This window comes from Geodermatophilus sp. SYSU D00879, from assembly GCF_054050375.1.
Window position 1 is genome coordinate 114526 of the sequence record NZ_JBJGZF010000005.1, and the last position, 56190, is coordinate 170715.

The 56190-nt window shown below is 76.0% G+C and carries 56 protein-coding genes (2 of these 56 cut by a window edge); 30 read left to right on the forward strand and 26 right to left on the reverse strand.

Translation table 11 applies throughout. The features are described 5' to 3' along the window. Positions 1 to 1609, forward strand: the 3' portion of a protein-coding gene (locus ACI79B_RS09190; protein ID WP_456928679.1) for a cation-translocating P-type ATPase. It extends 1223 nt beyond the left edge of the window; 1609 of the gene's 2832 nt are visible here — the last part of the coding sequence; its start codon lies beyond the left edge, outside the window; the stop codon is at positions 1607 to 1609. A gap of 78 nt (positions 1610 to 1687) precedes the next feature. Here the strand turns inward: ACI79B_RS09190 and ACI79B_RS09195 are convergent, their stop codons facing one another. The 3 genes from ACI79B_RS09195 to ACI79B_RS09205 all read right to left on the reverse strand — a co-directional run bounded on the left by ACI79B_RS09195 (position 1688) and on the right by ACI79B_RS09205 (position 4879). Further along, the gene (locus ACI79B_RS09195; protein WP_456928678.1) at positions 1688 to 2788 is read right to left on the reverse strand and encodes an anti-sigma factor RsbA family regulatory protein; all 1101 of its coding nucleotides are present in this window, start codon (positions 2786 to 2788) and stop codon (positions 1688 to 1690) included. Beyond that, positions 2785 to 3606, reverse strand: a complete 822-nt coding sequence (locus tag ACI79B_RS09200; protein ID WP_456928677.1) for an MEDS domain-containing protein — start codon at positions 3604 to 3606, stop codon at positions 2785 to 2787. The genes ACI79B_RS09195 and ACI79B_RS09200 overlap by 4 nt, the downstream gene beginning before the upstream one ends. Before the next feature lie 109 nt (positions 3607 to 3715). Beyond that, a complete protein-coding gene (locus ACI79B_RS09205; protein ID WP_456928676.1) occupies positions 3716 to 4879 on the reverse strand; it encodes an AI-2E family transporter in 1164 nt (387 codons plus the stop codon). 239 nt (positions 4880 to 5118) lie between these two features. On the opposite strand from ACI79B_RS09205, the gene ACI79B_RS09210 reads away from it, so the two are divergent. Both ACI79B_RS09210 and ACI79B_RS09215 read left to right on the forward strand, forming a co-directional pair. Next, a complete protein-coding gene (locus ACI79B_RS09210; protein WP_456928675.1) occupies positions 5119 to 5724 on the forward strand; it encodes an HhH-GPD-type base excision DNA repair protein in 606 nt (201 codons plus the stop codon). A 187-nt stretch (positions 5725 to 5911) separates the two neighbouring features. Continuing rightward, on the forward strand, positions 5912 to 6271 hold the full coding sequence (locus ACI79B_RS09215; RefSeq protein WP_456928674.1) for a DUF3099 domain-containing protein: 360 nt from the start codon (positions 5912 to 5914) through the stop codon (positions 6269 to 6271). Positions 6272 to 6283: 12 nt separating this feature from the next. Here ACI79B_RS09215 and ACI79B_RS09220 read toward each other — a convergent pair whose 3' ends face one another. Continuing rightward, positions 6284 to 7165, reverse strand: coding sequence for a carbohydrate kinase family protein (locus ACI79B_RS09220; protein WP_456928707.1), 882 nt, complete (start codon positions 7163 to 7165; stop codon positions 6284 to 6286). Next, positions 7162 to 8115, reverse strand: a complete 954-nt coding sequence (locus ACI79B_RS09225) for a pseudouridine-5'-phosphate glycosidase (RefSeq protein ID WP_456928673.1) — start codon at positions 8113 to 8115, stop codon at positions 7162 to 7164. The genes ACI79B_RS09220 and ACI79B_RS09225 overlap by 4 nt, the downstream gene beginning before the upstream one ends. Before the next feature lie 101 nt (positions 8116 to 8216). On the opposite strand from ACI79B_RS09225, the gene ACI79B_RS09230 reads away from it, so the two are divergent. Then, positions 8217 to 8447: a DUF3039 domain-containing protein gene (locus ACI79B_RS09230; protein ID WP_456928672.1), complete on the forward strand. Its 231-nt coding sequence runs from the start codon at positions 8217 to 8219 to the stop codon at positions 8445 to 8447. A 90-nt stretch (positions 8448 to 8537) separates the two neighbouring features. Here ACI79B_RS09230 and ACI79B_RS09235 read toward each other — a convergent pair whose 3' ends face one another. The 5 genes from ACI79B_RS09235 to ppgK all read right to left on the reverse strand — a co-directional run bounded on the left by ACI79B_RS09235 (position 8538) and on the right by ppgK (position 15144). Further along, a complete protein-coding gene (locus tag ACI79B_RS09235) occupies positions 8538 to 9608 on the reverse strand; it encodes a YihY/virulence factor BrkB family protein (protein WP_456928671.1) in 1071 nt (356 codons plus the stop codon). 82 nt (positions 9609 to 9690) lie between these two features. Continuing rightward, positions 9691 to 11934, reverse strand: a complete 2244-nt coding sequence (locus ACI79B_RS09240) for a VanW family protein (RefSeq protein WP_456928670.1) — start codon at positions 11932 to 11934, stop codon at positions 9691 to 9693. Between the two features lie 143 nt (positions 11935 to 12077). After that, positions 12078 to 12302 carry a DUF7455 domain-containing protein gene (locus ACI79B_RS09245; protein ID WP_143108228.1) on the reverse strand — a complete coding sequence of 75 codons (225 nt, stop codon included), beginning with the start codon at positions 12300 to 12302 and terminating at the stop codon, positions 12078 to 12080. Positions 12303 to 12765: 463 nt separating this feature from the next. Beyond that, complete coding sequence (locus ACI79B_RS09250; RefSeq protein WP_456928669.1) at positions 12766 to 14142, reverse strand: RNA polymerase sigma factor; 1377 nt, start codon at positions 14140 to 14142, stop codon at positions 12766 to 12768. Positions 14143 to 14391: 249 nt separating this feature from the next. Then, entirely contained in the window at positions 14392 to 15144 is a 753-nt protein-coding gene (ppgK, locus tag ACI79B_RS09255; RefSeq protein ID WP_456928668.1) for a polyphosphate--glucose phosphotransferase, read from the reverse strand. 51 nt (positions 15145 to 15195) lie between these two features. Between ppgK and ACI79B_RS09260 the strand changes: the two genes are divergently transcribed. Further along, positions 15196 to 16008 carry an inositol monophosphatase family protein gene (locus ACI79B_RS09260; RefSeq protein WP_456928667.1) on the forward strand — a complete coding sequence of 271 codons (813 nt, stop codon included), beginning with the start codon at positions 15196 to 15198 and terminating at the stop codon, positions 16006 to 16008. Between the two features lie 60 nt (positions 16009 to 16068). Here the strand turns inward: ACI79B_RS09260 and ACI79B_RS09265 are convergent, their stop codons facing one another. Together ACI79B_RS09265 and ACI79B_RS09270 are read right to left on the reverse strand one after the other, a co-directional pair. Next, positions 16069 to 16605 (reverse strand): LytR C-terminal domain-containing protein, encoded by a 537-nt coding sequence (locus ACI79B_RS09265; RefSeq protein ID WP_456928666.1) that lies wholly within the window; start codon positions 16603 to 16605, stop codon positions 16069 to 16071. Between the two features lie 85 nt (positions 16606 to 16690). After that, positions 16691 to 17734 carry a phosphotransferase family protein gene (locus tag ACI79B_RS09270; protein ID WP_456928665.1) on the reverse strand — a complete coding sequence of 348 codons (1044 nt, stop codon included), beginning with the start codon at positions 17732 to 17734 and terminating at the stop codon, positions 16691 to 16693. A gap of 309 nt (positions 17735 to 18043) precedes the next feature. On the opposite strand from ACI79B_RS09270, the gene ACI79B_RS09275 reads away from it, so the two are divergent. Genes ACI79B_RS09275 through ACI79B_RS09305 form a run of 7 tightly spaced genes read left to right on the forward strand, consistent with a single transcriptional unit; the run spans position 18044 to position 22622 of the window. Continuing rightward, positions 18044 to 18346, forward strand: coding sequence for a DUF4193 domain-containing protein (locus tag ACI79B_RS09275; protein ID WP_204693870.1), 303 nt, complete (start codon positions 18044 to 18046; stop codon positions 18344 to 18346). A gap of 40 nt (positions 18347 to 18386) precedes the next feature. Further along, on the forward strand, positions 18387 to 19313 hold the full coding sequence (locus ACI79B_RS09280) for a hypothetical protein (RefSeq protein ID WP_456928664.1): 927 nt from the start codon (positions 18387 to 18389) through the stop codon (positions 19311 to 19313). 50 nt (positions 19314 to 19363) lie between these two features. Next, positions 19364 to 19819 (forward strand): dUTP diphosphatase, encoded by a 456-nt coding sequence (gene dut, locus ACI79B_RS09285; protein WP_456928663.1) that lies wholly within the window; start codon positions 19364 to 19366, stop codon positions 19817 to 19819. A 1-nt stretch (position 19820) separates the two neighbouring features. Then, entirely contained in the window at positions 19821 to 20540 is a 720-nt protein-coding gene (locus ACI79B_RS09290) for a DUF3710 domain-containing protein (RefSeq protein ID WP_456928662.1), read from the forward strand. Further along, a complete protein-coding gene (locus tag ACI79B_RS09295; RefSeq protein ID WP_456928661.1) occupies positions 20537 to 21331 on the forward strand; it encodes an alpha/beta hydrolase family protein in 795 nt (264 codons plus the stop codon). Before ACI79B_RS09290 ends, ACI79B_RS09295 begins: the two co-directional genes overlap by 4 nt. Next, on the forward strand, positions 21328 to 21705 hold the full coding sequence (locus ACI79B_RS09300) for an OB-fold nucleic acid binding domain-containing protein (protein WP_456928660.1): 378 nt from the start codon (positions 21328 to 21330) through the stop codon (positions 21703 to 21705). Before ACI79B_RS09295 ends, ACI79B_RS09300 begins: the two co-directional genes overlap by 4 nt. Continuing rightward, positions 21702 to 22622, forward strand: a complete 921-nt coding sequence (locus tag ACI79B_RS09305) for a DUF3159 domain-containing protein (protein ID WP_456928659.1) — start codon at positions 21702 to 21704, stop codon at positions 22620 to 22622. The genes ACI79B_RS09300 and ACI79B_RS09305 overlap by 4 nt, the downstream gene beginning before the upstream one ends. Here ACI79B_RS09305 and ACI79B_RS09310 read toward each other — a convergent pair. Both ACI79B_RS09310 and ACI79B_RS09315 read right to left on the reverse strand, forming a co-directional pair. Continuing rightward, a complete protein-coding gene (locus ACI79B_RS09310; protein WP_387990860.1) occupies positions 22619 to 23284 on the reverse strand; it encodes a potassium channel family protein in 666 nt (221 codons plus the stop codon). The two genes, ACI79B_RS09305 and ACI79B_RS09310, sit on opposite strands and share 4 nt — an antisense overlap. Next, entirely contained in the window at positions 23284 to 23949 is a 666-nt protein-coding gene (locus ACI79B_RS09315) for a potassium channel family protein (protein ID WP_456928658.1), read from the reverse strand. The genes ACI79B_RS09310 and ACI79B_RS09315 overlap by 1 nt, the downstream gene beginning before the upstream one ends. A 168-nt stretch (positions 23950 to 24117) precedes the next feature. On the opposite strand from ACI79B_RS09315, the gene ACI79B_RS09320 reads away from it, so the two are divergent. From ACI79B_RS09320 to ACI79B_RS09335, 4 genes are all read left to right on the forward strand, one after another. After that, positions 24118 to 26163: an APC family permease gene (locus tag ACI79B_RS09320; RefSeq protein WP_456928657.1), complete on the forward strand. Its 2046-nt coding sequence runs from the start codon at positions 24118 to 24120 to the stop codon at positions 26161 to 26163. After that, positions 26156 to 27472 (forward strand): class I SAM-dependent RNA methyltransferase, encoded by a 1317-nt coding sequence (locus ACI79B_RS09325; protein ID WP_456928656.1) that lies wholly within the window; start codon positions 26156 to 26158, stop codon positions 27470 to 27472. Before ACI79B_RS09320 ends, ACI79B_RS09325 begins: the two co-directional genes overlap by 8 nt. A 47-nt stretch (positions 27473 to 27519) precedes the next feature. Then, positions 27520 to 27747, forward strand: a complete 228-nt coding sequence (locus ACI79B_RS09330) for a DUF4177 domain-containing protein (RefSeq protein WP_456928655.1) — start codon at positions 27520 to 27522, stop codon at positions 27745 to 27747. Between the two features lie 132 nt (positions 27748 to 27879). Then, entirely contained in the window at positions 27880 to 28242 is a 363-nt protein-coding gene (locus ACI79B_RS09335) for a hypothetical protein (RefSeq protein WP_456928654.1), read from the forward strand. Positions 28243 to 28288: 46 nt separating this feature from the next. Here ACI79B_RS09335 and ACI79B_RS09340 read toward each other — a convergent pair whose 3' ends face one another. Beyond that, the gene (locus ACI79B_RS09340; RefSeq protein WP_456928653.1) at positions 28289 to 29473 is read right to left on the reverse strand and encodes an ROK family protein; all 1185 of its coding nucleotides are present in this window, start codon (positions 29471 to 29473) and stop codon (positions 28289 to 28291) included. A 216-nt stretch (positions 29474 to 29689) separates the two neighbouring features. On the opposite strand from ACI79B_RS09340, the gene dxs reads away from it, so the two are divergent. Further along, on the forward strand, positions 29690 to 31609 hold the full coding sequence (dxs, locus tag ACI79B_RS09345) for a 1-deoxy-D-xylulose-5-phosphate synthase (RefSeq protein ID WP_456928652.1): 1920 nt from the start codon (positions 29690 to 29692) through the stop codon (positions 31607 to 31609). Then, the gene (locus ACI79B_RS09350) at positions 31606 to 31890 is read left to right on the forward strand and encodes a thiamine-binding protein (RefSeq protein WP_456928651.1); all 285 of its coding nucleotides are present in this window, start codon (positions 31606 to 31608) and stop codon (positions 31888 to 31890) included. Before dxs ends, ACI79B_RS09350 begins: the two co-directional genes overlap by 4 nt. Positions 31891 to 32057: 167 nt before the next feature. Here ACI79B_RS09350 and ACI79B_RS09355 read toward each other — a convergent pair whose 3' ends face one another. After that, entirely contained in the window at positions 32058 to 34142 is a 2085-nt protein-coding gene (locus tag ACI79B_RS09355; protein ID WP_456928650.1) for a 3-hydroxyacyl-CoA dehydrogenase NAD-binding domain-containing protein, read from the reverse strand. Then, entirely contained in the window at positions 34139 to 35344 is a 1206-nt protein-coding gene (locus ACI79B_RS09360; protein WP_456928649.1) for a thiolase family protein, read from the reverse strand. Before ACI79B_RS09360 ends, ACI79B_RS09355 begins: the two co-directional genes overlap by 4 nt. Before the next feature lie 242 nt (positions 35345 to 35586). Between ACI79B_RS09360 and ACI79B_RS09365 the strand changes: the two genes are divergently transcribed. The 3 genes from ACI79B_RS09365 (at position 35587) to ACI79B_RS09375 (ending at position 38874) form a co-directional block, all read left to right on the forward strand. Further along, the gene (locus ACI79B_RS09365) at positions 35587 to 36693 is read left to right on the forward strand and encodes a sugar ABC transporter substrate-binding protein (RefSeq protein WP_456928648.1); all 1107 of its coding nucleotides are present in this window, start codon (positions 35587 to 35589) and stop codon (positions 36691 to 36693) included. Between the two features lie 84 nt (positions 36694 to 36777). Next, positions 36778 to 37584, forward strand: a complete 807-nt coding sequence (locus ACI79B_RS09370) for an ATP-binding cassette domain-containing protein (protein WP_456928647.1) — start codon at positions 36778 to 36780, stop codon at positions 37582 to 37584. A 3-nt stretch (positions 37585 to 37587) separates the two neighbouring features. Next, positions 37588 to 38874, forward strand: coding sequence for a sugar ABC transporter permease (locus tag ACI79B_RS09375; RefSeq protein ID WP_456928646.1), 1287 nt, complete (start codon positions 37588 to 37590; stop codon positions 38872 to 38874). Positions 38875 to 38938: 64 nt separating this feature from the next. Here ACI79B_RS09375 and ACI79B_RS09380 read toward each other — a convergent pair whose 3' ends face one another. Beyond that, positions 38939 to 40126 (reverse strand): ribonuclease D, encoded by a 1188-nt coding sequence (locus tag ACI79B_RS09380; protein ID WP_456928645.1) that lies wholly within the window; start codon positions 40124 to 40126, stop codon positions 38939 to 38941. A gap of 225 nt (positions 40127 to 40351) precedes the next feature. Then, on the reverse strand, positions 40352 to 40984 hold the full coding sequence (locus tag ACI79B_RS09385) for a DUF3000 domain-containing protein (RefSeq protein ID WP_456928644.1): 633 nt from the start codon (positions 40982 to 40984) through the stop codon (positions 40352 to 40354). Between the two features lie 76 nt (positions 40985 to 41060). Here ACI79B_RS09385 and hemE point away from each other — a divergent pair, with 76 nt between their 5' ends. From hemE to hemQ, 4 genes are read left to right on the forward strand one after another with little or no spacing between them, the layout of a single operon-like run. Next, positions 41061 to 42116, forward strand: a complete 1056-nt coding sequence (hemE, locus tag ACI79B_RS09390) for a uroporphyrinogen decarboxylase (protein WP_456928643.1) — start codon at positions 41061 to 41063, stop codon at positions 42114 to 42116. Continuing rightward, positions 42113 to 43480 (forward strand): protoporphyrinogen oxidase, encoded by a 1368-nt coding sequence (gene hemG, locus ACI79B_RS09395; protein WP_456928642.1) that lies wholly within the window; start codon positions 42113 to 42115, stop codon positions 43478 to 43480. Before hemE ends, hemG begins: the two co-directional genes overlap by 4 nt. A 22-nt stretch (positions 43481 to 43502) precedes the next feature. Then, positions 43503 to 43937 carry a hypothetical protein gene (locus ACI79B_RS09400; RefSeq protein ID WP_456928641.1) on the forward strand — a complete coding sequence of 145 codons (435 nt, stop codon included), beginning with the start codon at positions 43503 to 43505 and terminating at the stop codon, positions 43935 to 43937. Between the two features lie 22 nt (positions 43938 to 43959). Next, positions 43960 to 44676 (forward strand): hydrogen peroxide-dependent heme synthase, encoded by a 717-nt coding sequence (gene hemQ / locus ACI79B_RS09405; protein ID WP_456928640.1) that lies wholly within the window; start codon positions 43960 to 43962, stop codon positions 44674 to 44676. A 107-nt stretch (positions 44677 to 44783) separates the two neighbouring features. On the opposite strand, the gene msrB is transcribed toward hemQ, so the two are convergent. Genes msrB through ACI79B_RS09420 form a run of 3 tightly spaced genes read right to left on the reverse strand, consistent with a single transcriptional unit; the run spans position 44784 to position 48037 of the window. After that, the gene (gene msrB / locus ACI79B_RS09410) at positions 44784 to 45203 is read right to left on the reverse strand and encodes a peptide-methionine (R)-S-oxide reductase MsrB (RefSeq protein ID WP_456928639.1); all 420 of its coding nucleotides are present in this window, start codon (positions 45201 to 45203) and stop codon (positions 44784 to 44786) included. A 52-nt stretch (positions 45204 to 45255) separates the two neighbouring features. Then, positions 45256 to 45912, reverse strand: a complete 657-nt coding sequence (locus ACI79B_RS09415; RefSeq protein WP_456928638.1) for a response regulator — start codon at positions 45910 to 45912, stop codon at positions 45256 to 45258. Then, entirely contained in the window at positions 45896 to 48037 is a 2142-nt protein-coding gene (locus tag ACI79B_RS09420) for a sensor histidine kinase (RefSeq protein WP_456928637.1), read from the reverse strand. Before ACI79B_RS09420 ends, ACI79B_RS09415 begins: the two co-directional genes overlap by 17 nt. A 174-nt stretch (positions 48038 to 48211) precedes the next feature. On the opposite strand from ACI79B_RS09420, the gene ACI79B_RS09425 reads away from it, so the two are divergent. Both ACI79B_RS09425 and ACI79B_RS09430 read left to right on the forward strand, forming a co-directional pair. Continuing rightward, positions 48212 to 48850 (forward strand): hypothetical protein, encoded by a 639-nt coding sequence (locus tag ACI79B_RS09425; RefSeq protein ID WP_456928636.1) that lies wholly within the window; start codon positions 48212 to 48214, stop codon positions 48848 to 48850. 75 nt (positions 48851 to 48925) lie between these two features. Continuing rightward, positions 48926 to 49405 (forward strand): hypothetical protein, encoded by a 480-nt coding sequence (locus ACI79B_RS09430; protein ID WP_456928635.1) that lies wholly within the window; start codon positions 48926 to 48928, stop codon positions 49403 to 49405. 69 nt (positions 49406 to 49474) lie between these two features. Here ACI79B_RS09430 and ACI79B_RS09435 read toward each other — a convergent pair whose 3' ends face one another. Next, the gene (locus ACI79B_RS09435; protein WP_387990932.1) at positions 49475 to 49678 is read right to left on the reverse strand and encodes a cold-shock protein; all 204 of its coding nucleotides are present in this window, start codon (positions 49676 to 49678) and stop codon (positions 49475 to 49477) included. Positions 49679 to 49921: 243 nt separating this feature from the next. Between ACI79B_RS09435 and ACI79B_RS09440 the strand changes: the two genes are divergently transcribed. After that, positions 49922 to 50131 (forward strand): hypothetical protein, encoded by a 210-nt coding sequence (locus tag ACI79B_RS09440; RefSeq protein ID WP_456928634.1) that lies wholly within the window; start codon positions 49922 to 49924, stop codon positions 50129 to 50131. 58 nt (positions 50132 to 50189) lie between these two features. Here the strand turns inward: ACI79B_RS09440 and ACI79B_RS09445 are convergent, their stop codons facing one another. Then, positions 50190 to 51914, reverse strand: a complete 1725-nt coding sequence (locus tag ACI79B_RS09445; protein ID WP_456928633.1) for a GmrSD restriction endonuclease domain-containing protein — start codon at positions 51912 to 51914, stop codon at positions 50190 to 50192. 101 nt (positions 51915 to 52015) lie between these two features. Continuing rightward, positions 52016 to 53128 (reverse strand): methyltransferase domain-containing protein, encoded by a 1113-nt coding sequence (locus ACI79B_RS09450; RefSeq protein ID WP_456928632.1) that lies wholly within the window; start codon positions 53126 to 53128, stop codon positions 52016 to 52018. A gap of 187 nt (positions 53129 to 53315) precedes the next feature. Here ACI79B_RS09450 and ACI79B_RS09455 point away from each other — a divergent pair, with 187 nt between their 5' ends. Both ACI79B_RS09455 and ACI79B_RS09460 read left to right on the forward strand, forming a co-directional pair. Next, on the forward strand, positions 53316 to 53927 hold the full coding sequence (locus tag ACI79B_RS09455; RefSeq protein WP_456928631.1) for a hypothetical protein: 612 nt from the start codon (positions 53316 to 53318) through the stop codon (positions 53925 to 53927). 200 nt (positions 53928 to 54127) lie between these two features. Next, the gene (locus ACI79B_RS09460) at positions 54128 to 55570 is read left to right on the forward strand and encodes an aldehyde dehydrogenase family protein (protein ID WP_456928630.1); all 1443 of its coding nucleotides are present in this window, start codon (positions 54128 to 54130) and stop codon (positions 55568 to 55570) included. Positions 55571 to 55664: 94 nt separating this feature from the next. On the opposite strand, the gene ACI79B_RS09465 is transcribed toward ACI79B_RS09460, so the two are convergent. Beyond that, positions 55665 to 56190 carry the final stretch of a gamma-aminobutyraldehyde dehydrogenase gene (locus ACI79B_RS09465; RefSeq protein WP_456928629.1) on the reverse strand. 920 nt of this gene lie beyond the right edge of the window, so only the last 526 of its 1446 coding nucleotides appear in the window; its start codon lies beyond the right edge, outside the window — the gene reads right to left on this strand; it ends in the stop codon at positions 55665 to 55667.

The window sequence follows — 56190 nt, forward strand, 5'->3', positions numbered from 1 at the left end:
CCCCACCGAGGGCGCCCTGCTGGTGCTGGCCCACAAGGCCGGCCTCGACGTCGACGCCACCCGGGAGCGGCTGCCCCGGCTGGCCACCCTGCCCTTCGACCCGACGATCAAGCTGATGGCGACGTTCCACGCCACGACCGGACCGGACGGGCGGCCGGTCGTCCGCTGCTTCGTCAAGGGCGCGGCGCCGGCGGTCATGGCGCACGCGACCAGCGCCCTGTCCCCCGCGGGCCCCGTTCCCTGGGACGGGGCGGTGCAGGAACGGGCCGACGCCCACGTGCAGCGGATGGGGCGGGCCGGACGCCGGGTCATGGCCGCGGCCTTCCGGGACCTCGACCCGGCCGGCTTCGACCCGGACGGCGACCTGGCGCGCTACGTCACCGACCTGCAGCTGACCAGCCTGGTCGGGATGGTCGACCCGCCCCGCCCGGAGTCGAAGGCGGCGGTCGAGCGCGCCCAGGCCGCGCACATCCGGGTGCGCATGGTCACCGGGGACGACGTCGTCACCGGCGCGGCCATCGCCGAGCAGCTCGGCATCCCGGGTGAGGCGGTCCTCGGGGAGGACTTCGCCGCCCTCGCGGAGGACGAGCGGCTGTTCCGCATCGAGCGCATCGGCGTCGTCGGCCGGGTCGCGCCGGAGCACAAGGTGCTGCTCGTCGAGACGCTGAAGAAGAAGGGCGACGTCGTCGCGATGACCGGCGACGGCGTCAACGACGCCCCGGCGATCAAGGCGGCCGACATCGGGATCGCGATGGGCAGCGGGACCGACGTCGCCAAGAACGCCGGCCGGATGATCCTGTCCGACGACGACTTCGCCACCATCGTCTTCGCGGTGGAGCAGGGCCGGAAGATCTACGACAACCTGACCAAGTACATCCGCTTCGTCCTCGTCCTGCTCGTCGTCTTCGTCCTGACGTTCCTCGGCGCCAGCCTGTTCGACATCGCCGGCGGGGAGCCGTTCACGCCGGCGCAGGCGTTGTGGATCCACTTCTTCGTGAACGCCGCGTTCGGGCTGGCGCTCGGCTTCGACCGGGAGACCCCGGGCCTGATGGAGGCCCGCCCGCGCTCCCGGGGCGACTCCCTGCTCACCCGGCGGCTGGTGGCGACCGTGGCGCTCACCGGCGTCGTGGTCACCACCGGACTGCTCCTGCTGATCTGGGCCGGGACGACGCCGTTCGGCGGTGTCGAGGTCGCCCAGTCGGTGGCGTTCACGTCGTTCGCGCTGTGCCTGATCGTGGCCGCCCTGGAGTGCCGGAGCGAGACGCAGACGGTGCTGACCACGGCGACCTTCGACAGCAAGCAGCTGAACTGGACGCTGCTGGGCGAGTTCGTCCTCGCCGTGCTGGTGACCCAGATGGAGGTCTTCAACCGGCTGCTGGACACGACGCCCGTCACGCTGGCCCAGTTCGGGTGGGCGCTGGTGCCGGCCCTCGTGCTGCTGGTCGTCTGGGAGCTGGGCAAGGTCGTCGCGCGGCGGGTCGAGGCGCGCGGCCGGCGACCGGCCGAGCGGCCCCGCGCGGTGCGGCAGCCCCCGCCCGTGGTCCCCGAGCCCCGGCGGCCCGTGTCGCCGCGCGGCGCGTCCGTCCCGGGCCCGCGCGGCCGGTCGTGAGGACCGCCCGCGTCGCCAGCCGGTCCACCCGGCCGCGCACCCTGCGCGCACCCCGCGGCCGGCCCCCGGTCAGGACGGCTACAGCTGCGCGGCCAGCCGGCGGGCCAGCTCGCGGGCCTCGGCGCGGGCCCGGTCCGCCCGGTCGGCCCCGGCCCGGTCGGCCCCGGTCCGCTCGGTCCCGGTCCCGGGGGACGCGGCGCCCGGGGCGGACCCGGGCGGTGCGTCCGGCCCGGGCAGGGAGGTGGCCAGGCGGACGGCGAACCCCGTCGGGGTGCGGGAGGTCTCGACGGTGTCGCAGGCCTGCCGGGCCATCCACAGGCCCGCTCCGGCCGGTGACGTGCCGGCGTCGCGGGGCAGGAAGCCGGCCAGCGGGTCGTCGAAGCCGTCCCCGCTGTCGGTGACGGTGCACTCCAGCCGGGTCGGCGTCGTCCACACCCGGACGGCGACCGGCGGCGTGCCGTGCCGGAAGGCGTTGCCCAGCACCTCCGTGACCGCGGCGGCGAACCGGTCGTACGGCTGCGCCTGCCCGTCCGCCCCGTCCAGCGCGGCCCGCACGTGCGCGCGCAGTTCCGGCAGCCGGCCCGGGTCGGTCAGGTCGGCCAGGACGAGGGTGGGCGGGCCGTCCGGGGCCGCGGGCGCCGGGCCCGCGGCGTACCGGCGCAGCACGGTCGCGGGCTCGACGTGGCGGTTCCCGGGCACGAGCCCGCCGGGGGTCAGCCGCAGCGGATGGGTCTCCTCCACCCCGTCCCGCACGACGTCGGAGACCTCGCGCCGGTCGTAGACGCACAGGGCGGTCAGCGGGAGCGGGGCCAGCGCCAGGTTGAGGGCCGCCTCGTAGCGGTGCCACTCCGCCCACCGCTGCGGGTCGGGGGGAACGGCGGCGACCAGCCGGACCCGCGGGGCACCGGCGGCGGTGCAGCGGTGCACGAGCCGGCGCCAGGCGGCCAGCGCGCGGGCACAGCCGGTCCAGACGTCCCGGGCCGGCAGCCGGAGGACGCGGTCCTCGCCGCCGGCCGCCCGGGCCAGGAGGGCGTCACGCTCCTCCCCGCAGGCGAGCACCACCGCGTCGCCGGCGGCCAGCCCGTCGGCGAGGAACGGCGCCGCCGCCGCGCGCAGCTCGTCCACGGAGTCGTACAGCAGCGCGGCGTGCAGCAGGTCCACTCCGGTGCCGGAGGTCATGGCCGGCCCGTCAGCACGTGCACGCCCGGCAGCTCGTCGACCTCCATGAGCCGCAGGATGAGCTCGACCGGCGGCTGGGGGGCGACGAGCAGGACGTGGCCGCCGGCCAGCCGGAACGGGAGCGTCGCGTCCTCCAGCCGCCAGCAGGAACCGGCGTCCAGGTGGGTCACGTCGGCCAGGTCCAGCCACAGCACCCGCGACGCGGCCCGGCTCGCCGCGGCCAGCACGGCCTCGAAGACGTCGGTGTTCGTGCCGTCGACCTCACCGTGCAGGGCCAGCCCGTCCAGGTCCCGGGTCGTGGCGAAGGTCGCCTCGTGCATCCCGGACCGGTGGACGGCGAGCACCTCCTCCAGCCGCGGGCCGGCCGTGCCCGCGTGCGGGTACTGGCACAGCGTGTGCACCGGCCGGGTGCAGACCAGCTCGTCCATCCGCTGCTCGACGAGCCGGTGCGCGGCCGGTGGGAGAGCGGTCAGCCAGGCGCGCTCCTCGGCCGCCATCCACACCCCGGCGAAGCCCTCGGCCAGCGCGCGGTCCACCGCGGCGGCGTGGCCCTCGGCGGCGTAGAAGTCCACGGCCGGCAGCACGGCGAGCCGCCCTTCCCGCACGGCCGCGGCCGCGTCGACGCCCCGTGCGTCCAGCGCGGCGACCAGCGAGTCCTCCGGCCGCGGCGGCGGCCCGGTGCAGACGACCTTGTCGCCCAGGTCCAGGCCGCGGCGGATCCAGGCAGTCAGACCGGTCAGCTGTTCGTCCTCGGTCCGGTGCAGCTGCAGGACGTGCTCGCCGCGCCCGGTGCCGGGGATCTCCCCGACGACGCCCACGGATGAACGCTACGCGCGGCAGGTGCAGCACGCAGGGCAGGCCGGGCCGTCCGTCCGGGTGCCCGTGGGCGCGGGCGTCGGCGGAGGCGAGGAGACCGGACCGAGCCGCCTAGCCACCCGCGTCCTCGCCGGCGCCGTCCCTCCCCGGTGCCGCGGCCGCCCGCCGTCCGCGGAGCCGCCCGGACCTGGCCGCACGCCGCCCGGCGTGCTCGGCTCCCGCCGCGCCGGCCAGCAGGGTCCTGGCCCACCGGCGCGCGGGGTCCTGACCCACGAGCACGGCCTGGAGGAACAGCGTGAGCGGGATGGCGAGGATCGCCCCCACCGGGCCGAGGACGACGGTCCACAGGATCACGGACAGGAAGGTCAGGGTCACCGAGAGCCTGACCACGTCACCGACGACCATCGGCTGGATCAACGACTGCAGGACGAAGTTGGCCACGGTGTAGACGACCACCACGAGCAGTGCCGTGCCGGGTCCGCCCACCAGGAGCGCGAGGATCGTCGGCGGGGCCAGGCCGAGGAAGAACCCGATGTTCGGGACGTAGTTGGTCAGGAACGACAGCAGTCCCCACAGCAGAGGGAGCGGGATGCCGAGGACGACGAGGGCGATCGTGTCGACGACGGCCACGGCGAGGCCGAAGACGGTGGTCACGACCACGTAGCGCCGGGTGTTCCGGGCGAACTCGCCCAGGGCCTCGTGCAGGCGTGCCGTGCCGGGCACCTCGGCCAGGCGCTCGGGCACCCCGGCCGCCTCGGCGGTCATGAACACGACCGTCGCCATCACCAGGAACAGCGCAGCCAGGGACCCGGCGACGCCCGACAGCACGTCGCCCAGGGCCGCGGTGACCGCCTCGGGCCCGACCGAGCGCAGTGCCTGTTCCACCTGCTCCGGGCCGACGCCCCACCCGGCCAGGGTGGAGCGCAGCCCGTCCAGGAGCTCCTGCCACTCCGCGGAGTACTCCGGCAGCACGGTCGCCAGCTGGCCGAGGGAGACCGCGAGGGCGAGCGCGAAGGCGACGAGCCCCCCGTCGACGACGAGCACGGCCACCGCGACCGCGAGCCCCCGCCGCATCCCGCGGTGCACCAGCGCACCGATCAGCGGGTGGGCCACGACGGTGAGGACGAACGCCAGGGCGACGGGCCCCAGGATCCCGCGGAGGGCGTGGACACCCCAGAGCGCGACGGCGGTACCGGCCACGCCGAGGACGACGGTCAGCCACAGCGGTCGGTCGCGTCGGCCCGGGGCCCCGGACCCCCCGTCCTCCGCGGTCATCGGGCCTCCGGGGTCGAACGGCGTCGTGGGACGCCGACGGTAGGGAGCGGCCCGGGAGGTCGCCTCACCTCCGGCGGGTGATGCGGGGAGCCGCAGCAGCACGCCCGGCCTCGCGAGGACGCGCCCGTGACGACCGCACGCGAGGGACGTACGGGCTGCGGAGCCGTTGCCGGGAACGGCGTCGCCCGCACCGTCCCGGCACGTCCTCGGGCCCGGCGGATCGGGCATGATCCCCGGACGTGCCGACCCTCCGGATCACCCAGGACGACGCCGCCGACGACCTGCTCGGCCGCGACCCGCTCGCCCTCGTCCTCGGCATGCTGTTCGACCAGCAGTTCCCGATGGAGCGCGCCTTCGCCGGCCCGCGGCTGCTCGCCGACCGCATGGGCGTGGACACGCTCTCGGCGGCCGCCATCGCCGACGCCGACCCCGACCGGCTGCTCGCCTGGTTCCAGGGGCCGCCGGCCGTGCACCGCTACCCGGGCTCGATGGCCCAGCGCGCCCAGGCGCTGTGCCGGCTGCTGGTGGACCGCTACGACGGCCGGGCCGAGGGCCTGTGGGACGGCGTCCCGGACGGCGCCACGCTGCTGCGCCGGGTCGGCGAGCTGCCCGGCTTCGGCGCGCAGAAGGCGAAGATCCTCGTCGCGCTGCTCGGCAAGCAGTACGGCGTGACCCCGCCGGGGTGGCGCGAGGCGGCCGGCTCCTACGGCGAGGAGGGGTCGCGCCGGTCGGTCGCCGACATCACCGGCCCGGAGTCGCTCGCCGAGGTCAGGGCCGCGAAGCAGGCCGCCAAGAAGGCGGCGAAGAAGGCGGCGGAGCAGGCGGCGGAGCAGGCCGCCGGGTAGGCGGCGGGGAGTCCGCCGCGACACGCTGGATGTGGCCCGGGATCGTCCGCGGAGGTACCTGCGCAGCCCCTGTCCCGGTGGCACCATGGGTGGCCGGACCGGGGATCCCGGGGTCGGCCAGCAGGGACCGGTCCCGGCCGTGAGGCGACAGCGCCGGCCCCCGGTCCAGCGGAGGGGATGGGTGTCCGTGGCCTCGAGCCAGCAGTCCGCACGACCCCGCCGGTCGGAGCCGGTGCTGATCACCCAGGCCGAGCCGAGCCTGGCCGAGCAGCACGCGGCCCGGAAGAAGCGGTACGTCCTGACCATGGCCGTGCGCGCCGTCGCCCTGGTGCTGGCCGCGGCGACCTACCAGATCCTGTGGCTGGCGATCGTGTTCGCCGTCCTGGGCACCGTGCTGCCGTGGATCGCCGTCGTCATGGCCAACGACCGGCCGCCGAAGAAGAAGCTCGACGCCCACCGCTACAGGCCGCCGCAGCCCGACCGGATCCTCGACGACCCGGCCCGCCGGCGGCGCGCCATCGAGGGCGGCACCGTCATCGAGGGCTGAGCCCGCCGGTCCTCAGCGCGCCCCCGCGCGGCCGACCACCTCGGCGGCGCGCGCCAGCCCCGCGTCCAGCGCGGCGGCCGGGTCGGTGTCCGGCGCGCCCAGCCACACCGCGAGCAGCCCCGCGGTGAACGCGTCCCCGGCGCCGGTGGTGTCCACGACCCGGGCCGGGTGCGCCGGGCGGTGCAGCACCGCGCCCCCGGCCGCCCACAGCGCGCCGTCGGCCCCGAGGGTGACCGCGACCGCGCCGTGCCGGGCGGCCAGCGCCCGCGCGGCGTCGGCGACGTCCGCGCACCCCGACAGCAGCCGCGCCTCGTCGGCGTTGGGCAGCAGCAGGTCGACGCCGGCGGTGTCGGCCAGCCACCGGTCCACGCCGTACGCCGTGAGCGGGCCGGAGGAGGCCGGGTCCAGCGACACCGTGCAGCCGGCCGCCCGGGCCGCGGCCAGCGCCGCGAGCCCGGCCGCGCGGGGACGCTCGTCGAGCAGCGTGTAGCCCGACAGGTGCAGGTGGGCGCCGGGCACCGGCGGCGGGACGTCGCCGGGCCGCAGGTCCAGGTTGGCGCCGCGGTCGGCGAGCATGCTCCGCTGCCCGTCCGGCTCGACCAGGCTGACGATCGTCCCGCTGGCCGCGCCGGGCACGGTCCGCACCGCCAGGCCCACCCCGGCGGCGGCGAGCTCGGCCACCAGCGCCGCGCCGGCCGGGTCGTCGCCCACGCACCCGGCGAGGGTGACCGGGACCCCGAGCGCGACCAGGTGCACGGCGACGTTGGCCCCGGCCCCGCCCCCGCGGGTGCGGATGGCGGCCGGCCGGTCCGAGCCAGGCGCCGGCCCGCCGGACAGGACGGCGACGACGTCGGTGGCCAGGTCGCCGACGACGACGACCGGGCGGGTGCTCAGCGGGCCACGGCGGCCAGCGCGGCCGCGATCCGCCCCGCGAGCTCCGCGTTGCGCAGCACCAGCCGCACGTTCACCGCGAGCGTGGCGCCCTCGCTGGCCCGGTGCAGGTGGTCGAGCACGAACGGCGTCACCGCCTTGCCGCGCACCCCGGCGGCCTCCGCGGCGGCCAGGGCGTCGGCGATCACCCGGGCGTGCAGCTCGGGGTCCAGCTGCTCGTCGGCCGGCAGCGGGTTGGCCACGACGACCGCGCCCGGCGCCACCTCGCGCCGCGCGGCGAGCACCGCGGCCGCCTGCTCGGGGGACTCGACCGCCCAGTCCACCTGGGCGCCGGAGTCGGCGACGTAGAAGCCGGGGAAGGTGCGGGTGCCGTAGCCGACGACGGTGACCGACAGGCTCTCCAGCCGCTCCAGCGTCGCCGGGACGTCGAGGATGGACTTCACGCCGGCGCAGACCACGGCCAGCGACGTGCGCGACAGCGCGGTGAGGTCCGCGGACTCGTCGAAGGTCTCGGCCGACTGCCGGTGCACCCCGCCCAGGCCGCCGGTGGCGAAGACGCCGATCCCCGCGGCCTCGGCCAGCAGCGCGGTGCTCGAGACGGTGGTGGCACCGGACAGGCCGAGCGCGGCGGCCACCGGCAGGTCCCGGACGCCGAGCTTGGCCAGGTCGGGGTCGGCGCACACCCGGTCGACCTGCCCGGCCGTCAGGCCCACGTGCGGCACGCCGTCGAGCACCGCGATCGTGGCCGGCACCGCGCCGCCGGCCCGCACGGCCGCCTCGACGTCGTCGGCGGCGGCGCGGTTGTCCGGCCGCGGCAGGCCGTGCGCGAGCAGCGTGCTCTCCAGCGCGACGACGGGGGCGCCGGCGTCGAGCGCCTCGGCCACCTCGGGGGAGAGGGTCAGGGGTGCGGCGGCGGCATGGCGGGGCTCGGTGCGGGGAGCGTCGGCAGGCACCCTGCCATCATGGTGGGCAGGGCGGTCGCGCCCGGCCACCACCTCCGCCGGAGGACGCCGGGGCGCCTGCGCAGGAGACGTCCCCGAGCCTAGGAGAGACCGTGAGCAACACCGACCTGCTCGAGAAGCCCGACGTCCGTGACTCGGACACCGGCAACGCCAACGAGGTCTTCCACTACGTCCGCAAGAACAAGATCGCCGAGAGCGCCGTCATGGGCACGCTGGTCGAGGCGCTGTGCGGCGAGGTGTTCCCGGTGACCAAGTCGCCCAAGCCCGGCAGCCCCGTCTGCCCGGCCTGCAAGGAGATCTACGAGCAGCTCCGCAAGGACTGACGCGGGACCTCGTCCCGTCCGGCTGCCCGGTGGCCCCGTCGACGGGCCCGCCGTGAGCTCGCGAACGGTGGGGAGGACGGGGTTCTTCGTCTAACGCAGGCCGAGGCGCTTCGCCTCGGCCTCGAGCTCGGCGGCGCGGCGGCGCTGCGCCCGGCGGGTGTGCCGGCGCAGCGGCGCCGGCCAGCGCTCCTGGAGGGTCGCGTTGAGCTCGGCGCCGAGCAGCACCGCCATCCCGAAGAAGAACAGGAACAGCAGCGCCGCGATCGGGGTGGCCAGCGCCCCGTAGGGCAGCGCGGCGACGAGGATGTCGGACACGTACAGCCGCAGCACCGTCGCCGCCACCATGAAGAAGCCCACGGCCAGCAGCGTCCCCGGCAGGTGCCGCCGCCATGGCAGCCGCCGCGGCAGGACCACGTGGTAGAAGCTCGTCAGCGCGAGCAGCAGGCCGATGACCACCAGCGGCCAGTAGACGGCGTTGATCAGCACCGTCGCCGTCTCGTGCCAGTCCTGCGGGAGCAGCCCGACCAGCACCCCGCGGCCGAGCACCAGCAGCGGCAGGCAGACCACCGCGAGCACCAGGCCGACGACGAACAGCCACAGCGCCATGAGCCGGGTGGCGATCGGGCCGCGGACGTCGCGCTGGTCGTAGGCGATGACGATCGTGTTCATGAACGTCGCCGTCGCCGAGGACCCGGCCCACAGGGTGATCAGGAAGCCCAGGCTGACGACGTCGAGCCGGCCCGAGGTCAGGATGTCGTTGAGGGTGGGCCGCACCAGCGAGTCGACGACGTCGGCGGTGAGTACCTCGCTGGAGGCGTTGACGAGGGTGTCCTCGACGGTCTGCACCGACCGCGCGCCGATCCAGTCACCGAGGAAGCCCAGCGAGCCCAGCAGGGCGATCAGCAGCGGCGGCACCGAGAGGATCTGCCAGAACGCCGCCTCGCCGGACAGGCCGAGGATGCGGTCCTGCCAGGCCTTGGCCACGGTGCGGCCGAGCACCTGCAGCGGCACCCGGACCACCGGCGGCCAGTGGTCGAGGCGGCCCGGGGCCGGGAGGTCGGCGCGGCTGGCGCCGGCGGGGGGCGGGGCGGCCGCGGGGACGTGCGCGTCCTCCGCGGCCCCGCCGGTGCGGGACCGCCCGCCGGCCCGCACGGTGCTCACCAGGCCAGTGTGCACGCCCGGCGCCCGTCCCCGCCGCCGACGGGGCGGGGACGGGCGCCGGTGGGCCCGATCGGGGAGCGGGTCAGGCCGTGGGCTCCGCCGGCGGCGTGCCGCCGTCGGGCGGGGGCGCGGCCGGGTCGGCAGCCGGCGGCGGGGCGACGCAGCGGATGACCGCCTCGGCCGCGTAGCTGGTCTCGAACGTCTCCCGCTTGATCTCCGAGCCGCTCTGCAGGTCGCGGAACACCCGGGTCACGGTGACGTCGAAGCCCTGCACGCCGGACTGCGAGATGCAGTCGCCGTCGTCGACCTTCTCCTGCACCGCCGGCTGCCGGTAGTTCGTCCGCGGGCCCTCGATCGCCTCGATCTCGTAGCGCCGCGTCCCGTAGAAGGTCACCGTGATCGACCCGCCGGAGGCCCCGGGGGTCCACCGGGTGTCGACGAAGATCCCGGTGTCGGAGTCGTTGCGCCACTGCAGGTCGATCTGGCCCTCGTACACCGTGGCCTCGCGGCCGGCGGGGTAGCGGCTGATGTAGAAGCTGTGCGGCTTGTGGTAGACGTCCTCGAGGCCGGCGAAGAAGACGGCGTTGAACATCGTGGTGGCGAACTGGCTGATCCCGCCGCCGACCGCCGTCGACAGCTCGCCGCCGCTGATCACGTTGGCCGGCACGTAGCCCTGCGCGGTGCCGCGCGGGCCGGTGTGGGTGTTGAGGCTGAACGTCTCGCCGGGCAGCACCAGCGCGCCGTCGACCTCCTCGGCCACCGTCCGGATGTTGGTGGCGCTGGCGTTATTCGTCGTCGTGGTCGTGAAGGAGCTGACCTCCTCGACGATGCCGAGCGCCTGCGCCTCCTCGGTGGTCAGCTCGGCCGGCACCGGGCCCAGCTGCGCGGTGACCGTGCGCGGCGCCGGGGCGTCCAGCACCTCGAGCAGCTGGCCGGACAGCGCCTGCGGGTCGACGCCGGTGCCGTCGACCGACGGCACGACCTGCACGCCGTCGCCCACGACCTCGAAGCGGGCGTCCTGGGCCGGCTCGCCGAAGGCGGTGAGCTCCTCGGCCGTCGCCGACTGCAGCGCGGCCGGGTCGACGGCGACGGCGAGCTCGCCGCCGTCCTGCGGGGTGAACGTCAGGGACGCCGCGATCGCCTCGACCGGGATCTCGACCGAGGTGCCGCCGTCCTGGCTGGTCACCGTGACCGGCGCGGCGAGCGCGGGGGTGACGGTCTCGTCCAGGACGCGCTGCGCCTCCTCGGTGCCCACCCGGACCGGCTCGACGTCGACCGGCAGCTCGATCGGCGTCCCCGGGTCGCCGCCGGCGGCCAGCGCCGCGGTGATCGCCTCGGCGGCGCCCTCGCGGTCCAGCGTCCGGCCGTCCACCGGCTCGACCAGGGTCGGCGTGGTGCCCTCGATCGCGATGGTCGCGTCGACCGGCACCCGGTCCACCTGGGTGGCGATGGTGTCGACCTGGGCGGCCAGCGCGGTGTCCTCGCCGGTGATGACCGGGTCGACCTCACGCTCGGTGAACAGCGAGACCAGGCGGGTCCAGGGGTTCAGCGGCTGGTCGTCGGCGGCGTCGACGGTCGCGTCCACGTCGAGGGTGATGCCGGCGGTCGCGGGGGAGAGGGTGGCCTCGACGTCGTCGGCGACGACGACGTGGTCGGCGGCGACCCGCGGGGCGAGGTCCCGCTCCAGCTCGTCAGCGGCGGCCGCGGGGGACAGGCCGCCGACCTCGACGCCGGCCACCACGGTGTTGCGAGGCACGTCGTCGCCGGCCACCAGCACGTCGGCGCCCCAGGCCAGCCCGAGGACGGCGAGCAGGCCGACGGGGGCCAGCACGGCGGGCCGCCGCCAGCCCGGGCGGCGGGAGCCCGCGGGCGGCTCCCCGGGACCGCCGGGGTCCGGGGAGCCGCCGGAGCCGGGCGGGGGGACGGGGGGAGCGGCGGGCGGCTGCGGGGCCGGCGGGTCGGCCGGGACGGCGGCGTCGCCGAGGACGACGGTGTCCGAGGCGTCCCCGGCGGGGGCTCCCGGAGCGGCGGGCCTGCCCAGCTCGACCGGCTCGGTGGTCCGCTGCCCGGCCTCCGGTGCAGCCGGGCCGCCGGTCAGCGCGACGGTGTCGTGGACCGGGTCCGGCGCGGGCGTGTCGCCGGCGTCCGCGGCGGGCTGCTCCGGCGGGGCGGCGGGGGCGGCGGCCGGCGGAGGGGGTGCGTCGGGGCCCACAGGACCGCGGTCGCGGGGGACCGGGCGGGTGTCGTCGGACAGGTCCGCGTGCGCGTCGGTGTCCGCCTGGGGGGCGGTGCCGGTCGACGGGGACGAGGCAGGGGGCTGCGGCATCGGGGGTTCCTCGGGTCGCCGTCGACCGGGGGTCCCCGGGAACGACGGAGCCGCCGGGTCCCCGTCCGCGTCAGGCGGAACGGGGACGCCGGCGGCGGCGTCGGGTGAGGGCATCATCGCGGTGAGCGACGATAGCGCCTCTCTCAGTGTGCGAGGCGCTGCTCGCCGTCGGTCTCGATGATGTCGACGGCGATGTCGCGGAGCTTGGACTCGTACTCGCGGGCGTGGTGCCCGCAGAAGACGAGGTCGCTGCCGCTGGCGAGCACGACACGCACCTTGGCCAGTGCGCCGCACCGGTCGCAGTGGAAGGGCACGACCAGGTCGTCGGCGGCGGGGGTCGTCGTCAGCGTCTGGGTCATCTGGGTCATCACTCGCTCTCTACCGCACGGACCCGCTGCTGCGGATCGGCCTCCTGCACAGCGCCAGGATGGATCCTCCTGTTCCCGTGCCTCCTGTCACTGCGGGGCGACTCGCCGGGTTCCGGTGAGCCGGTGACCGCTGGGACCGGTGGGGACGGTGTTCAGCAGGGACCTCTGGGTGGTGCCGGTCTGTTGGTGGTGCTGGTTCGTTCCGGGCGCCGGGCTGGTTTCCGGCTGTGGGTCCGCTGCTGTCTCGACGTCGCCCACGCTACGCCGTCTACCCGGCCGGTGCCGCGGTACACCGCGTCGTCCGCCCGGCGGGGTGAGATCGTGACCATCCCGCAACGCGGCCGACACACGCCGACGGCCGGCACCCGTGCGGGGTGCCGGCCGTCAGGTGACGTACTGGAACGGCCCTCCTGCAGGGACCCGCCGCGAGCCTGCGAGCGGTGGGGGGCAGGAGGGTCCTTCCTCAGTCGAGGTAGTCGCGCAGCACCTGGGAGCGGCTGGGGTGGCGCAGCTTCGACATCGTCTTGGACTCGATCTGCCGGATCCGCTCGCGGGTGACCCCGTAGACCTGGCCGATCTCGTCGAGCGTGCGCGGCTGGCCGTCCGTGAGGCCGAACCGCAGCCGGACCACGCCGGCCTCCCGCTCCGACAGCGTCTGCAGCACGCTGGTCAGCTGGTCCTGCATGAGGGTGAAGCTGACCGCGTCGACGGCGACGACCGCCTCGGAGTCCTCGATGAAGTCACCGAGCTGGCTGTCGCCCTCGTCGCCGATGGTCTGGTCGAGGCTGATCGGCTCCCGGGCGTACTGCTGGATCTCCAGCACCTTGTCCGGGGTGATGTCCATCTCCTTGGCCAGCTCCTCCGGGGTGGGCTCGCGGCCCAGGTCCTGGAGCAGCTCGCGCTGGATGCGGCCGAGCTTGTTGATGACCTCGACCATGTGCACCGGGATGCGGATGGTCCGGGCCTGGTCGGCCATCGCGCGGGTGATCGCCTGCCGGATCCACCAGGTGGCGTACGTGGAGAACTTGTAGCCCTTGGTGTAGTCGAACTTCTCGACCGCGCGGATCAGGCCGAGGTTGCCCTCCTGGATGAGGTCCAGGAACGCCATGCCGCGGCCGGTGTAGCGCTTGGCGAGGGAGACCACCAGGCGGAGGTTGGCCTCCAGCAGGTGGTTCTTGGCGCGCTCGCCGTCGCGGATGATCCAGTTGAGGTCGCGGCGCATCTGCGGGGAGAGCTTCTGGCCCTCCTCCTCGACCTGGCGCATGCGCTCGGCGGCGTACAGGCCGGCCTCGATGCGCTTGGCCAGGTCGACCTCCTCCTCGGCGTTGAGGAGGGCGACCTTGCCGATCTGCTTGAGGTAGGCGCGGACCGAGTCGGCCGAGGCGGTGAGCTCGGCGTCCTTGCGGGCCTGCCGCAGCGCCTCAGACTCCTCCTCCTCGTCCCACTCGAAGTCGCCGCCCTCGGCGGTGGCCTCCTCGGCGGCGGGCGCCTCGGCCTCGGCGCCGTCGGGACCGGCGACCACGGTCTCGTCGATCGACAGGCCCTCGGCGCCGGCGTCGACGACCGCCACGGCGGCGTCCCCGGAGGCGACGGCGGTCAGCACGGTGCCCTCACCGGTACCGGGGGAGGGGCTGATGCTCGGCTTGGCGGCTCCCTTCGGCGCGGCCGGCTTGGCCGTCTTCGCCGAGGCGGCCCGCTTGCGTGCGGCGGGCTTGGCCGGCGCGTCGTCGGCGACCCCGACGGTGGCGCTGGCCCGGGGAGACCGGGTGCTCGCGGCGACCGTCTTCGAGCGGGTGCTGCTCGCGGCGGCGTCGTCCGGTGCAGGCTTGTCGGCGGGCACTCAGGATCCTTCCCGTGCTGGGTGCGTTCCCCGGGGGCGGTGTGACTCCCGGGCAGCGGCCCCTGCCGTCGGCCGCGGAGCGGGGGAGGGCCCCAGTGTCCGGCACGGTGTTTCGCCGCTGCTCGGACGGGGGATGACTCCCGGCTGGGTGGTGACGGGCTGGGGCTCTTCCATTGTAGCGACGGGAGCCGGTGTGACCACCGCCTCGAACGGCGCGGGATCGCCCGGAAGGGCGGCGCCGTGCCCCGCTCAGGGCTCGAACCGCTCCGCGGCGGCCAGCGCGGCCCCGACGATGCCGGCGTCGTTCTGGAGCTGGGCGGGCACCACCGGCGTCCGCGTGCTCAGCAGCGGCACCCACTTGTGCGCCTTCTTGCTCACCCCGCCGCCGACGATGATCAGGTCGACCCAGAGCCCCGCCTCGAGCACGTCGAGGTAGCGGTCGACCCGCTTGGCCCACTGGGGGTAGCTGAGGTCCTCGCGCTCGCGGGCGGCCGCCGACGCGCGCTTCTCGCCGTCCTCGCCGTCGACCTGGATGTGCCCGAACTCGGTGTTGGGCACCAGCCGCCCGTCGACGAACAGCGCGCTGCCGATGCCGGTGCCGAAGGTGAGCATGAGGACGACGCCGTCCTGGCCCCGGCCGGCGCCGTAGCGCATCTCGGCCAGCCCGGCGGCGTCGGCGTCGTTGAGGGTCTCGACGGTCCCGGGCACCAGCGCGCTCAGCCCGGCGTCGACGTCGGTGCCGATCCAGGCCTTGTCCATGTTGGCGGCGGTGTGCGCGACGCCCCGCTTCATGACCCCGGGGTAGGTGACGCCGATGCGGCCGGTCCACCCGAAGGACGACACGATGCCCGCGACGACCTCGTAGACCGCCTCCGGCGTCGACGGCTGGGGCGTCTCCACCCGCACCCGCTCGCCCACGAGGGCACCGGCCTCGAGGTCGACCAGGCACCCCTTGATGCCGCTGCCGCCGATGTCCACGCCGAACCCCTGCACGGCGGTCACCCTAGTGACCGGGACCGCACCCCGGGTGGCGGCTCGGGCAGGATCGCCCGGGTGAGTGCCCCGCCGCCCCCCGCCGAGCTGCTCGACCTCGCCGTCGCGACCGCCCGGGAGGCGGCCGACCTGGTCGCCCGCGAGCGCGGGTCGGCCGCGGCCGCCGTCGACGTCAAGAGCAGCCCCACCGACGTCGTCACCGCCGTCGACACCGCCTCCGAGCGGCTGATCACCGGCCGGCTGCTCGCCGCCCGGCCCGACGACGGCCTGCTCGGCGAGGAGGGCGCCGCCCGCGAGGGCACCAGCGGCGTGCGGTGGGTGGTCGACCCCATCGACGGCACCGTCAACTTCCTCTACGGGCTGCGCGGCTACGCCGTGTCCATCGCCGCCCAGGTCGACGGCGTCACGGTGGCCGGCGCGGTGCTCGACGTCCCCACCGGGGAGCTGTTCACCGCCACCGCCGGCGGCGGGGCGTTCCTCTCCACCCCGGCGCGACCGGAGCCGGTGCGGCTGGCCGGCAACCGGCCGGCGTCCCTCGGGCAGACGCTGGTGGCCACCGGGTTCGGCTACCGGGTGGAGCAGCGGCGGGCGCAGGGAGCCGTCGTCGCCCAGCTGCTCCCCGAGGTCCGCGACATCCGCCGGCAGGGCTGCGCGTCGCTGGACCTGTGCTCGGTGGCCGCCGGGCGGGTGGACGCCTACTACGAGCTGGACCTCAAGCCCTGGGACCACGCCGCCGGCGCGCTGGTCGCCGCCGAGGCCGGGCTGGTGGTCACCGGCCTGCCCGGCCGGCCGTTCGCCGAGCCGATGGCGGTCGCCGTCCCGGAGACGGTGGCCGGGCCGCTGCTCGCGCTGCTCGACCGCCTCCACCCGTGAGGTGCTGGAACGGCCCCGTCCGGAGGCTCGCCCCGAGCCTGCGGGGGGGGGGGGGGTCCTTCAGCAGGCGGCCTCGGCGCTGGCGATCGGGGTGAGGGTGGCCGCGACCTGGTCGGCCGTGGCCAGCCCGGTGAACTGCGGGCCGATCACCAGGTCGACGCGGGCGTCGGCGCGGGTGTCCTGGTAGGCGCCGGCGTCGGGGAGGAACAGCGTCAGGTACCGGGCGGCGTCGGTGCCGCGCGCGCCGTGCCGGATCTCGCCCGGGCCGGTCACCTCGCGGTCGGTCGGGTCGTTGGCGACCTCCTCGACGACGAAGCCGCGCGCGGTCAGCTCGCCGGCGACCTCCTGCGCCTTGCCCGCGATGTCCGAGGCGTTGTAGACGCGCACCGTGACCGTGCTCGGGTCCAGCGACGGCGGCGCCGACTCGGCGGTCTCGCACGCCGCGGCCTGCGCCGCGTCGCGGGCGCCCTCGTCGGAGAAGACCTTCCACCACACCCCGAGCGCGCCGAGGGCCAGCACCAGCAGGAAGACCAGCGGCGGCAGGTAGCGACGGTCCTTGCGGGGGCGCACCGGCGGGGTGGCGGTGCTGGTGCTCACGGTCGTCCTCCTCGGCGGCGACCCGGAGGGGTCCGGCGGGCCGCGCCAGGTCGGGTCGCGCGGAGTCTAGGCGGGCCCTCCGGCCTCAGAGGGCACCGTCCTCCAGCGCGGCGCGTCCCAGCTCGACGCAGGGGTCGATGCGGTCGGCGTAGCCGGAGGTGTCCTTGCCGGCCATCGCGCCGGCGGCCGAGCGGGCCACGATGCCGGCGACGATCGCGGCGAACTTGAAGAAGGCGAACCCGACGTACCAGTCGAGGTCGGAGAGGTCCACGCCGCTGCGCTGCGCGTAGCGCTCGGCGATCTCCCGGCGGGTGGGGAAGCCGGGCAGCGTCGTCACCGGGCTGAGCACCGGGCGGGCCTCCCCGGCCTCGGGCCAGTAGACGAACAGCATGCCGATGTCGGTGAGCGGGTCGCCGAGGGTCGACATCTCCCAGTCGAGGACCGCGCGGACGGCGCCGGGACGCTCGGGGTCGAGCAGGCAGTTGTCCAGCCGGTAGTCGCCGTGCACGATCCCGCTCCGCTGGGTGGCGGGCACGGTCTCGGCCAGCCGCTCGGCGAGGGCGTCCATCTGCGGGCGGTCGCGGTCGCGGGTGGCGTCCCACTGCTTGGTCCACCGGCGCACCTGCCGGGCGAGGAAGCCCTCGGGCCGGCCGAAGTCGCCCAGGCCCACGGCCTCGGCGTCGACGGCGTGCAGGTCGGCCAGGACGTCGATCAGCCCGTCGCCGATCCGCCGCCGCAGCTCCGGGGTGTCGGCGTAGCCGGCCGGGATCTCGTTGACCACGTGCAGGCCGACGACCCGCTCCATGACGTAGAACGGCGCGCCCAGCACCCCGGTGTCGGTGCACAGGTGCAGCGTCCGCGGCACCGGGACCGACGTCGGCCCGAGCGCGGAGACGACCTTGTGCTCGCGGACCATGTCGTGGGCGGTGGCCAGCACGGCGCCCGTCGGGGGCCGCCGCAGGATCACCGCGTCGTCGGCCGTGCCCCCGGCCGGGGTGACGACGTAGGTGAGGTTGGACATGCCCGCCGCGATCAGTTCGACGGTCACCTCCTGCCAGCGCTCGTCGTTGAGCACGGAGGCGAGATACGGACCGACGACGGCGGGGTCAGCTCCCACGGGACTCGACACGGGCGGCAGGGTAACCTCCGGCACTCCGCCTCCCGACCGCCCGCCCGGGCCGGTCCCGGCGCCCCGGACGGGCCGTCGTCCGTCCTCGTGTGTCCCGCGCGGACAGGCGGGCACAAACCGGGGCCGCACGGCGTTGGGGGGCTGCCGGTCCCGCACCCAGCCGACCCCGTGGTCGACCGGGAACAGGTCCGGTCCGTGACCAGCGGCCGCCCCCGGGCGGCCGGCCAGGCCGACGGCGGACCCCGCCGCCGTCGGACGAGGCGGGCGCCCCGCGCGTCCGCGAACTACCCCGGAGGAGGGGCACACCCCATGGCCACCGACTACGACGCCCCGCGCCGCAACGAGGCCGACGAGCTCGGCGAGGACTCCCTCGAGGAGCTCAAGGCCCGTCGGGCGGAGGCCCAGTCGGCCTCGGTCGACGTCGACGAGACCGACTTCAACGAGAGCCTCGAGCTGCCCGGCGCGGACCTGTCCAACGAGGAGCTGACCGTCCGCGTGCTGCCGAAGCAGGAGGACGAGTTCACCTGCTCGCGGTGCTTCCTCGTGCAGCACCGCAGCCGGCTCGCCGCCACCCGCGGCGACCAGATGTACTGCCGCGACTGCGCCGCATAAGCAGCACCGCCGCGATGGCCGGACACGGGGGGAGCAGCCGATGACCGATCCGAGGGAGCGCCTCGGCGCGCCCCGCGACGTCCCGCCGCCCCGGCCCGTGCAGGACGCGGCGCGGCCGGGGCCGGACCGGTCGGGGGACGGTCCGGCCTGGCTGTCCGAGGACACCGGCCTGGGGCGGGCGGCCCGCACGGTCGCCGACGCCGTGACCCGGCTGCTCGGCGGGGGCGCCGACGAGGCGCCCGCCCCCGGGCAGCCGGACACCCGGCGGTCGGCCGCCGGCGTCCTCCGCGACGTCATCACCGCCCTGGGCGCCGCCGCGGCCGGCGCCGCCCGCCGTCCGGGATCACCCGGCGAGGGCGGGCCCGACGACGACGAGGCGGGCCGGGGCCCGATCGGCGTGCTCGGCGAGCTGCTCGCCGCCGCCGCGCCCCGGCTGCCCATCCGCGACGCCGCCCGGCTGCGCGCCGCCCACCCCGGGAGGTCGGACGAGGAGATCGCCGACGCCCTCGTCACCCGCTCGGCGCGGCTCACCGCCGCGGTCGGCGCGGCCACCGGCGGGCTCTCCGCGGCCCACTGGTTCATGCCCGGGTCGCTGGTGGCCCTGCCGCTGGAGCTCGGCGCCGAGACCCTGCTCACCGCCGGCGTCGAGGTCGTCCTCCTCGGCGAGCTGCACGAGCTCGCGGGCCGGCCGGCCGGCGGCACCGCCGCCGAGCGCGCCGCCGCCTACCTCTCCAGCTGGACCCAGCAGCGCGCCGTCGAGACCGGCGCGCGGGAGGGCCTGGGCGTCGTCCTCGGCACCGCCGGGTTCCGCGCCCTGCGCCGCCGGCTGTCCCGCCGGATGGCCCGCGGCCTCGGCTCGGCCGCGCCGCTGTTCGTCGGCGCGGCGCTCGGCGGCCGCGGCAACCTCAAGGCCACCGAGACCCTCGCCCGCCGGGTCCGCGCCGACCTGCGCCGCGGTCCGGCCTGAGGTCCCGGCCGGTCCGCCGACCCCGCCCGGGCGCGGTTAGGGTCGCCGTCGTGGCCGACCCCCTCGAGGTCCCCGTCCGGCTGACCGCGGCGGGGGCCACACCCCCGCGCTACGCGCTGCCCGGCGACGCGGGCGCCGACCTCACCATCACCGAGGACGTGCACCTGGCGCCGTTGGAGCGCGCGCTCGTGGGCACCGGCGTGGCCGTGGCCATCCCCGAGGGCTACGCCGGGTTCGTGCACCCGCGCTCGGGCCTCGCCGCCCGGCACGGCCTGAGCCTGGTCAACGCCCCCGGCACCATCGACGCCGGCTACCGCGGCGAGATCAAGGTGAACCTCGTGAACCTCGACCCGGTCACCCCGCTGACGCTGCGCGCCGGCGACCGGGTGGCCCAGCTGGTGGTGCAGCCGGTCGTCACGGCCCGCTTCGTGCCGGTCGAGGTGCTGCCGGAGAGCGTCCGCGGCGAGGGCGGGCACGGGTCCACCGGGGCGGGACAGGAGGCCTGAGATGCCCTTCGGACGACGGCGCAACCGGATCGACCGCAGCCTGCGCGAGCGCGGTGTCCCGCCCGAGCCCCAGCACCGCGAGCGCGACGTCGAGGAGACCACCGGCCCCTACGACGAGGCCGACGCCCCCGACGACGGCGCGCCCCGCGTCGACCTCGGCTCACTCCGGCTGCCCGCCGTCCCCGGGACCGAGCTGCGGGTGGACCTCAACCAGCAGCAGAAGGTCATCGGCGCGACCCTGCGCTACGGCGACTCGCTGCTGCAGCTGTCCGCCTTCGCCGCGCCCCGCGCCGCCGGCATCTGGGACGACGTCCGCGCCGAGCTCGCCCGCAGCGCCTCCGGTCAGGGCGGGCGGCTGCAGGAGACCGAGGGCCCGTTCGGCCCCGAGCTGGCCGGCACCGTCGTGGTGACCCCGCCGGCCCAGCCCGGCGGCCCCCCGCCGAAGCCGGTGCGCCGCGCCGCGCGCTTCCTCGGCGTCGACGGTCCCCGCTGGTTCCTCCGCGGGATGATCAGCGGCCCGGCCGCCGAGTCGCCCGAGGCGGCGGCGGTGCTCGAGGACGTCTTCCGCAAGGTGGTCGTGGTCCGGGGCACCTCGCCGATGCCGGTGCGCGAGCAGCTGCCGCTCACCCTCCCGCCGCAGGCCGCCGCGCAGCTGGCCCGCCAGCAGCAGGCCGGGCAGCAGCCGGGCCGCCCGCCGGCCCCGCCGCGGCCGACCGCGTGACCCCCGCCGTCGTCGCCTACGGCCCGCACCCCGACCAGTTCCTCGAGCTGTCCCTGCCGGAGCGGCAGGACCCGGCGCCCGTCGTCGTCGTGCTGCACGGCGGGTTCTGGCGGGCCGCGTACGGCATCGAGCTGGCCCGCCCGCTGGCCGCGGACCTCGCCGCGGCCGGGTACGCCGCCGTCGCCGTGGAGTACCGGCGGGTCGGCAGCGGCGGTGGGTGGCCGGCCACCCTGGAGGACGTCGCCGCGGCGCTCGACGCGCTCCCGGACCTCGCGGACGCCGGCCGGCTGGACCTCGGCTCGCTCACCGCCGTCGGGCACTCCGCCGGGGGGCACCTGGCCGCGTGGGCCGCCGGGCGGGGGCGGCTGCCGGCCGGCGCGCCCGGCGCCGCGCCGCGGGTGCGGGTGACCGCGGCGGTGCTGCAGGCCGGGGTCGTGGACCTGGGCAGCGCGGCGGAGCAGCGCCTGGGCCGCAGCGCCGTCCAGGAGTTCCTCGGCGGGGAGCCGGGGGAGGTGCCCGGCCGCTACGCGGTTGCCGACCCGGTCGGGCTGCTGCCCACCGGCGCCGAGGTGCTGTGCGTGCACGGCACCGACGACGACGTCGTGCCGCCCGAGCAGTCGCGGCGGTACGCGGCGGCGGCCGCGGACGCCGGCGACCGGGTGACGGTGTGCACCGTCCCGGGCGGTCACCGGGTGCCCATCGACCCGGCGGGGAAGGCCTGGGCGGTGGTCCGCGCGTGGCTGGGGGAACGCACCGCCGGCCGGGTGGGCAGCACTACCCTGGAACCGTGACACAGACCCGTCCCGGCGGCTGGCTCGCGCGCACCCTGCAGCGGCTGACCGCCGACGACTCCACCATCGACGCGCAGGAGCTGCGCGAGGAGTCCGACCGCGCCGGCTGCGAGCCGGTGAGCGCCTGCCGCAAGGGGGCGGTGGTGACCGTGACCGGCCGGCTCAAGTCGGTCGTCTACACCCCGCGCGAGACGGTCCCCACCCTGGAGGCGGAGCTGTTCGACGGCTCCGGCTCGGTCACCCTGGTCTGGCTGGGCCGCCGGCGCATCCCGGGCATCGAGCCCGGCCGGACGCTGACCGCCCGCGGCCGGTTCGCCAACTTCGACGGTCGCAAGGTCATCTACAACCCCTGGTACGAGCTGAGCGCGGGGTGATCCCGGCGGCCGACGACGACGGCCGGCGCGATCCCGGGGGAGCAGCACCGCACCAGGAGCCCACGCACGCGGACGGCACCAGGACCGAGGACACGGGCCGAGGGGTCACCTTCGACCGGCACGTGGTGCTGGAGCAGCTCGGCGGCTGGCGCGGCATGGTCGACGCGACCCTGCCCACGCTGGCCTTCATCGTGGCCAACGCGATCGGCGACCTGCGCACCGGGATCTGGGCCGCGATCGGCGCCGCCGTGCTGATCCTGCTCGTCCGGCTGGTCCGGCGGGAGAGCGTGCAGCAGGCGTTCAGCGGCCTGTTCGGCGTCGCGGTGGCGGTCGCCATCGCCGCCGCCTCGGGGCAGGCGCGCAACTACTTCGTGCCGGGCATCATCCGCAACGCCGTCATCGGCGTGGTGCTGCTGGGCTCGGTGCCGCTGCGCTGGCCGCTGGTCGGCGTGGTCGCCGAGTGGCTCGCGCCGAGCCACCTGGGGTCGATGGCCGCGCACTCGCTGCCCGGCCTGCGCCGCCGCGTCGACAGTGCCCGCGCCCGGCTGCACCACCAGCCGCCTCCGCCCCCGCCGGAGCCCGCGCCCGCGCAGTCGGGGCGCCCGGTCGACCCGGAGCCCGAGCGGCACTGGCGCGACGACCCGCGGATGGTGCGCGCCTACGGCTGGCTGACCGTCGTCTGGGCGCTGACGTTCCTGCTGCGCGTCGCCGTCCAGACGCCGCTCTACCTCGCCGACGAGGAGGACCTGCTCGGCGTCGCCTCGCTCGTCCTCGGCCTGCCGGTGACCGCCGCCGCCCTCGCGCTCACGCTCTGGGTCGTCGCGCGGCTGCACCGCCACCGCGTGGAGACGGTGGAAGGACCTCGTCCTCCCCACCCTTCGCAGGCTCAGGGCGGGCCCCGGGACGAGGCCGGTTAGAGGGCGGTCGGCGAGAGGACCTGCTGCAGCTGTTCCTCGACGTCGGCGTGCGTGACGAACAGCAGCTCGTCGCCCACCTCGAGCGGCTCGTCGGGGGTGGGCGTGATGACCCGGTCGCCGCGCAGCATCGCCGTCAGCACCGTCTCGCGCGGCAGCGGCACCTCGCGCAGCGGCCGGCCGGCCCACGGGGTGTTCTCGGCGAGGGTGATCTCGACCAGGTTGGCCGCGCCCTTGCGGAAGCTCATCAGCCGGACGACGTCGCCGACGGTCACCGCCTCCTCGACCAGCGCGGCGAGCACCCGCGGGGTGGAGACGGCGACGTCGACGCCCCACGCCTCGGTGTAGAGCCACTCGTTGCGCGGGTCCTTGACCCGGGCGACGACGCGGTTGACCGCGAACTCGGTCTTGGCCAGCAGCGAGACGACGAGGTTGGCCTTGTCGTCGCCGGTGGCCGCGACGACGACGTCGCAGGTGGCCAGCTGGGCCTCCTCGAGCGAGGAGACCTCGCAGGCGTCGGCCTGGACCCACTCCGCGCCCGGCACCGCGCGGGTGCGGACCTTGCGGCCGTCCTTCTCGATGAGCATCACGGTGTGCCCGTTGTTGAGCAGCTCCCCGGCGATGGAGCGGCCGACCGCCCCGGCGCCCACGATGGCCACGCGCATCAGGCCCTGCCCCCCTCGGGGTGCTCGACCGTCTGGTGCACGCGGTCGGAGATCTCGTCGGTGGCCGCGACGACGAGCTGGTCGCCGTCCTGCAGCACGGTGGACGGGGTGGGCAGCTGCGCCTCCCCGAAGCGGACCAGCCAGGCGGCCCGGGCGCCGGAGGCGGCCTCGAGCTCGGAGAGCTTGCGGCCCACCCAGCCGTCGGTGACGGTGACCCGCATCAGCAGCACCCGGCCGGTGGGCTCCCGCCAGATCTCGCTGACCTTCACCGACAGCAGCTCGCGCAGCAGCCGGTTCACCGTCCACGGCACGGTCGCGACGCTCGGGATGCCCATCCGCTCGAACACCTCGGCGCGCTTGGAGTCGTAGATCCGGGCGACGACGTGCTGGACGCCGAAGGTCTCCCGCGCCACGCGCGCGCTGATGATGTTCGAGTTGTCGCCGCTGCTGACCGCGGCGAACGCGCCGGCGGAGTCGATGCCGGCGTCGAGCAGCACCTGCCGGTCGAAGCCCAGGCCGGTCACCTGCCGGCCGGTGAACTCGGGCCCGAGCCGGCGGAAGGCCTCCGGGTCCTGGTCGATCACCGCGACGCTGTGGCCGATCTGCTCCAGCCGTCGCGCGATGGCCGAGCCGACACGGCCGCAGCCCATGACGACCACGTGCACGTGTCGCTCCTGATGCCTCGCACGGGCGCCGTCCGCCCGCGGTCCAGGGCGCGAAGCTACACCCGTCCGCGGGCGGTCCGGGGGTGCGCCCGGATCACGTGCCCCGTCCGGGCGGGGCGCGCGGCGCGGGGCGGCACCGGGTGCCCCCGCGTCCGTACCATCGCCGCCGTGCCCAAGCTGTCCGACCTCGGACAACTCCCCAAACGGCTCGTCGTGGGCCGGCCGGTCCGCAGCGACCGCGCAGGGGAGTCCCTGCTCCCGAAGTCCCTGGCCCTGCCGATCTTCGCCAGCGACCCGCTCTCCTCCGTGGCCTACGCGACCCAGGAGATCCTGATCGTCCTGACGCTGGCCGGCACCGCGTTCCTGTTCCTCGCGCCGTGGCTGGCCGTCGTCGTCGTGCTGCTGCTGGCGACCGTCGTGCTGTCCTACCGCCAGGTGGTGCACGCCTACCCCTCGGGCGGCGGCGACTACGAGGTCGCGATGAAGAACCACGGCCACTTCGCCGGGCTCACCGTCGCCAGCGCGCTGCTGGTCGACTACGTGCTCACCGTGGCCGTGTCCGTGTCGGCGGGCACCGACAACATCATCTCGGCGTTCCCCGCGCTCAACGAGCACCGCGTGCTCATCGCCGTCGGCCTGGTCGCGTTGCTGGCCGCGGCCAACCTGCGCGGGGTGCGGGAGTCGGGCAAGACGTTCGCCGTCCCGACGTACCTGTTCGTCGCCGGGATCATGGTCATGATCGTCACCGGGCTGATCCGCGACCTCTTCACCGACTCGCCGGTCATCGCCGAGAGCGCCGGCTGGTCGGTCGTGCCCGAGGCGGGCTACGACGACCTGGGCGGCGTCGCGCTGGTGTTCTTCGCGCTGCGCGCCTTCGCCTCCGGGTGCACCGCGCTGACCGGGGTCGAGGCCATCGCCAACGGCGTCCCCGCGTTCCGCCCGCCGAAGTCGAGGAACGCCGCGACGACGCTGGCGCTCATGGGCGGGATCGCCGCGACGATGTTCGCCGGCGTCACCGCGCTCGCCCTGTTCGGCGACGTCCGCTACGCCGAGAACACCTGCGACCTCGTCGGCTTCCCGGGGAACTGCGAGACCGACCCCCAGCGCACGGTCATCGCCCAGCTCGCCGCGGCCACCTTCGGCGGCGACCAGTCGGTCGGCTTCTTCTACATCCAGGCGGCCACCGCGCTGGTCCTCATCCTCGCCGCCAACACCGCCTTCAACGGGTTCCCGCTGCTGGGCTCGGTGCTCGCGCAGGACCGGTTCCTGCCCCGCCAGCTGCACACCCGCGGCGACAAGCTGGTCTACAGCAACGGCATCCTGCTGCTGGCCGGCTTCGCGGCGCTGCTCATCCTGGCCTTCGACGCCGACCCGAACCGGCTGATCCAGATGTACATCGTCGGGGTCTTCACCAGCTTCTCGATCGGCCAGTGGGGCATGGTCCGGCACTGGAACCGGGAGATCCGGCTGTCCAGCGACGCGGCCGAGAAGCGGCGGATGCGCCGCTCGCAGGTGATCAACACCATCGGCGGCAGCCTGACCACCGTCGTGCTGCTGATCATCGTGATCACGAAGTTCACCCGCGGCGCCTACCTGGTCATCCTCGTGATGCCGGTGCTGTTCGTGCTCATGAAGGCGATCAACCGGCACTACTCGCACGTGGCCGAGCAGCTGGTGCCCGACACCGACGCCCGCCTGCTGCCCAGCAAGGTGCACGCGATCGTGCTGGTGTCCAAGGTGCACAAGCCGACGCTGCGGGCGCTGGCCTTCGCCCGCGCCACCCGGCCCGACGTGCTGACCGCGCTGACGGTCAACGTGGACCCGGGGGACACCCGCTCGCTGCAGGCGGACTGGGAGCGCTACGACGTCCCGGTCCCGCTGACCGTGGTGGAGTCGCCGTACCGGGAGATCACCCGGCCGGTGGTCGACTACGTCAAGGGCATCCGGCGGGACAGCCCGCGGGAGCTGGTCATCGTGTTCGTGCCGCAGTACGTCGTCGGCCACTGGTGGGAGAACGTGCTGCACAACCAGAGCGCGCTGCGGCTGCGCGCCCGGCTGCAGTTCCAGCCCGGCGTCATGATCACCACGGTGCCGTGGCAGCTGGAGAGCTCCATCGGCCGCGGGGACGAGGACGACCGGCGTGCCGGCCCCATGCCCGGCGACCTGCGCCGCGGCCTCACCGACGACCAGGTGGAGGCCACCCCCTATGGCTGACCGGCGGCGCCGTCCGGCGGCCCGCGCGGCGCGGCCGCCCCGGCCCGACCGGGGGGCGGGGTGGACCGGCCGGGAGTTCGAGGTGACCGTCGGCCCGGTGGCGCACGGCGGGCACTGCGTGGCCCGGCACGAGGGCCGGGTGGTGTTCGTCCGGCACGCGCTGCCCGGTGAGCGGGTGGTCGTCCGGGTCACCGAGGACCGGCAGCCCGGCTACTGCCGCGCCGACGCCGTCGAGGTGCTCGAGGCGGCGCCCGACCGGGTGGAGCGGCCCTGCCCGCACAGCGGCCCGGGGCGCTGCGGCGGCTGCGACTGGCAGCACGTCTCCTGGGAGGGGCAGCGGCGGCTCAAGGCCGACGTCGTCCGCGAGCAGCTCACCCGGCTCGGCGGGGTGGACGCCGCCGACCCGGCGCTGGCCGGTCTCGCCGTCGAGGCGCTGCCCGGCGGGCCGCTGCGCTGGCGGTCGCGGGCGCGGTTCGCCGTCGGCCGGGACGGGGTGCCCGGGCTGCGCCGGCACCGCTCGCACGACGTGCACGTCCTCGACGACTGCCCGATCACCGTGGAGCCCGCCGCGCGGGCGGTGCTGTCGCGGCGCTGGCCCGGCGCCGGTGCGGTGGACGTCGCCGTCGACTCCGCGGGCACGGTCACCACCACGCGGCTGGACCGCCGCGGCGTGCCCACGTCGACCCGCGTGCTGCGGGCCGGCGAGGACGTCCCCGCCGAGCCGGCCGGGCGCGCCGGGCGCCACGCCGCCGGGCGGGACTGGGAGGTCGAGGGCACCGGCTTCTGGCAGGTGCACGAGTCGGCCGCCGACGCGCTCGTGGGCGCGGTGTCCGCGCTGGCCGGCGTGCGGCCGGGGGAGACCGTGCTCGACCTGTACGCCGGCGCCGGCCTGTTCGGCGGCGCGCTGGCGCCCGGGGTGGGGGAGTCCGGGCGGGTGGTGTGCGTGGAGGCCGACGCCGACGCGTGCGCCGCCGCGGAGGTCAACCTGGGCGACCTGCCGCAGGCCGAGGTGTGGCAGGGCGAGGTGGACGCCGAGGGGCTCACCGGTCTGCTGGAGGAGCTCGGCGGCGCGCCCGACGTCGTGGTGCTCGACCCGCCGCGCGCCGGGGCGGGCGCCGCGGTGAGCCGGGTGCTGGCCGGGACCGGGGCGCGCGCCGTCGTCTACGTCGCCTGCGACCCGGCGTCCCTGGGCCGCGACGTCGCCGCCTTCACCGGCGCCGGGTACCGCCTGGCCGCCCTGCGCGCCTTCGACGCCTTCCCGATGACGGCCCACGTGGAGTGCGTCGCCCTGCTCGTGCCCACCGCCTGACCGGCTGACCCGGCACCCGGTCCGGGGCCTTCGTTACGGTGCTCTCCGTGACCACCTGGGAGTACGCCTCGGTCATCACGGCCAACGACGCCGAGTCGCAGCGCGCGGGGGTGAGCGTCAAGCTCCCCGGCGGCGGGCTCGAGCGGCAGCAGGGGGACACCAGCTCGGTGCTCAACCGGCTCGGCGGCGAGGGGTGGGAGCTGGTCAGCTACCACTCCAGCGGAGCGGGCACCTGGGGCTTCGAGCAGTTCTGGCTCAAGCGCCAGAGGGACTGACGCACGCCCTCCACGAGTCGGGGGCCATCCAGGTACACCGGTCGCGCCGGCGTCGGTGATCACGAGCGGGTGACGACGGCACGTCTGGGGTCGAACACGTGTTCGACCTCCGGCAGGATGCCGGACGTGGGTGTGAGCGTGCCTCCGGGCTGGCCGGAGCAGGTGCGGCCCCCGGGGGCCCCCGACTGGGAGCACACAGCGGTGGCCTGGCTGTTCGACCTCGTCCCGCCCGACTACCGCGCCCACGAGGTACTGCGCCGCTACCCGCTGCTGCTCGCGCGGTTCGCCGGCGACCACGTCGCGGCCGGCCTCGAGGCGGCGCGGGCGGGCTGGCGCACGGTCCGCGTCGAGCTGGCCGACCACCTGCCGCCGGACGCCATCGAGGCCGCCGTCACCGCCTACGAGCGGGAGGGCGCCCGGCTGGCCGCGGCGGCGCGCGGCGTCGAGGTGGTCGCCGGGGCGCTGCGCGGCGAGGTCTGGGTCCCCCGCCTGTAGTAGTGGCACCCGGGGGCCCGGTCGTCGTCCGCGGGCCCCCGGGGCCCTAGCCGGTCAGCCGGTCGGCCTCCCGGAGCGCGACGGCCAGCGCGCCGAGCACCTCCGCGCGGGCCCCGAGCGAGCCGGGGACCACGGTCAGCTGCTCGGCCGCGGCGGGGATGGCGGACTGCCCGAGCGCCCGCCGCAGCGGGTCGACGAGCAGGTCGCCCGCGGTGCCCAGCTCGCCGCCCACGACGATGCGGTCGGGGTTGAGCACGTTGACCAGCCCGCCGAGCACGAAGCCGACCGAGGCACCGGCGTCGGCGATCAGCCGCCGGCAGGCCTGGTCGCCATCCTGGGCGCCGGCCACCAGCGACCGCAGGTCGGTGTGGTGCGGGGCGGCGGTCTGGATGGCCCGCAGCAGGGCGGTGCCGCCGGCGGTGAGCTCCAGGCAACCGCGGTTGCCGCAGCGGCACAGCGGGCCGGCCGGGTCCAGGCTCACGTGGCCCATCTCGCCGGCGGTACCGGAGACGCCGCGCAGCAGGTCGCCGTCGATCACCAGCGCCCCGCCGACGCCGGTGGCCATCTTCAGGTAGAGGGTGGCGCGCGAGCCGCGGCCGGCGCCCCAGCGGACCTCGGCGACGGCGCCCAGGTTCGCGTCGTTCTCCACGATCACCGGGACGCCGAGCCGCTCCTGCAGCGCCGGCGCCGGAGTCCGGCCCGACCAGGTCGGCAGGATGTTGGACCGCGCCACGGTGCCGCGCGCGCTCGCCGCCCGGCCGACCACCGGCGTCGGCAGGCCGACCACCGCGCCGACGACGTCCTCGGTGCAGGCGCCCGCCCGCCGCAGCTCGGCCCGCACCTGCCTCGCCACGGTGTCGAGGACCGCGTCGGAGTCCAGGTCGGCGACCGGCAGCGTCGTCGTCTCCTCGCCGACGATCTCGTGCGAGAGGTCGGCCACCGCGACCCGGACGTGGGTGCGCCCGATGTCGACCCCCACGACGACGCCGGCCCGGCGGGTCAGGTGCACCAGCCGCGCGGGCCGGCCGCCGGTCTCGACCGCGCCCGCGTCGTCCCCGGGTGCCACCAGCCCGCGGTGGACGAGGTCGGCCACGTAGCCGGACACCGTGGCGCGGGACAGCCCGGTCCGCTCCACCAGCTGCGCCCGCGTCGAGGGCCCGCTCATCCGCAGCGCCTCGACCAGCCGCCGCGAGGGGCCCGAGAGGTCGGGCAGCCACGGGCGGGTGTCCATGGCGGGCATCGTCCGAGCACGCCCGTGTTCTGTCAATCACCGACGGAAGGGAGGGGCATCGGCCGGGTGAGAGCGGGTGCGGTGCGTCGGGAGTGACGGAACCGTCCCGTCTCGGCCCCGGCTCGGCCGGAGGTCCGCGCCGCCGCGCGACTACAGTGGGTCGGCGGCCGTCGGAGGGCCGTGCCCCGCCGCCGACAGAGAGGACACCTCCTCCCCGTGTCGCTCCTGCGCTCGCTCCGCGACCCCGCAGACCTCCGGGCCCTGCCCCCCGAGCAGCTGCCCGCGCTGGCCGCGGAGATCCGTGACGCACTGGTCACCAGCGTCGCCCGCACCGGCGGCCACCTCGGGCCGAACCTCGGCACCGTCGAGCTCACCATCGCGCTGCACCGGGTCTTCGAGTCCCCGCACGAGCCCATCGTCTTCGACACCGGCCACCAGGCCTACGTGCACAAGATGCTCACCGGCCGGGTCGAGGGCTTCGACCGGCTGCGCCAGCGCGGCGGCCTGTCGGGCTACCCGAGCCGCACCGAGAGCGAGCACGACTGGGTCGAGAACAGCCACGCCTCGACCGCGCTGTCCTACGCCGACGGGCTGGCCAAGGCCTTCGCCGTCCGCGGGGACAAGCGCCCCGTCGTCGCCGTCGTCGGGGACGGCGCGCTGACCGGCGGAATGGCCTGGGAGGCGCTGAACAACATCGCCGCCGCCCAGGACCGGCCGGTGGTGATCGTCGTCAACGACAACGGCCGCTCCTACTCGCCGACCATCGGCGGTGTCGCCGACGCGCTGGCGACCCTGCGGCTGCGGCCCGGTTACGAGCAGGCGCTGCTGGCCATCCGTCAGGCGCTGCACAAGGCCCCCGTCGTCGGGTCGGCGCTCTACGACGCGCTGCACGGCCTGAAGAAGGGCGTCAAGGACGTCCTGGCGCCGCAGGGCATGTTCGAGGACCTCGGCCTCAAGTACGTCGGCCCGGTCGACGGCCACGACGTCGAGGTGCTGGAGTCCGCGCTGCGCCGGGCGCGGTCGTTCGGCCGCCCGGTGATCGTGCACGCGGTCACCACCAAGGGCTTCGGCTACCCGCCGGCCGAGACCGACCAGATCGACGCCTGGCACGCCACCGGCGTCTTCGACCCCGACAGCGGCACCAGCCCCGCGGTCGCCCGCGACTGGACGACGGCGTTCTCCGACGAGCTGGTACGCATCGGCGCCGAGCGGGCCGACGTCGTCGCCGTCACCGCGGCGATGCTGCACCCGACCGGCCTGGCCGCCTTCGCCGAGCGCTTCCCCGAGCGGACCTACGACGTCGGCATCGCCGAGCAGCACGCGCTCACCAGCGCGGCCGGGATGGCGATGGGCGGGCTGCACCCGGTCGTCGCGGTCTACTCGACCTTCCTCAACCGGGCCTTCGACCAGCTGCTCATGGACGTCGCGCTGCACCGCCAGCCGGTCACGCTCGTCCTCGACCGCGCCGGGGTCACCGGCACAGACGGCGCCTCGCACAACGGCATGTGGGACATGTCGATCTGCTCGGTCGTGCCGGGGCTGCACCTCGCCGCGCCGCGCGACGAGCCGACCCTGCGCGAGGCGCTGCGCGAGGCGGTCGCCGTCACCGACGCGCCGAGCGTCGTCCGCTTCCCCAAGGGCCCGCCGCCGCTGGACATCCCGGCGCTGGAGCGGCGCGGCCCGGTCGACGTGCTGCGGCGCGGGGAGCGCGAGGAGGTGCTGCTGGTCGCCGTCGGCGCCATGGTGCCGATGTGCCTGGCCGCCGCCGAGCGGGCCGCCGACCACGGCATCGAGGTGACCGTCGTCGACCCGCGCTGGGTGCTGCCGGTCTCCGACGAGCTCGTCGAGATGGCCGCCGCGCACCGGCTGGTCGTCACCGTGGAGGACGGCGGCCGGGCCGGCGGCGTCGGGACGACGCTGTCGCAGGCGCTGCAGGACCGCCAGCACGACGTCCCGGTGCGCGCGCTGGGCCTGCCGCAGGCGTTCCTCGAGCACGGCAGCCGCGGCCAGGTGCTGGCCGACTGCGGCCTGACCGAGCAGGACGTCGCCCGCCGGATCGCCGAGTGGACCGCGGTGCTCACCGAGCGGGCCGAGCAGCAGCCGGCCGCCGAGCCCGTGGACGGCGCCCAGCAGTGACGGTCATCGCCGAGATCCAGGTCGCGCCCACGCCGGCCGGGACGCCGGAGGACCCGCACGCCTTCGTCGAGGCCGCCGTCCGGGTGATCCGCGCTTCCGGGCTGCGGCACGAGGTCGGCGCCCTCGGCACGACGCTCGAGGGCGACGCCGACGCGGTGTGGGCCACCCTGCGGGCGGCGCACGAGGCGATGCTGGCCGCGGGCGCCACCAGCGGCATCTCGCACGTGAAGGTCGCCTCGGTCGACCGGACGATCGAGAGCCTCACCCGCAAGTTCCGCTGACGTAGCACGATCAGGCCGCCTGATCGTGCTGCGTCCTGGCTCACCGCCGGGCATGAGCCAGGACGTGCCACGGTGAGCCAGGACGCGCCACGGCGAGCCAGGACGGCGCCGCGACGGCGGACGGCCCGGGCCCCTCGCGGGGACCCGGGCCGTCGTCGTCAGCGCCCTCAGGCGGGGAGGCTGGCCACGCCCCTCGGCAGGAACCGCGAGCCGGTGACCGCCTCGGAGACGCCGGTGCGGTCGAGGTGGGCGGAGATGCCGCCCAGCCAGAACGGCCAGCCGGCGCCCAGCACCATGCACAGGTCGATGTCCTGCACGGCCTGGACGACGCCCTCGTCGAGCATCAGCCGGATCTCCTGGGCCAGTGCCCGCACGGCGCGGTCGCGGACCTCGTCCTCGGTCAGCGGCGAGTCGCCCTCGTCGATGCCGGCGAGGTCGGGGTCGACGACGCCGGGCTCGGACCAGACGCTGGTCTTGCCCAGCTCGACCATCTTCCGGAGCCCCTCGCCGACGGCGAACCGGTCGGGGAAGGCCTCGTGCATCCGCTCGGCCACGTGCAGCGCGACCGGCGGGCCGACCAGCGTGAGCAGCTCGAACGGCGACATGGGCAGGCCCAGCGGGTCCAGCGCCCGGTCGGCGACGGCCACCGGCGTCCCCTGCTCGACGGCCGAGGTGACCTCGCCGAGGAAGCGGGTGAGCAGCCGGTTGACGACGAACGCCGGGGCGTCGGCGACCAGCACGCAGGACTTCTTCAGCGCCTTGCCGACGGCGAAGGCGGTGGCCAGCGCGGCGTCGTCGGTCTGCTCGGCGCGCACGACCTCCAGCAGCGGCAGGACCGCCACCGGGTTGAAGAAGTGCAGGCCCACGACCCGCTCGGGGTGCTCGAGCTTGGAGGCCATCTCGGTCACCGACAGCGCCGAGGTGTTGGTGGCCAGCACGCACTCGGGGGAGACGACGGCCTCCACCTCGGCGAACACCTGCTGCTTGACCGACATCTCCTCGAACACCGCCTCGACGACGAGGTCGGCGTCGGCGAAGTCGGCCTTGTCCAGCGACCCGGTGACCAGGCCCTTGAGCCGGTTCAACTCGTCCGCCGAGAGCCGGCCGCGGCCGGCGAGCTCGTCCAGCTCCCCGTGCACGTAGCCGACGCCCTTGTCCACGCGCGCCTGGTCGACGTCGGTGAGGACGACGGGCACCTCGAGCCGGCGCACGAACAGCAGCGCCAGCTGCGAGGCCATGAGCCCGGCGCCGACGACGCCGACCTTGGTGACCTTCCGCGCCAGCGACCTGTCCGGCGCGCCGGCCGGCCGCTTGGCCCGCTTGTTCACCAGGTCGAACGAGTAGAGCGAGGCGCGGAGCTCGTCGCTCATCAGCAGGTCGGTGAGCGCCTGGTCCTCGGCGGCGGTGCCGGCGGTGAACGCCTCGCCGTCGACGCCGTTGCGGGCCAGGTCGAGCAGCTCGACGGCGCGCAGCGCGCCGGGGGAGGCGTTGCGCGTGCGGGCGGCGACGATGCCGCGGGCCCGCTCGATCGCGGCGTCCCAGCCCGACCGGTCGGCCTCGGGGCGGGTCACCGTGATGTCTCCGGTGAGGACGGCGGCGGCCCACTCCAGCGACCGCTCGAGGAAGTCGGCGGGCTCGAACAGCGCGTCGGCGATCCCCAGCTCCGCGGCCCGCGGGCCGGAGGTGACCTTGTTCTGCGCCAGCGCGTTCTCGACGATCACGGTGACCGCCGGGTCGATCCCGATCAGGTCCGGCAGCAGCTGCGTGCCGCCCCAGCCGGGCACCAGGCCGAGGAAGACCTCGGGGAAGGCGACGACGGCGGTGCCGGCGATCGTCCGGTAGGTGCAGTGCAGCGCCAGCTCCAGGCCGCCGCCGAGCGCCGCGCCGTTGACGAACGCGAACGTCGGGACGCCGGCGTCCTTGAGCCGCCGGAACACCCGGTGGCCGGTCTCGGCGATCTCGCGGGCGGCCTCGGCGGAGGTCACCGCGGGGACGCCGGAGAGGTCCGCGCCGACGGCGAAGATGAACGGCTTGCCCGTGACGGCGATGGCCGCCGGCGCCGGGGTGTGCGCCGCGATCTCGTCGAGCGCGGCGTCCAGCGAGGCGAGCCCGCCGGGGCCGAAGGTGGACGGGCGGGTGTGGTCGTGCCCGTTGTCCAGCGTGATCAGCGCGATCTCGCCGGCCAGGCCGGGCACCCGCAGGTACCGCACCTTGGCGTTGGTGACGACCTCGTTCTCGAACACGGCGCTCACTTGGCCCTACCCTCCCAGTTGGTGTTCTCCCAGATGACGGTGGCGCCCATGCCCAGGCCCACGCACATGGCGGTCAGGCCGTAGCGGACGTCGGGGCGCTCGGCGAACTGCCGCGACAGCTGGGTCATCAGGCGGACGCCGGAGGAGGCCAGCGGGTGGCCGACGGCGATGGCGCCGCCCCAGGGGTTGACCCGCTCGTCGTCGTCGGCGATGCCGAAGTGGTCGAGGAAGGCCAGCACCTGGACGGCGAAGGCCTCGTTCAGCTCGAACAGGCTGATGTCGTCGATGGTCAGGCCGGTGCGGGCGAGCGCGCGCTCGGTCGAGGGGACCGGGCCGACGCCCATGACCTCGGGCTCGACGCCCACGAAGCCGTAGCCGACCAGCCGCATGCCGGCGGTCAGGCCCAGCTCCTGCGCGACCTCCTCGGCGGCGAGGATGCAGCCGGTGGCGCCGTCGTTGAGGCCCGCGGCGTTGCCGGCGGTCACGTGCCCGTGCGGGCGGAACGGGGTCTTGAGCGTGCCCAGGCCCTCGAGGGTGGTGTTCGGCCGCGGCGGCTCGTCGGCGGTGGCCAGGCCCCAGCCGTGCTCGGCCGAGCGGGTGGCGACCGTCACCAGCTCCGGGCCGATCTGTCCGTTGGCGACGGCCTTGGCGTACTTCTGCTGGCTGGCCAGGGCGAACGCGTCGGCGCGCTCCCTGGTCAGGTGCGGGAAGCGGTCGTGCAGGTTCTCCGCGGTGGAGCCCATGACCAGCGCCGAGCCGTCGACGAGCTTCTCGCTGAAGAACCGCGGGTTGGGGTCGGCCCCCTCGCCCATCGGGTGGCGGCCCATGTGCTCGACCCCGCCGGCGATGGCGACGTCGTAGGCGCCGAAGGCGATGCCGCTCGCGGTGGTGGTGACGGCGGTCATCGCGCCGGCGCACATGCGGTCGATGGCGTAGCCGGGCACCGACTTCGGCAGCCCGGCGAGCAGCGCGGCGGTGCGGCCGATGGTCAGGCCCTGGTCGCCGATCTGGGTGGTGGCGGCGATGGCCACCTCGTCGACCCGGTCGGCCGGCAGCGCCGGGTTGCGGCGCAGCAGCTCGCGGATCACGCGCACGACCAGGTCGTCGGCGCGCGTCTCCGCGTAGACGCCCTTCGGGCCTGCCTTGCCGAAGGGGGTGCGTACGCCGTCGACGAAGACGACCTCACGCAGCGAGCGGGACATGGGACCTCCGCAGCAGTGGGAGCCGGCCCGGGCACGGGGACGGCGCAGGTGAAGTTACCCGCCGGTAACCGCCGCTCCAAGCGCGACCCGACCCGTGCGGGGCACCGGGGCCCGCGGCGCCTCGCCCGGGCGGAGGTCACGGTCCGGCAACGCCACCGACCCGGGCTTGCAACCCGTGTGACCCGGGGCGCATATTGGCCGCCGCACTTCTGCAGATTCCCGACGGAACGGTGGACCCATCCATGGCGCGACGGCGCACCACGATGACGGCCCTGGCGGCCGCCCTGGTCTTCAGCCTCGCTGCGTGTGGCAGCGACAGCGGCGACAGCGGCAGCGGCGACAGCGGCGGCGGCGGTGGCGGCGAGGCCGCCGGCAAGGTCGGCGTGATCCTCCCCGACACCGAGTCCTCGGTGCGGTGGGAGAACTTCGACCGCCCCTACCTCGAGGCGGCCTTCGAGGAGGCCGGTGTCGAGTACGACATCCAGAACGCCGAGGGCGACGCCCAGCGGCAGGCGACCATCGCCGAGCAGATGATCACCGAGGGCGCCACCGTCCTCGCGATCGTCAACCTCGACTCGGCCTCCGGCGCGCAGATCCAGGAGCAGGCGGCCGCCGAGGGCGTCCAGACGATCGACTACGACCGGCTGACGCTGGGTGGCTCGGCCGAGTACTACGTCTCCTTCGACAACACCGAGGTCGGCCGCCTGCAGGGCCAGGGGCTGCAGCAGTGCCTGGAGGCCAACGGCGTCGCGCAGGGCAACATCGCGTTCCTCAACGGCTCCCCGGACGACAACAACGCGACGCTGTTCTCGGCGGGCGCCCACGAGGTGCTCGACCCGCTGACGCAGTACACGCAGGTCGCCGAGCAGGCCGTGCCCGACTGGGACAACCAGGAGGCCGCGACGATCTTCGAGCAGATGTACACCCAGGCCGGCGGCAACATCCAGGGCGTGGTCGCGGCCAACGACGGGCTCGCCAACTCCGTCATCCAGATCCTCGGCCGCAACAACGCCGCCGGCGCGTCCAACGTCACCGGTCAGGACGCCTCCGTCGAGGGGCTCCAGAACATCCTCGCCGGCGACCAGTGCATGACGGTCTACAAGTCGGTCCGCGAGGAGGCCAACGCGCTGGCCGAGCTCGCCGTCGCGCTGCTCAACGGCGAGGAGGGCGAGACCACCGGCACCGTCGAGGACACCGAGGGCGGCCGCGAGGTCCCGTCGGTCCTGCTGACGCCGGTCTCGATCTTCCGTGACAACGTCAAGGACGTCGTCGACGACGAGTTCGTGACCGCCGAGGAGCTGTGCACCGGCGACTTCGCCGCCGCGTGCCAGGAGCTCGGGATCTCGTAGTGGTCACCAGCCGCCGGGGCGCCCATCATGGGACGCCCCGGCGGCTGCTGTCCCAGCCCCCCCAGCGCGACCGAGAGGCCCGGTGTGTCCGCTCCCACCGCCCGTCCCCAGGACGGCACCCCCACCCTGGAACTCCGCGGCGTCAACAAGAGCTTCGGCGCCATCCAGGTCCTGCACGACGTGCACATGAAGGTCTACCCCGGCCAGGTCACCGCGCTCGTCGGCGACAACGGGGCGGGCAAGAGCACGCTCATCAAGTCCATCGCCGGCATCCACGCCATCGACTCCGGCGAGTTCCTCTTCGAGGGCCGGCAGGTCACGGTCAGCGGGCCGCGCGACGCCGCCGCCCTCGGCATCGAGGTCGTCTACCAGGACCTCGCGCTGGCCGACAACCTCGACGTCGTCCAGAACATGTTCCTCGGGCGCGAGCGCAAGAGCGGCATCCTCCTCGACGAGACGTCCATGGAGGTGGCCGCCCGGGAGACCCTCAGCAAGCTCTCCGTCCGGACCCTGAAGTCCGTACGTCAGCTGGTCTCCAGCCTCTCCGGCGGTCAGCGCCAGACGGTCGCCATCGCCAAGGCCGTGCTCTGGGAGTCCAAGCTCGTCATCCTCGACGAGCCGACCGCCGCCCTCGGCGTCGCGCAGACCCGGCAGGTGCTCGACCTCGTCCGCCGGCTGGCCGACACCGGCCACGCCGTGGTCTTCATCAGCCACAACATGGTCGACGTCTTCGAGGTGGCCGACCGCGTCGCCGCCCTGTACCTGGGCCGGATGGCGGCCGACGTGCCGATCTCGCAGGTCGACCGCCCCCAGGTGATCGAGCTCATCACGGCGGGCCGAGCGGGCAACCTGGGCATCGCCCCCGCCGACGCCGCGGCCGTGGAGGTCTGACCCGTGTCCAGCACCATCTCCACGCCCACCAGCTCGCAGGAGCCGGGCGGGGCCCCGTCGGGCTTCGAGGCCGACCGCGGCGCCGACACCCTCGGCGCGACCGTCCGGGCCTACCTCGACCGCGTCCGCGGCGGTGACCTCGGCGCGCTGCCGGCCGTCCTCGGCATCGTCGTCCTCGGGCTGCTGTTCTTCGTGCTGCGGCCCGAGACCTTCCTGACCCCGCGGAACATGGCCAACCTGGCCGACCAGGCCGCGCCGATCATCATCCTGGCGATGGGGCTGGTCTTCATCCTGCTGCTGGGCGAGATCGACCTGTCCGCCGGCGTGGTCAGCGGCGTCTGCGCCGCGGTCATGGCCAAGCTGCTCGCCGACGTCGGCTCACCGTGGTGGGTCGCCGTCCTGGCGGCCATCGCCACCGGCGTGGTCATCGGCCTGTTCACCGGCAGCCTCGTCGGGATGGTCGGCATCCCGTCGTTCGTCGTGACCCTCGCGCTGTTCCTGGGCTGGCAGGGCTTCACCCTGCGGCTCATCGGCGAGGGCGGCACGGTGCCGGTGCGCGACCCGGTGATCTCGGCGATCAGCGACAAGAACGTGCCGGTCGCGCTCGGCTGGGTCCTCGCCCTGCTGACCATCGCCGCCTACGCCGCGCTCCAGCTCAACCGGTTCCGCGTGCAGAAGGCCAAGGGCCTCGCGCACGCCCCGCTCGCGGTGGTGCTCGTCCGGATCGGCGTGATCGCCGCGGTCGTCGTCCTGGTGACGGCGGTGCTGAGCGTCGACCGCGCCCCGGCTCCCGGCGTGGTGCTGGCCGGCATCCCGTACGCGATCCCGCTCGTGGTCATCCTGCTGCTGTTCCTGACCTTCGTCCTCGGCCGGACGGGCTTCGGCCGGCACGTCTACGCGGTCGGCGGCAACGCGGAGGCCTCCCGGCGCGCCGGCATCAACGTCACGAGGATCCGCGTGAGCGTCTTCGTGATCGGCTCGACGCTGGCCGCGATCAGCGGCATCGTCGCGGCGGCCCGCCTCGGCTCCGTGGCGCCGGGCTCCGGCGGCGGCAACACGCTGCTCTACGCCGTCGGCGCCGCGGTCATCGGTGGCACCAGCCTCTTCGGTGGCCGGGGCCGGGTGCGTGACGCCGTCCTCGGTGGCCTGGTCGTGGCGATCATCGCCAACGGCCTGGGCCTGCTGGGCACCGAGGCCTACCTGAACTTCATCATCACCGGTGGAGTCCTCCTGCTGGCCGCCAGCGTCGACGCGCTGGCCCGCCGGCGGGCCGCGGCCACGGGGCACTAGCCCGCGGAACCCAACGAGGGGCCCGTCGTCCGGTACCGGACGGCGGGCCCCTCGTCGTTGCGGGTCAGGCGCGGGAGAGCGCGTCGGTGAGCAGGTCGCGGGTGAGCCCGACCTGCCACTCGCGGGCGCCGCCGGCGCGCAGGGCCGCGGCCACCGTCTCGGCGTCGCGCGGCTCGGGCGGGGTCCACATCAGCCGGCGCACCAGGTCGGGGGAGAGGACGTTCTCCACCGGCACGCTGAGCTCCTCGGACAGCGCCGCGAGGGCCTTGCGCGCGGTCTGCAGCCGGGTGGCCGCGGCGGGGTCGCGGTCGGCCCAGCGGTTGACCGGCGGCGGCCCGTCACCGGGGCGGCTGTGCGGCGGGAGCTCCGCCTCCGGCAGCGCCCGGCCGCGGGCCAGCGCACCGAACCAGGTGCCCACCAGCCGCCGGTTGGCCCGGCCGCGGAAGACCGGCAGCTCCAGCAGCGCGCCCTCGGTCTGCGGATCGGCCTGGACGGCGGCGACCATCGCGGCGTCGGGCAGCACCCGGCCGGGGGCGACGTCGCGCCGGCGGGCCAGGTCGTCCCGCGCCTGCCACAGCGAGCGGAGCATGCCGAGCTGACGGCGGTTGCGCAGCCCGTGCACGCCGGACGTGCGCCGCCACGGGTCCTGCCGCGGTGCCGGCGGGCCGGCGGCGAGGATGGCGGCGAACTCCTGCCGCGCCCACTCGGTCTTGCCCTGCTCCTCGAGCAGCGCGGCGAGCGCGTCGCGGAGGTCCACCAGCACCTCGACGTCGAGGGCGGCGTAGACCAGCCACTCCTCGGGCAGCGGGCGGGTGCTCCAGTCGGCGGCCGAGTGGCCCTTGACCAGCGAGTACCCGAGCAGCGACTCGACGACGGCGGCCAGCCCCACCCGCGGCAGCCCGGCGAGGCGGGCGGCCAGCTCGGTGTCGAAGACCCGGCTCGGGACCATGCCGATCTCGGCCAGGCACGGCAGGTCCTGGTTGGCGGCGTGCAGCACCCACTCGGCGTCGGCGATCGCGTCCTGCACGACCGAGAGGTCCCCGAGCGGGACGGGGTCGACCAGCCCGGTGCCCGCGCCGGCGCGGCGCAGCTGCACCAGGTAGGCGCGCTGGCCGTACCGGTAGCCGGAGGCGCGCTCGGCGTCGACGGCGACCGGCCCGGTGCCGCCGCGCAGGGCGTCGGCGTAGCGCGCGAGCGCGTCGGGGGTGTCGATGACCGGCGGCAGCCCGTCGCGCGGGGCGAGCAGGGGCACCGGGGCGGGCGCCTCCGGAGCGGGCTCCGGGGCGGTCTCCAGGCCGTCGAGGGGAAGGGGCTCGGTGCTCAGTTGCCGTCCACCTACCCGCCGTCCCGTCCGTACGCGCCACCGGTCCCGCCGGCTCCCGGGGTGTGCAGGCCGAGCGGCGCGGACCCGGGGGAGTGCGTCCCGTCACCAGCGATGGTAGTGACCGCGGCGGACCGGCCGGTCAGGGGGCGGTGGTCAGGGCGTGCCGGGGACCGGACCGGACGGGCCCAGCAGCGCGACGCCCGGCGGCGGGAGCCCGGCCGCGTTGGCGAGCACCTGCAGCCAGGCGTCGAGGTGGCGGCCGAGCGCGGTGTCCTCGGCGGTCCAGGAGGCCCGGAGCTCGACGTCGACGCTGTGCTCGGGGCCGGCGAGGTCACCGAAGCGGGTCGAGGCGGTGCGGGTGACCGTGCCGCCGAGCGCGTGCGAGGCCGCGCCGCACTCCTGCAGGGCGTCGGTCAGCCAGCTCCAGGCGACCTCGGAGAACATCGCGTCGTCGACCATGTGCTCGTCGGTGCTCGCCGACAGGTACCCGACGCAGCGGGTGGTGCCGTCCCAGGCCTCGTGGCCGTCGGGGTCGTGCAGCACGATGAACCGGGCGACGGCGACCTCGACCTCGTCGTCGCCCTCTCCCTCGACGACCCGCGCGGCCAGCGCGTGCGCGTACGGCGCCAGGCGCTGCGGCGGGGGGATCGTCTCGAGGACGACCTCGGGGCGCACCCGCACCGCGGCCAGGGACTCCAGGCCCGCGACGAAGGCGGCCGGACGGTCGTCGGAGCCCGCACGCGCACCGGACCCGTCCCGGGACCCGGCCAGGCTGTGTGGCTCCACGCTCGCAGGGTAGGGGCCGCGGGCCCGGTCTGTCTCGGACGCGCCGCCGCTGCGGGGTCTGGGAGGATCGGGCGTCGTGAGCACCGCACCCGCCGTCCCGCCGTCCCCCGCCGACTCGGACCTCGTGCGGGCCGCCCGCGGCCTCCCCGTCGGCCGGACGCCGGTGTGGTTCATGCGGCAGGCCGGCCGGTCGCTGCCGGAGTACCGGGCGCTGCGCGCGGGGACGGCGATGCTCGAGGCCTGCCAGGACCCGGACCTGGTCACCGAGATCACCCTGCAGCCGGTCCGCCGGCACGGCGTGGACGCCGCGATCCTCTTCTCCGACATCGTGCTGCCGCTGGTGGTGGCCGGGGTCGACATCGAGATCAAGCCCGGCGTCGGCCCGGTGGTGGCGAGCCCGGTGCGCACCGTCGCCGACGTCGACGCGCTGCCCGACCTCGAACCCGACGGGCTGGAGTTCCTCGCGACGGCGGTGCGCCGGCTGGTCGCCGAGCTCGGCCCGACGCCGCTCATCGGCTTCGCCGGGGCGCCGTTCACGCTGGCGACCTACCTGATCGAGGGCGGCCCCTCCAAGGAGCACGCCCGCACCAAGGCCTTCATGTACGCCGAGCCCGAGGCGTGGACCCGGCTGCTCGACCGCCTCGCCGTCTCCGCCGCGACCTTCCTGCGCACGCAGATCGACAACGGCGCCGCGGCGGTGCAGCTGTTCGACTCCTGGGCCGGCGTGCTGTCCGCCGCCGACTACGGCACCCGCGTGCTGCCGCACTCGCGGGCGGTGTTCGACGGGCTCGGCGACCGGGACGTGCCGCGGATCCACTTCGGCGTCGGCACCGGCGAGCTGCTCGCGCTGATCGGCGACGCGGGGGCCGACGTCGTCGGGGTCGACTGGCGGGTGCCGCTGGACGAGGCCGCCCGCCGGGTGGGGCCGCAGCGCTCGCTGCAGGGCAACCTCGACCCGGCCGTGCTGCTGGCCGACCGGGAGACCGTCGACCGCGAGGTCCGCCGCGTCGTCGCGCAGGGCCGCGCCGCCCGCGGGCACGTGTTCAACCTCGGTCACGGCGTGCTGCCCGAGACCGACCCGGGCGTGCTCACCCACGTCGTCGAGCTGGTGCACGAGCTGTCCGCGCGATGACCCGGGTCGTCGTCGTCGGGGCCGGCATCGCCGGGCTCACCGCGGCGTTCGAGTGGCGCCGGCGGCGGCCCGCCGACGAGGTCGTCGTCGTGGAGGCCGGCGGGCGGATCGGCGGCAAGCTCGACCGGGTCGAGCTCGCCGGCGTCTGGTACGACACCGGCCCCGAGGCGGTGCTGGCCCGGGTGCCGGAGGCGGTCGAGCTGGTCGAGGAGCTGGGGCTGGCCGACCGGCTGGTGGCGCCGCGCACCACGCAGGCCTCGATCGTGCTCCCCGACGGCCGCCACCCGCTGCCGCCGGGCACCGTGCAGGGCGTGCCGACGTCGGCCGACGGGCTGGGCGGCGTGCTCACCCCCGACGGCGTCGCGCGGGTGCGCGCGGAGGCCGAGCTGCCGCCGCTGCGCCTGGAGGGCGACGTCTCCGTCGGCGGGCTGCTGCGCGCGCGGCTGGGCGACGAGGTGGTCGACCGGCTGGTCGAGCCGCTGCTCGGCGGCGTCTACGCCGGCCGCCCCGACGACCTCTCGCTGGCCGCGACCATGCCGGCGCTGGCCGCCCAGCTCGCCCGCGCCGACTCGGTGCTCGCCGCGGCGCTCGCCGCCCGGGACGCCGGCGCCCGCAGCCGCGGCGACGCCGACGGGCCGGTGTTCGTCACCGTCGCCGACGGGATCGGCGCGCTGCCGGACGCGCTGGTGGTGGCGTCGGGCGCGCAGGTGCGGCTGCGCACGCCGGCGCACGCGATCCGCCGTGCGGGCGGCCGGCTGGAGGTGGCCGTCGGGCCGACCGCCGCGCCCGAGGTGCTGGCGGCCGACGCCGTCGTCGTCACCGCGCCGGCCGGGAAGTCCGCGCGGCTGCTGGCGGGGGTGGCGCCGGACGCCGTCGAGCCGCTGCGCGGCATCCCGTACGCCTCGATGGCCGTGGTCGCGATGGCGTTCCCCGCCCAGCCGGTCGACGCCGGGTCGGGGCTGCTCGTCCCGCCGGTGACCGGGCGGCTGGTCAAGGGCGTGACGGTGTCGTCGTCGAAGTGGCCGCACCTGTCCGGCGACGGCCTGCTGCGGGTGCGGGCGTCGGTGGGTCGCTACGGCGACGAGGTGCAGCTGCAGCGCGACGACGACGACCTGACCGCCGCGGTGGTCGCCGACGTCGCCGACCTGCTCGGCCTCGAGCGCCGCGAGCCGGTGGAGGCGCGCCTGGTGCGCTGGGGCGGCGGGCTGCCGCAGTACCTGGTCGGCCACCCGCAGCGGGTGGTGGCGGTGCGCGACGCGGTCGCCGCGGTGCCGGGGCTGGCGGTCGCGGGCGCGGCCTACGACGGCGTCGGCGTCCCGGCGTGCATCCGCGGCGCGCGCCGGGCCGTGGAGGCCCTGGCCTGACCCGGGCTGACAGGCTGTGCCGGTGACCTCCTCCCTCGTCCTGCGGGCCGCCCTGCTCGGGATCGCCGCCGGCGGCCGCAGCTCCCTGGGCCTGGCGGTCCCCGCGCTCGTCGCCTCCCGGCGCCGGCCGGTGCGGCTGGCCGCGCTCGCCGCCGTCGCGGGGGAGCTGGTCGCCGACAAGCTGCCGGCCACGCCGTCCCGGACGGTCCCGCCGAGCGTCGCCGTCCGGCTCGCGGCGGGCGCCGCCGGTGGCGCGCTGCTGGCCCGCCGGCGGGGCGGCCGGCTGCTGCCGGCGCTCGCGGGCGCGGCCGGCGCCGCGGCGGGGACCCTCGGCGGCGCGCGGTGGCGGCGGCTCGCTGGGCGGCGGGTGCCGGACCTCGCGGCGGCGCTCGCCGAGGACGTCGTCGTCGTGACGATCGCCTCGCTGGCCGGCCGGGGGAGCGGCGCCCGGCGCTGACCGGCCGCGCGACAATGGGGGCATGAGCGAGCAGACGGAGACCAAGAGCGTCGGCAAGCGGGCCAACGAGCTCAACGCCCTGATCCGCTACACGATGTGGTCGGTGTTCCGGCTCGCCCGGCCGCTGGCCGACGACCGGCGCACCGCCGCCGCCGACGAGGTCGCCGGGCTGTTCGAGGAGCTGGCCGGCAAGGGCGTCGTCGTCCGCGGCACCTACGACCTCGCGGGCCTGCGCGCCGACGCCGACCTCATGGTCTGGTGGCACGCCGAGACCCCGGAGGCGCTGCAGGAGGCCTACACCCGGCTGCGCCGCACCGAGCTCGGCCGCGCGCTGGAGCCGGTGTGGTCGCAGATGGCGCTGCACCGCCCGGCGGAGTTCAACCGCAGCCACATCCCGGCGTTCCTCGCCGACGAGGAGCCGCGGCGCTACGTCTGCGTCTACCCGTTCGTGCGGTCCTACGAGTGGTACCTGCTGCCCGACGAGGAGCGGCGGGACATGCTCAAGGAGCACGGCATGCAGGCCCGGCCCTACCCGGACGTGCGGGCCAACACCGTCGCCTCGTTCGGCCTGGGCGACTACGAGTGGATGCTCGCCTTCGAGGCCGACGAGCTGCACCGCATCGTCGACCTCATGCGCGACCTGCGCGCCAGCCGCGCCCGCCGGCACGTGCGCGAGGAGGTGCCGTTCTACACCGGCATGCGCAAGCCGGTCGCCGAGCTGGTCCGCGACCTGGCCTGACGCCGGCCCGCGGATGATCAGCTGACCTGATCGTGCTGCGTCCTGGCTCATCGTGGGCGGTGAGCCAGGACGCGTCAGCGTGAGCCAGGACGGCGGACGGGCGCCGGTCAGCCCTCGGCGGGGACCAGCCGGACGGACACGGAGTTGATGCAGTAGCGGTCGCCGGTCGGCGTCTGCGGGGCGTCGTCGAAGACGTGGCCGAGGTGGCTGTGGCAGGTGCCGCAGAGGACCTCGGTGCGGACCATCCCGTGGGTGCGGTCCTCGCGGAGCACCACGTCGTCCGCCGACGACGGCTCGTAGAACGACGGCCAGCCGCAGTGCGAGTCGAACTTGGTCTGCGAGCGGAACAGCTCGGCACCGCAGGCGCGGCAGGTGTAGACGCCGACGGTCTTCGTGTCGACGTACTCCCCGGTCCACGGCCGCTCGGTGCCCGCCTGGCGCAGCACCGCGTACTCCTGCGGGGACAGCTGGGCGCGCCACTCCTCGTCGCTCTTGGTCACCTTCGGCTGCGAAGCGGACGTCGTCATGCCCGGGAGAACGACCCGGGCCACGGCCGGATTCCCCGCCGGATCCCCCGCCTCACCGGCCCAGGCCCGCTTCCCGCGCCCGCACGATCGCCTGGGCGCGGTCGGTGACCTGCAGCTTGGTCAGCACGTTGGAGACGACGTTGCGCACCGTCTTCGGCGACAGGTACAGCACCGCGGCGATCTGCGCGTTCGACCGCCCCGCGGCCACCAGCTCCAGCACCTCGCGCTCGCGGGCGGTCAGCTGCGGGAACGCCGTCTCCGGCCCGGCGGGGCCGGCGCTGAAGAACTCCGCGATCCGCCGGGCCAGCGCCGCGCCGAACACCGCCCCGCCCGAGGCGACGGTGGTGATCGCGCGGACCACCTCCTCCTGGTCGGCGCCCTTGAGCAGGTACCCGCGGGCGCCGGCGCGGACGGCGGCGAACACCGTCCCGTCGTCCTCGCTCATGGTCAGCACCACCACGCCCACCGACGGCGCCTCTCCGGTGATCCGCCGGGTGGCCTCGATGCCGTCGAGCACCGGCATCTGCACGTCCATCACCACGACGTCGGGCAGCTGCTCGCGCACCACCTCGACCGCCGCGGCGCCGTCGGCCGCGGTGCCGACCACCTCCAGGCCCGGTACCGAGCCGAGCAGCAGCGCCAGCCCGTCCCGGTAGACCGGGTGGTCGTCGGCGACGACGATCCGCAACGCCTCATCGGGCTCGGTCACCCGCTGCTCCTCCCTCGACGGGCAGCACCGCCCGCACCTCCGTCCCGCCGTCGGGCGGGCAGCTCACCGTGCACCGGCCACCGAGCTCGGCGGCCCGCTCCCGCAGCGACACCAGCCCGACGCCGGCCGCGCGGTCGGGCGCGATCCCGACGCCGTCGTCGGCCACCGCGACGACCAGGTCGCCGCCCGCGCGGGTCAGCGTGACCCGCACGCGGGAGGCGGCGGCGTGCCGCGCCGCGTTGGCCAGCGCCTCCGACGCGATCCGGTAGGCGGCCACCTCGACGGCGGCGGGCAGGTCGGCCAGGCCGTCGGCGTCCACGGTCACCGTGGCCGGCGCCGGGAGCAGCCGCTCGGCCTGCTGGCGCACCGCCCCGGCCAGGCCGAGGTCGTCGAGCGCGGGCGGGCGCAGGTCGTGCACGAGCCGGCGCACGTCGGCCAGCGCGGCGGCGACGTCGTCACGGGCCTGGCGCAGGAGCCGGTCGGCGTCCTCGGGGCGGGCGGCGGCGAGGTTGCGGGCGGTGTCGATGCGCAGCACCACGGCGCCCAGCGAGGGGCCGAGGCCGTCGTGCAGGTCGCGGCGCAGCCGGCGGCGCTCCTCCTCCCGCGCGGTGACCAGCTGCTCGCGGCTGGCCTGCAGCTGCGCGGCCAGCGAGCTCGCGCGGGCGGCCGCGGCGGCCTGCCGGACGACGTCGGCGAGCAGCCGCTCGTCGCGGGTGACCAGCTGCGCGCGGACGCCGGCGCGGGGGAGCAGCAGCCGACCGACCTGCTCGCCGCGGTAGGCGATCGGCAGCGACTGCACCGCGGCCGGGCGGGTGCCGTGCTCGGCGACCAGCCGGCCGCCGTCGGCGGAGTCCACCTCGACGCCGACGTAGGGCGTGCGGAAGGCCTCGGCGATCCCGGCGGCGACCGCCATGAGCTGCTCCTCGGCGCCGTCGGAGCGCTCCAGCCGCTCCGCCAGGCCGGACACGACGCGGTAGGGGTCCTCCTGCTCGCCGAGTACCCAGCGGCGGACCAGCCGCCACAGCGGCGCGCGCAGCGGCACGTAGACGCCGGCGACGAGCAGCAGGGTGAGCAGGGTGGCGTCGCGCCGGCCGAGGGCGTCGCCGAGCAGGGCGCCGGCGGCGGCGAGCACCAGCAGGTCGAGCAGCACGACACCGACGGCGAGGCCGCCGTAGACCAGCGTGCCGCCGAGCAGCCGGTCGACGTCGACCGCGCGCGGCCGCAGCACGCCGACCGCGACCGCCGACCCGGTCAGCGCCACGGCGACGGCCAGCGCCAGGGTGCTCGGGTCGGCGGGCAGCAGCAGCGTGGCGAGCATGACGAGGACGTCGACGACCGCGGCCCAGAGCAGCCACCGCATCCGGGTGCGGTCCTCGCCGTCGGCCCGCCGGTACCGGGCGACCACCGACGCGGCCGGGACCGCGATCCCCAGCACCGCCAGCGGGAAGCCGATCCGCAGCAGCGGCAGCGCGACGGCGGCGGGCAGCGGCAGCGAGGTGAGGTCCAGGTCGAGGGCACCGTAGGCGGGCGCGATCGCCGTCCCCTCGTCGGCGGTGAAGGCGACGTCCGCGGGGACGACGAGCAGCAGCGCCGGCAGGAGCGCCGTCGAGGCGAGGCTGGCCACGCTCAACGGGCGCCACCGGCTGCCGGGCAGCCGGCCGTCGGGGTAGAGCAGGAGCAGCAGCGGCAGCCCGAGCAGCAGGGCCGAGCCGAGCCGCTCGACGGTCCAGAACGCCAGGCTGCCGCCGGCCCGCGGGGTGCCGTCCTGCAGCGACCACGACACCCACGACTCGGCGAGCCCGTCGACGGCCCAGAACGCGGCCGTGCCCGCCACCACCCACGAGACGGCGTTGCGCGGCGCGCGCAGCAGCAGGAGCGCCGCGGGGACGGCGAGCGCGAGGCCGGGCAGGGTGGCCAGCCAGCCCGGCTCGCGGCCCAGCGCCGCCCGCACCGCCGACGGCGTGGTGGCGTCGAGGACCGCGGCGGTGACCGCCGAGCCGACGACCACGGCGAGGACTCCGGCGGCCGCCGTCGTCCGCGCCCACCGCCGCCCGCCGGCACCGGGCCGGGGGAGGGGGTCCGGTGCCGGATCGGTCCGCCCGTCCACCGGGGCCTGCGCCTGCACGCGCGCATCCTCGCCTGCCGGTGTCCCGATGGGCACGAGGCAGCCGTCCCGTGTCACCCGGGACACGGGACGGGACCGGATCCGTGGCGGCGGGCCCTGGGTGCCCGGGACGCGTCCCCGCGACCGTTCTCCCCGAACGGCGCACACGGCGCCACCCGACGACGGAGGACCCCGATGTCCCTCACCACCACCCCCGCCCCCGCCCGCACCGACCTCGCCGCAGCCGCCGGCTCCCGGCCCGCCGCCTCGATCCGCTCGGTGCGCACGGCCGGGATCGCGGTGACCGCCGGCTCCGCCTCCTGGGCGGCCGCCTGCGCCCTGCTCGGGACGACGCCGCCGGCCGGCACCTGGCAGGCCGCGGTGGTCAACCTGACGGCGTTCGCCTTCCAGCTCGGTCTCGTGTTCCTGGTGTCGGCGCAGATGCGCACCGGGGCGATCGGCACCGGCCGGCTGGCCCGGACCCTGCTGCACGTCGAGCACGCGCTGCTCGCGGTGGCGATGGTGTCGTCCCTGATGTGGGCCCTGACGCCCTCGCTCTACGACACCGGCTTCTTCTTCGTGATCGACCTGTTCTGGCCGCTGTCGATGCTCGGCATGGCCGCCATCGGCGTGCGCATCGCGATCGCCGGGCGGTGGACGGGCGTCGCCCGCTTCTGGCCGATGGTCGCCGAGAGCTGGGCGCCGGTCACCGTGCCCACGGCGTTCCTGCTGCCTTCGGTCACCCAGTACGTCGGCGCCGCCCACCTGCTCGTCGGTTACGTGGTCCTCGGGATCGTCCTGGCCACCCGCCCGCACCTGACCGGCGCGCGCTGACCCCCGACCGCGGCGCCCCGCCATCCCCGTGACCCGGGTGGCGGGGCGCCGTCGCGTGCGGCGGAGACTTCCCGGGTGACACCTCCTGGCCAGCCGCCGCTCGACCGGCCCCTGCCCGACACCTGGTTCCGCCGCGACCTGCCCGTGCTGCGGGCCATCGCCCGGCTGGTCGACGAGCCGAAGCACGGCGGCGCCCCGTACCTGCTCGGCTCCGTCGTCCCCGGCAGCGGGCTGCCGAAGGCCGACGTCATCGCCGCGGCCAAGGCGCTCGCCGCCGCCGGCTACATCGAGCCGCTGACCAACCACGCCGGCGACATCGTCCGCATCACCGGCATCTCCGCCGAGGCCCGCCGGCTCGCGGGGCTGTGGCCGACCCCGCAGGGGGAGTGGGAGCGGCTGCTCGAGCAGGCGGCCACCCGCGCGGAGAAGGCGCCGACCGACGTGGAGCGGCAGCGCTGGCGGGCCTTCGCCGACGCGGCGCAGGCGGTGGGGCCGGACGCGGGGGCGCTGTTCATGCAGGCGCTCGTCGGCGGCTACGTGCCCCGGGCCCGCTGACCCGCTCCCGGACGCGACAGCGCCCCCGCCCGGGGGACCGGACGGGGGCGCTGGCGGAGGCTCAGGCGATCAGAGCGGGGTGACGTTCGCCGCCTGCGGGCCCTTCTGACCCTGCTCGACGTCGAACGAGATGCGCTGCCCCTCGTCGAGCGTGCGGTAACCGCTGGTCTGGATGGCCGAGTAGTGGACGAAGACGTCCGGTCCGCCACCGTCAGGGGTGGCGAAGCCGAACCCCTTCTCCGCGTTGAACCACTTGACAGTTCCTTCGGGCATTGCGCTCGCTCCTAGCTGCGATGGTGCATCGGGGTCCTGCCAGTGCGCAGGGCCTTCCCGACGGGCAGACCATAGCCGTCTCGACCCCCTCCGGTCGCCCCGGGGCCGCGCGCGTCGGCTCCCGGACCTGCCGGGACCGGTCTTGCGGGAATCGTGCGGTTCCGCGGAGAGAGGCGTGCGGGAGGCCGTTCAGGGTCGGTGGTGCCGGGACGGACCCCGGCCCGCCGACCCGAGGAGCCCGTCATGGAGACCACCGCGCGTCCCGCCGAGCCGCTGGTGCTCGTCGAGCTCGCCGACCTCGACCCGGCCGACCTCGACGCCCTGCTGGCCGCGGAGCTGGAGGAGCGCCCGGTCGAGTTCGCCGAGCTGCTCGCCGACGTCCTGCGGTCCACCGGCACCGCCGCGGCCCTGGCGCACCGCCTGGGCGCGCACGCCGCCCTGCTCGCCGACTGAGCACCCCTCGATCTCGCCGGCCCGACCCGCGCCACGGGGGTGGGGGTCGGGCCGGCGGTCACGACTCGCAGCCGACGCCGTCGTGGTCGCGGTCGAACTTCTCGTCCCAGCCGGGGTCCCCGGGGTGGATGGGAGCCGCCCCGGCGGCGCGGACGGCGTCGCAGTTGGCGTAGCTGACCGCGGTGTCGGGCACGGGCGCGGGCGCAGGGGCCGGCGCCGGCGCAGGGGCCGGTGCAGGGATCGGCGCAGGGGCCGGTGCGGGAGCGGGTGCCGGGGCCGGCGTGGTCGGCCGGGTGGTCGTGGGCGCCGGGGTGGTCGGCGCCGCCGTCCGCGGCACGGCGGCGACCACGCCGCCGGGCAGCGGCTCGGCGGGGCAGGTGCTCAGCACGGTGGCGATCGCGTTGCGCTCGGCCTGGGTCATCCAGAGTCCGTAGCTGACCTTCACCGCCACCTGCCGGGCGACGTACGCGCAGCGGTGGGAGCGGTCCGGCGGCAGCCACGTCGCGGCGTCGCCGTCGCCCTTCTGCACGTTCAGCGGCCCGTCGACGGCGAGCAGGTTCAGCGGGTCGTTGGCGAACTGGGCGCGGCGGCCGCCGTCCCACTGCTGGGCGCCCTTCTGCCACGCGTCCGACAGCGCGACGACGTGGTCGATCTGGACGTCGTCGCTGGTGGTCTGCCCGCGCTGGAAGGCGATGGTCCGGCCGGAGTAGGGGTCGTCGAGGATCCCGGTCAGGACGACGCAGTCCCGGGTGCCCGGCTTGAACGTCTCGCCGGTCAGGTCGCGGGCGAGGACGTCGTTGCGGGTGTCGCAGCCGTTGCGGTCGGTGTCCACCCAGCCGTTGCCGAACAGGTCGCGGTCGTAGCCGGTGCGCGGCGCCCGGCCCTGCACCGGGACGGCGGCGAGGGCGGCCAGCGCGGTGGTGGGGGCGGCGGACCCGACGGCGTCGTCGGTGGCGTCGTCGGAGAGCAGCCCGGTGGCGGAGTCGACCGCGGGGACGGCGGTCTCGGCGGTCTCCGTCTGCGCCAGCGACTCCTCGGCGGCCTCGGTCGCGGCCTCCGCGGCGGCGCTCCCCCCGGCCGCGGACGTGGTGGGCGCGGCCGCGGAGGTGACCGCGGGGGCCGAGGCGGCGGTCGGCTCGGCGCGCGGCGCCGTCACCCCGCCGACGACGACGGCCGCGAGGCCCGCCGCGACCACGGCGCCGCCGACCCGGCGGGAGGCGATGAACGCCCACCGCGCCCGGCCGGTGACGACCGCGCCGAGGCCGACGAGCAGCGCGACCAGGCCCAGCGCGAGCAGCCCACCGGGCAGCCCGGAGCCGGCGACCCCGGCGACGACGACCAGCACGGCGACCGCGGCCACGACGCCGAGGACCGCCCGTTGCCGCCGGTCTCCGGTGGGGACCGGCGGCAGGAACGGCGCCGGCGCCGGCGCGCGGTCCGCCTCGGCGGAGAAGGCCACCAGGACGTCGAACGGGTCGCTGCCGGTGAAGGGGAACCGGACGTCCACCCGGGTCGCGTCGGCGCCGGGCAGCGCGGCGGCGAAGGCGCGCTCCGCGGGGGAGGGCGAGGTGAGCTGCCGGCCGTCCACCAGGAGCGTGACGCTGCGCCCCGACGGCGCCCGCCGCACCAGGCGCAGCGTGGGCTCGTCCCCCCACGGCTCCGGCGCGACGTCGTAGCCGAGGGCCGCGGCCTTGGACACCACCGCGCGCATCGGCGTCCCCGGCGACCGTCCGGTGTGGTGCCGCAGGACGGCCTGGACGGCAGGGTCGGACAACGACGCCATGTGTGGCTCTCCCCGTGGTGTGCTCCGGTGCACCGGCCCGCCATCGTCCGACGTGCGGACCCGCCGGTACAGGAACCGCAGCGGCCCCGGGGCGCGTGGGGTCAGAGGGGCGAGCCGTGACCTGCCCGCGGCGTGCGGGCGACGTACACGGAGTCGAGCGGGTCGTCGGGGACCTCGTGCACCTCGACGTCGTCGAAGCCCGCGGCGGCCAGCATCTGAAGGGCGCGCTGCTCGCCCCAGACGGTGCCGAGGCCCGCGCCGCCCTGGGCCAGCGAGACGGTCAGGCAGTGCAGGGTGCTGACGCCGTAGAGCCAGGGGGCGAACGGGTTGCCGAGGTTGTCCTCCAGCGCGCTGGCGGCCCGGATGTCCATCATGAGGAAGACGCCGCCGGGCTCGAGGGCGCGGCGGATCCGGGCCAGCACGCCGGCCGGGTCGGCCTGGTCGTGGATCGCGTCGAACGCGAGGACGGCGCCGAACGGCGGGTCGACCGGCACCTCGGTCGCGTCGCACACCTCGAACGCGGCGTTGGTCAGGCCCTGGTCGGCCGCCTCGGCGCGGGCGCGGGCGATCGCGTCGGCGGAGAAGTCGTAGCCCACGAACTCCGAGCGGGGGTACGCCCGCGCCAGCAGGGTGATCGCGTGCCCGGTGCCGCAGCCGACGTCGGCCACGCGGGTGCCCTCGGCCAGCCGCTGCGGCAGCCCGCCGGCGAGGGGCACGACGTCGTCCAGGAGGTGGCCGTCGAACAGGCCGCGGTTGCCCTGGTCCATGACGTCGGTGAACTCCGGCCGGAACGCGCTGTAGGGGACGCCGCCGCCGGTCCGGAAGGCCTCGGCGACCTCGCCCACGTGGCTGCCGAGCAGCCCGGTGATCCGGCTCAGCGGCGCGAGGTCCAGCGGGCCGCCGCCCGTCAGGCACGCGGCGTGCTCGGGGGGCAGCGCGTAGCGGCCGGTGGCGGGGGAGTACTCGACGATGCCCGCGGTCACCAGCCCGCCCAGGCACTCGCGGACGTAGCGCTCGGCCAGCCCGGCCCGGGCGGCGATCTCGGCGCTGGTGCCGTCGCCCGCGGCGAGGGCCTCCAGCAGGCCGGTGCGGTACCCGAGGTCGACGAGCAGGGTGACCAGGCTGTCGGTGTAGGCGGCCATCAGCCGGCCGGCGAAGGCCTCCACCCGGGCCGGGTCGAGGGTGCGTGGCGGGGTGTGCGTGTCGGCGGTCATCGGGGCTCCGCTCGGTGCGTCCCCCGTGCGACGGCCCCCGTGCGACGCCCGGACGCTAGACCCGCCGGCGGACCGGGAGAAGGGCCCGTGGTCCACCGGGCGCGGACCCATCGACCCCGGTGCCGCCCGGTCGTAGCGTTCGTGGTCCCACGGGGGCCGGACAGACGCCGTCGGCGGGAGGCTCGCCATGTTCGCTCAGGTCATCCAGGGCAGGACGACGGACACCGAGGCCGTGTTCTCGGCCGTGGAGGACTGGGTGGCGCAGCTGTCGCCCGGCGCGGAGGGGTGGCTCGGCAGCACCACCGGCGTCACCGACGACGGCTGGTTCGTGACGGTCGTCCGCTTCGAGTCGGCCGACGCCGCCCGCCGCAACTCCGACCGCCCCGAGCAGGGCCGGTGGTGGGAGGGGGTCCGGCACCTGTTCGAGGGCGAGCCCACGTTCCTCGACAGCGAGGACGTGACCGCGGACGTGTACGGCGACCCGGACCGGGCCGGCTTCGTCCAGGTCGTGCAGGGCCAGGTCACCGACGTCGAGCGCGCGAAGGAGCTCATGGGCCAGGCGCCGCGGGAGCTGATGGCGGAGTTCCGGCCCGACGTCCTGGGCTCCGTGCTGATCGCCCACGAGGACGGGCGCTGGGTCCAGGTCGGCTACTTCACCTCGGAGGCCGAGGCCCGCGAGGGCGAGCGCAGGGAGCCCCCGGCGGAGTGGCGGGAGGTCATGGAGGAGCTGACGCGGCTGGCCAAGGAGCCGCCCACCTACCTCGACCTCCGCGGGCCCCTCCTGCACTCGCCGGGCTGAGCCGCCGGCCCGGTGCGCCGTTCACGTCGGCGCGGTGCGCGGAGCCGGGTGGAGCGGGCGTCGCGGGCGTTCCGCGCCCCGCGGGAGGGCGTGCCAGGTCGGCACCACGGGTCGCGTGTCGTCGCCACTCCGGCACTCGTGCGGAGGGCGAGCGGTCCAGCAGAGTCGACGGCGTCGCCGTCGACTCCCGAGGAGGACGCATGTCCACACCGACCACTCCCTACTGGGTCGCCGGCCGGCCGCGCACGGGCACGGACGTCGTGGAGGTGCGCTCCCCCCACGACGGCGCGGTCGCGGGCCGGACGACGACCGCGGGCGCCGGGGACGTGGAGGCGGCGGTCGCCGCGGCGCACGGTGCGCGGGCGGAGTGCGCCGCCCTTCCGGCCCACGCGCGCAGCGCCGCGCTGGACCACGTGTCCCGGCGGCTGGCCGAGCGCAGCGAGGAGATCGCCGCGCTCATCACCGCGGAGTCGGGCAAGCCGCTGAAGTGGGCGCGGCTCGAGGTCGCCCGGGCCGTCTCGACCTTCCGCTGGGGCGCGGAGGAGGCGCGGCGCTGGTCGGGCACCCTGCAGCGCCTGGACACCGACCCGGCGGCCACCGGCCGCATGGCCCTGGTCCGGCGGGTCCCGCGCGGCCCCGTGCTCGGCATCGCGCCGTTCAACTTCCCCCTGAACCTGGTGGCGCACAAGGTCGCCCCGGCGATCGCGGTCGGTGCGCCGATCGTGGTCAAGCCGGCGCCCGCGACGCCGCTGTCGGCGCTGCTCCTGGGCGAGGTCCTCGCCGAGACCGAGCTGCCGGCGGGCGCCTGGTCGGTGCTGCCGGTGCCCAACGAGGTGGCCGCGCAGCTGGTGCAGGACCCGCGGCTGCCGGTCGTCTCCTTCACCGGCTCGGTGCCGGTCGGCTGGTCGATCCGGGAGTCCGCGCCGCGCAAGCACGTGACCCTGGAGCTGGGGGGCAACGCCGCCGTCGTCGTCGCCCCGGACCAGGACGACGAGGCGCTGGCCTGGGCCGCCGGCCGCATCGCCACCTTCGCCATGTACCAGGCGGGCCAGTCCTGCATCTCGGTGCAGCGGGTCTTCGCCCACCGCGCCGTCGCCGGCACGCTGACCGACCGCGTCGTGGAGGCCGTGCAGAAGCTCGTCACCGGCGACCCGACCGACGACGCCACCGACGTCGGCCCGCTGATCGACGAGCAAGCCGCCCGCAGGGTGGAGAGCTGGGTCGAGGAGGCGGTCGCGGCGGGCGCGCGGGTCCTGACCGGCGGCACGCGCGAGGGCGCCGCCTACGCGCCCACGGTGCTCACCGACGTCCCCGCCGACGCGAAGGTGTCCTGCGAGGAGGTCTTCGGCCCGGTCGTGGTCCTCGACCCGGTGGACTCCGTCGACGAGGCGTTCGCGCGGGTCAACGACAGCCGCTTCGGCCTGCAGGCCGGCGTCTTCACCCGCGACCTGCAGGTGGCCTTCCGCGCGGCGCAGGCGCTGGAGGTCGGGGGAGTGGTGGTCGGCGACGTGCCGAGCTACCGGGCCGACCAGATGCCCTACGGCGGGGTCAAGGACTCGGGCACCGGCCGCGAGGGCGTGCACGCCGCCATGGAGGACCTCACCGAGGAGCGCGTGCTGGTCCTCACCGGCATCCCGGTGTGAGGCCCCCCGGCCGCTCCTGACGACCTCGGGGCGGCCGGGACGCAGCGAGGCCCCCGGTCCGATCGGACCGGGGGCCTCGTCGTCGGGAGAGCGGTCAGCTCTCGATGTTGGCCATGACGTGCTTGACCCGGGTGTAGTCCTCCAGGCCGTAGAGCGACAGGTCCTTGCCGTAGCCGGAGTGCTTGAACCCGCCGTGCGGCATCTCGGCGACCAGCGGGATGTGCGTGTTGATCCACACGCAGCCGAAGTCCAGCCGCTTGCTCATCCGCATGGCCCGGCCGAAGTCCCGCGTCCACACGCTGGACGCCAGGCCGAGGTCGACCCCGTTGGCCCAGCGCACGGCCTCGTCCTCGTCGGTGAAGCGCTGCACCGAGATGACCGGGCCGAAGACCTCCCGCTGCACGATCTCGTCGTCCTGGCGCAGGCCCGCGACGACGGTCGGCTCCACGAAGAAGCCGCGGTCGCCCTGGCGGTGCCCGCCCGCGGTGACCTCCGCGTGGCCCGGCAGCCGGTCGAGGAACCCGGTGACGTGCGCCAGCTGGTTGGCGTTGTTCACCGGCGGGACCAGGGCGTCGGCGTCCTCGGCGCCCTTGGCGTAGGTGGTCGCGGTGGCGCGGGCC

Excerpts from the sequence above, each read along its gene's own strand:
- ACI79B_RS09450 (WP_456928632.1), bottom strand. The coding sequence starts at position 53,128 with ATGACCGCCGACACGCACACCCCGCCACGCACCCTCGACCCGGCCCGG.
- ACI79B_RS09445 (WP_456928633.1), bottom strand. The coding sequence starts at position 51,914 with ATGGCGTCGTTGTCCGACCCTGCCGTCCAGGCCGTCCTGCGGCACCAC.
- ACI79B_RS09360 (WP_456928649.1), bottom strand. The coding sequence starts at position 35,344 with ATGTCCCGCTCGCTGCGTGAGGTCGTCTTCGTCGACGGCGTACGCACC.
- msrB (WP_456928639.1), bottom strand. The coding sequence starts at position 45,203 with ATGACGACGTCCGCTTCGCAGCCGAAGGTGACCAAGAGCGACGAGGAG.
- ACI79B_RS09460 (WP_456928630.1), top strand. The coding sequence starts at position 54,128 with ATGTCCACACCGACCACTCCCTACTGGGTCGCCGGCCGGCCGCGCACG.
- ACI79B_RS09435 (WP_387990932.1), bottom strand. The coding sequence starts at position 49,678 with ATGCCCGAAGGAACTGTCAAGTGGTTCAACGCGGAGAAGGGGTTCGGC.
- ACI79B_RS09205 (WP_456928676.1), bottom strand. The coding sequence starts at position 4,879 with ATGACCGCGGAGGACGGGGGGTCCGGGGCCCCGGGCCGACGCGACCGA.
- ACI79B_RS09365 (WP_456928648.1), top strand. The coding sequence starts at position 35,587 with ATGGCGCGACGGCGCACCACGATGACGGCCCTGGCGGCCGCCCTGGTC.
- ACI79B_RS09455 (WP_456928631.1), top strand. The coding sequence starts at position 53,316 with ATGTTCGCTCAGGTCATCCAGGGCAGGACGACGGACACCGAGGCCGTG.
- hemQ (WP_456928640.1), top strand. The coding sequence starts at position 43,960 with ATGAGCGAGCAGACGGAGACCAAGAGCGTCGGCAAGCGGGCCAACGAG.
- ACI79B_RS09280 (WP_456928664.1), top strand. The coding sequence starts at position 18,387 with ATGACCGATCCGAGGGAGCGCCTCGGCGCGCCCCGCGACGTCCCGCCG.
- ACI79B_RS09310 (WP_387990860.1), bottom strand. The coding sequence starts at position 23,284 with ATGCGCGTGGCCATCGTGGGCGCCGGGGCGGTCGGCCGCTCCATCGCC.
- ACI79B_RS09290 (WP_456928662.1), top strand. The coding sequence starts at position 19,821 with ATGCCCTTCGGACGACGGCGCAACCGGATCGACCGCAGCCTGCGCGAG.
- ACI79B_RS09440 (WP_456928634.1), top strand. The coding sequence starts at position 49,922 with ATGGAGACCACCGCGCGTCCCGCCGAGCCGCTGGTGCTCGTCGAGCTC.
- ACI79B_RS09340 (WP_456928653.1), bottom strand. The coding sequence starts at position 29,473 with ATGGACACCCGCCCGTGGCTGCCCGACCTCTCGGGCCCCTCGCGGCGG.
- ACI79B_RS09195 (WP_456928678.1), bottom strand. The coding sequence starts at position 2,788 with ATGACCTCCGGCACCGGAGTGGACCTGCTGCACGCCGCGCTGCTGTAC.
- hemG (WP_456928642.1), top strand. The coding sequence starts at position 42,113 with ATGACCCGGGTCGTCGTCGTCGGGGCCGGCATCGCCGGGCTCACCGCG.
- ACI79B_RS09425 (WP_456928636.1), top strand. The coding sequence starts at position 48,212 with ATGTCCCTCACCACCACCCCCGCCCCCGCCCGCACCGACCTCGCCGCA.
- ACI79B_RS09245 (WP_143108228.1), bottom strand. The coding sequence starts at position 12,302 with ATGACCCAGATGACCCAGACGCTGACGACGACCCCCGCCGCCGACGAC.
- ACI79B_RS09275 (WP_204693870.1), top strand. The coding sequence starts at position 18,044 with ATGGCCACCGACTACGACGCCCCGCGCCGCAACGAGGCCGACGAGCTC.
- ACI79B_RS09325 (WP_456928656.1), top strand. The coding sequence starts at position 26,156 with ATGGCTGACCGGCGGCGCCGTCCGGCGGCCCGCGCGGCGCGGCCGCCC.
- ACI79B_RS09240 (WP_456928670.1), bottom strand. The coding sequence starts at position 11,934 with ATGCCGCAGCCCCCTGCCTCGTCCCCGTCGACCGGCACCGCCCCCCAG.